50 protein-coding genes, 5 pseudogenes and 1 riboswitch are annotated in these 54,922 nt (G+C 72.3%); of the genes and pseudogenes, 35 read left to right on the top strand and 20 right to left on the bottom strand.

Going from position 1 to position 54,922, the window contains the following annotated elements; translation table 11 throughout:
• Positions 1-264, bottom strand: a 264-nt coding sequence (locus ENC19_RS28740; protein ID WP_164450175.1) for an FAD-dependent oxidoreductase, incomplete at its 3' end; no start/stop codon positions are given.
• A gap of 28 nt (positions 265-292) precedes the next feature.
• Positions 293-1,276, bottom strand: a complete 984-nt coding sequence (locus ENC19_RS28735; protein ID WP_164450174.1) for a LacI family DNA-binding transcriptional regulator — start codon at positions 1,274-1,276, stop codon at positions 293-295.
• A gap of 155 nt (positions 1,277-1,431) precedes the next feature.
• Between ENC19_RS28735 and ENC19_RS28730 the strand changes: the two are divergent.
• Both ENC19_RS28730 and ENC19_RS28725 read left to right on the top strand, forming a co-directional pair.
• A pseudogene (locus tag ENC19_RS28730) lies at positions 1,432-2,634 on the top strand (MFS transporter); the annotation flags it as partial.
• 178 nt (positions 2,635-2,812) lie between these two features.
• On the top strand, positions 2,813-3,148 hold the full coding sequence (locus ENC19_RS28725; protein ID WP_164450181.1) for a hypothetical protein: 336 nt from the start codon (positions 2,813-2,815) through the stop codon (positions 3,146-3,148).
• 22 nt (positions 3,149-3,170) lie between these two features.
• Here ENC19_RS28725 and ENC19_RS28720 read toward each other — a convergent pair whose 3' ends face one another.
• Complete coding sequence (locus tag ENC19_RS28720; protein WP_309246097.1) at positions 3,171-3,872, bottom strand: MBL fold metallo-hydrolase; 702 nt, start codon at positions 3,870-3,872, stop codon at positions 3,171-3,173.
• A 123-nt stretch (positions 3,873-3,995) separates the two neighbouring features.
• Entirely contained in the window at positions 3,996-4,754 is a 759-nt protein-coding gene (locus ENC19_RS28715; protein ID WP_164450172.1) for a class I SAM-dependent methyltransferase, read from the bottom strand.
• A 324-nt stretch (positions 4,755-5,078) separates the two neighbouring features.
• Between ENC19_RS28715 and paaI the strand changes: the two are divergent.
• A pseudogene (gene paaI / locus ENC19_RS28710) lies at positions 5,079-5,441 on the top strand (hydroxyphenylacetyl-CoA thioesterase PaaI); the annotation flags it as partial.
• A gap of 151 nt (positions 5,442-5,592) precedes the next feature.
• On the top strand, positions 5,593-6,159 hold the full coding sequence (locus tag ENC19_RS28705) for a dienelactone hydrolase family protein (protein ID WP_164450171.1): 567 nt from the start codon (positions 5,593-5,595) through the stop codon (positions 6,157-6,159).
• 47 nt (positions 6,160-6,206) lie between these two features.
• Here ENC19_RS28705 and ENC19_RS28700 read toward each other — a convergent pair whose 3' ends face one another.
• From ENC19_RS28700 to ENC19_RS28690, 3 genes are read right to left on the bottom strand one after another with little or no spacing between them, the layout of a single operon-like run.
• A complete protein-coding gene (locus tag ENC19_RS28700) occupies positions 6,207-6,557 on the bottom strand; it encodes a hypothetical protein (RefSeq protein WP_164450170.1) in 351 nt (116 codons plus the stop codon).
• The gene (locus tag ENC19_RS28695; RefSeq protein ID WP_164450169.1) at positions 6,557-7,264 is read right to left on the bottom strand and encodes a hypothetical protein; all 708 of its coding nucleotides are present in this window, start codon (positions 7,262-7,264) and stop codon (positions 6,557-6,559) included. The genes ENC19_RS28700 and ENC19_RS28695 overlap by 1 nt, the downstream gene beginning before the upstream one ends.
• A 19-nt stretch (positions 7,265-7,283) precedes the next feature.
• Positions 7,284-8,027 (bottom strand): adenylate/guanylate cyclase domain-containing protein, encoded by a 744-nt coding sequence (locus tag ENC19_RS28690; protein WP_164450168.1) that lies wholly within the window; start codon positions 8,025-8,027, stop codon positions 7,284-7,286.
• Positions 8,028-8,263: 236 nt separating this feature from the next.
• On the opposite strand from ENC19_RS28690, the pseudogene ENC19_RS28685 reads away from it, so the two are divergent.
• The 5 genes and pseudogenes from ENC19_RS28685 (at position 8,264) to ENC19_RS28665 (ending at position 16,711) form a co-directional block, all read left to right on the top strand.
• Positions 8,264-11,136 (top strand): annotated as a pseudogene (locus tag ENC19_RS28685) (helix-turn-helix transcriptional regulator).
• A gap of 185 nt (positions 11,137-11,321) precedes the next feature.
• A complete protein-coding gene (locus ENC19_RS28680; protein WP_281604385.1) occupies positions 11,322-12,101 on the top strand; it encodes a DUF5995 family protein in 780 nt (259 codons plus the stop codon).
• Positions 12,102-12,402: 301 nt separating this feature from the next.
• Complete coding sequence (locus ENC19_RS28675; RefSeq protein WP_164450167.1) at positions 12,403-12,798, top strand: hypothetical protein; 396 nt, start codon at positions 12,403-12,405, stop codon at positions 12,796-12,798.
• A 58-nt stretch (positions 12,799-12,856) separates the two neighbouring features.
• On the top strand, positions 12,857-14,947 hold the full coding sequence (locus ENC19_RS28670; RefSeq protein WP_164450166.1) for an amino acid transporter: 2,091 nt from the start codon (positions 12,857-12,859) through the stop codon (positions 14,945-14,947).
• 193 nt (positions 14,948-15,140) lie between these two features.
• Positions 15,141-16,711: pseudogene (locus ENC19_RS28665) on the top strand (hypothetical protein).
• A gap of 84 nt (positions 16,712-16,795) precedes the next feature.
• On the opposite strand, the gene ENC19_RS28660 reads toward ENC19_RS28665, so the two are convergent.
• The 6 genes from ENC19_RS28660 to ENC19_RS28635 all read right to left on the bottom strand — a co-directional run bounded on the left by ENC19_RS28660 (position 16,796) and on the right by ENC19_RS28635 (position 22,166).
• On the bottom strand, positions 16,796-17,002 hold the full coding sequence (locus ENC19_RS28660) for a hypothetical protein (protein WP_164450165.1): 207 nt from the start codon (positions 17,000-17,002) through the stop codon (positions 16,796-16,798).
• 85 nt (positions 17,003-17,087) lie between these two features.
• Positions 17,088-18,293, bottom strand: a complete 1,206-nt coding sequence (locus tag ENC19_RS28655; RefSeq protein ID WP_164450164.1) for a low temperature requirement protein A — start codon at positions 18,291-18,293, stop codon at positions 17,088-17,090.
• 100 nt (positions 18,294-18,393) lie between these two features.
• Complete coding sequence (locus ENC19_RS28650; protein WP_235945197.1) at positions 18,394-18,642, bottom strand: hypothetical protein; 249 nt, start codon at positions 18,640-18,642, stop codon at positions 18,394-18,396.
• Positions 18,643-19,521: 879 nt separating this feature from the next.
• On the bottom strand, positions 19,522-20,871 hold the full coding sequence (locus ENC19_RS28645) for an FAD-dependent oxidoreductase (protein ID WP_164450163.1): 1,350 nt from the start codon (positions 20,869-20,871) through the stop codon (positions 19,522-19,524).
• Between the two features lie 14 nt (positions 20,872-20,885).
• Complete coding sequence (locus ENC19_RS28640) at positions 20,886-21,233, bottom strand: TcmI family type II polyketide cyclase (protein ID WP_164450162.1); 348 nt, start codon at positions 21,231-21,233, stop codon at positions 20,886-20,888.
• A 90-nt stretch (positions 21,234-21,323) separates the two neighbouring features.
• Complete coding sequence (locus ENC19_RS28635; RefSeq protein ID WP_164450161.1) at positions 21,324-22,166, bottom strand: AfsR/SARP family transcriptional regulator; 843 nt, start codon at positions 22,164-22,166, stop codon at positions 21,324-21,326.
• Positions 22,167-22,564: 398 nt separating this feature from the next.
• Here ENC19_RS28635 and ENC19_RS28630 point away from each other — a divergent pair, with 398 nt between their 5' ends.
• The 9 genes from ENC19_RS28630 to ENC19_RS28590 are packed head-to-tail and all read left to right on the top strand — an operon-like array spanning position 22,565 to position 30,635.
• Entirely contained in the window at positions 22,565-22,891 is a 327-nt protein-coding gene (locus tag ENC19_RS28630) for a TcmI family type II polyketide cyclase (protein WP_164450160.1), read from the top strand.
• Entirely contained in the window at positions 22,888-24,582 is a 1,695-nt protein-coding gene (locus ENC19_RS28625) for an acetyl-CoA carboxylase carboxyltransferase subunit alpha (protein ID WP_164450159.1), read from the top strand. Before ENC19_RS28630 ends, ENC19_RS28625 begins: the two co-directional genes overlap by 4 nt.
• Positions 24,579-25,166: an acetyl-CoA carboxylase biotin carboxyl carrier protein gene (gene accB, locus ENC19_RS28620; RefSeq protein ID WP_164450158.1), complete on the top strand. Its 588-nt coding sequence runs from the start codon at positions 24,579-24,581 to the stop codon at positions 25,164-25,166. The genes ENC19_RS28625 and accB overlap by 4 nt, the downstream gene beginning before the upstream one ends.
• Before the next feature lie 12 nt (positions 25,167-25,178).
• Positions 25,179-26,558, top strand: a complete 1,380-nt coding sequence (locus ENC19_RS28615; protein WP_164450157.1) for an acetyl-CoA carboxylase biotin carboxylase subunit — start codon at positions 25,179-25,181, stop codon at positions 26,556-26,558.
• The gene (locus ENC19_RS28610) at positions 26,555-27,331 is read left to right on the top strand and encodes an SRPBCC family protein (RefSeq protein WP_164450156.1); all 777 of its coding nucleotides are present in this window, start codon (positions 26,555-26,557) and stop codon (positions 27,329-27,331) included. Before ENC19_RS28615 ends, ENC19_RS28610 begins: the two co-directional genes overlap by 4 nt.
• Positions 27,324-27,722: a cupin domain-containing protein gene (locus tag ENC19_RS28605; protein ID WP_164450155.1), complete on the top strand. Its 399-nt coding sequence runs from the start codon at positions 27,324-27,326 to the stop codon at positions 27,720-27,722. Before ENC19_RS28610 ends, ENC19_RS28605 begins: the two co-directional genes overlap by 8 nt.
• The gene (locus ENC19_RS28600) at positions 27,719-28,993 is read left to right on the top strand and encodes a beta-ketoacyl-[acyl-carrier-protein] synthase family protein (protein ID WP_164450154.1); all 1,275 of its coding nucleotides are present in this window, start codon (positions 27,719-27,721) and stop codon (positions 28,991-28,993) included. The genes ENC19_RS28605 and ENC19_RS28600 overlap by 4 nt, the downstream gene beginning before the upstream one ends.
• On the top strand, positions 28,990-30,279 hold the full coding sequence (locus ENC19_RS28595; protein WP_164450153.1) for a beta-ketoacyl synthase N-terminal-like domain-containing protein: 1,290 nt from the start codon (positions 28,990-28,992) through the stop codon (positions 30,277-30,279). Before ENC19_RS28600 ends, ENC19_RS28595 begins: the two co-directional genes overlap by 4 nt.
• A complete protein-coding gene (locus ENC19_RS28590; RefSeq protein WP_164450152.1) occupies positions 30,279-30,635 on the top strand; it encodes an antibiotic biosynthesis monooxygenase family protein in 357 nt (118 codons plus the stop codon). Before ENC19_RS28595 ends, ENC19_RS28590 begins: the two co-directional genes overlap by 1 nt.
• 360 nt (positions 30,636-30,995) lie before the next feature.
• Here the strand turns inward: ENC19_RS28590 and ENC19_RS28585 are convergent, their stop codons facing one another.
• Both ENC19_RS28585 and ENC19_RS28580 read right to left on the bottom strand, forming a co-directional pair.
• Complete coding sequence (locus ENC19_RS28585) at positions 30,996-31,925, bottom strand: sialidase family protein (protein ID WP_164450151.1); 930 nt, start codon at positions 31,923-31,925, stop codon at positions 30,996-30,998.
• A 100-nt stretch (positions 31,926-32,025) separates the two neighbouring features.
• Entirely contained in the window at positions 32,026-32,646 is a 621-nt protein-coding gene (locus tag ENC19_RS28580; protein WP_164450150.1) for a CGNR zinc finger domain-containing protein, read from the bottom strand.
• An 88-nt stretch (positions 32,647-32,734) separates the two neighbouring features.
• Between ENC19_RS28580 and ENC19_RS28575 the strand changes: the two genes are divergently transcribed.
• Positions 32,735-33,961, top strand: coding sequence for an MFS transporter (locus ENC19_RS28575; RefSeq protein WP_164450149.1), 1,227 nt, complete (start codon positions 32,735-32,737; stop codon positions 33,959-33,961).
• Here ENC19_RS28575 and ENC19_RS28570 read toward each other — a convergent pair.
• A complete protein-coding gene (locus ENC19_RS28570) occupies positions 33,855-34,298 on the bottom strand; it encodes an MmcQ/YjbR family DNA-binding protein (protein WP_166459266.1) in 444 nt (147 codons plus the stop codon). The two genes, ENC19_RS28575 and ENC19_RS28570, sit on opposite strands and share 107 nt — an antisense overlap.
• Before the next feature lie 65 nt (positions 34,299-34,363).
• Here ENC19_RS28570 and ENC19_RS28565 point away from each other — a divergent pair, with 65 nt between their 5' ends.
• Positions 34,364-35,455 carry an alpha-hydroxy acid oxidase gene (locus ENC19_RS28565; RefSeq protein WP_408058121.1) on the top strand — a complete coding sequence of 364 codons (1,092 nt, stop codon included), beginning with the start codon at positions 34,364-34,366 and terminating at the stop codon, positions 35,453-35,455.
• 85 nt (positions 35,456-35,540) lie between these two features.
• Positions 35,541-35,801: a hypothetical protein gene (locus ENC19_RS28560; protein WP_164450148.1), complete on the top strand. Its 261-nt coding sequence runs from the start codon at positions 35,541-35,543 to the stop codon at positions 35,799-35,801.
• A gap of 93 nt (positions 35,802-35,894) precedes the next feature.
• Here the strand turns inward: ENC19_RS28560 and ENC19_RS28555 are convergent, their stop codons facing one another.
• Complete coding sequence (locus ENC19_RS28555; RefSeq protein WP_164450147.1) at positions 35,895-37,331, bottom strand: glycine hydroxymethyltransferase; 1,437 nt, start codon at positions 37,329-37,331, stop codon at positions 35,895-35,897.
• Between the two features lie 18 nt (positions 37,332-37,349).
• A riboswitch (ZMP/ZTP riboswitch) is annotated at positions 37,350-37,440 on the bottom strand.
• Positions 37,441-37,560: 120 nt separating this feature from the next.
• On the opposite strand from ENC19_RS28555, the gene ENC19_RS28550 reads away from it, so the two are divergent.
• Complete coding sequence (locus ENC19_RS28550; RefSeq protein WP_164450146.1) at positions 37,561-38,430, top strand: metallophosphoesterase family protein; 870 nt, start codon at positions 37,561-37,563, stop codon at positions 38,428-38,430.
• A gap of 31 nt (positions 38,431-38,461) precedes the next feature.
• Here the strand turns inward: ENC19_RS28550 and ENC19_RS28545 are convergent, their stop codons facing one another.
• Positions 38,462-38,962, bottom strand: coding sequence for a hemerythrin domain-containing protein (locus tag ENC19_RS28545; RefSeq protein ID WP_164450145.1), 501 nt, complete (start codon positions 38,960-38,962; stop codon positions 38,462-38,464).
• A 144-nt stretch (positions 38,963-39,106) separates the two neighbouring features.
• Here ENC19_RS28545 and ENC19_RS28540 point away from each other — a divergent pair, with 144 nt between their 5' ends.
• Both ENC19_RS28540 and ENC19_RS28535 read left to right on the top strand, forming a co-directional pair.
• The gene (locus tag ENC19_RS28540) at positions 39,107-39,337 is read left to right on the top strand and encodes a hypothetical protein (protein ID WP_164450176.1); all 231 of its coding nucleotides are present in this window, start codon (positions 39,107-39,109) and stop codon (positions 39,335-39,337) included.
• A 147-nt stretch (positions 39,338-39,484) separates the two neighbouring features.
• Positions 39,485-40,456 (top strand): DNA polymerase domain-containing protein, encoded by a 972-nt coding sequence (locus ENC19_RS28535; protein ID WP_164450144.1) that lies wholly within the window; start codon positions 39,485-39,487, stop codon positions 40,454-40,456.
• A 4-nt stretch (positions 40,457-40,460) separates the two neighbouring features.
• Here ENC19_RS28535 and ENC19_RS28530 read toward each other — a convergent pair whose 3' ends face one another.
• Positions 40,461-40,967: an Lrp/AsnC family transcriptional regulator gene (locus ENC19_RS28530; RefSeq protein ID WP_164450143.1), complete on the bottom strand. Its 507-nt coding sequence runs from the start codon at positions 40,965-40,967 to the stop codon at positions 40,461-40,463.
• A 104-nt stretch (positions 40,968-41,071) separates the two neighbouring features.
• On the opposite strand from ENC19_RS28530, the gene pdhA reads away from it, so the two are divergent.
• The 9 genes and pseudogenes from pdhA (at position 41,072) to ENC19_RS28485 (ending at position 52,457) form a co-directional block, all read left to right on the top strand.
• Positions 41,072-42,238, top strand: a complete 1,167-nt coding sequence (pdhA, locus tag ENC19_RS28525) for a pyruvate dehydrogenase (acetyl-transferring) E1 component subunit alpha (protein WP_164450142.1) — start codon at positions 41,072-41,074, stop codon at positions 42,236-42,238.
• Positions 42,238-43,254 carry an alpha-ketoacid dehydrogenase subunit beta gene (locus tag ENC19_RS28520; RefSeq protein ID WP_164450141.1) on the top strand — a complete coding sequence of 339 codons (1,017 nt, stop codon included), beginning with the start codon at positions 42,238-42,240 and terminating at the stop codon, positions 43,252-43,254. The genes pdhA and ENC19_RS28520 overlap by 1 nt, the downstream gene beginning before the upstream one ends.
• A pseudogene (locus tag ENC19_RS28515) lies at positions 43,251-44,674 on the top strand (dihydrolipoamide acetyltransferase family protein). The gene ENC19_RS28520 and the pseudogene ENC19_RS28515 overlap by 4 nt, the downstream one beginning before the upstream one ends.
• Before the next feature lie 290 nt (positions 44,675-44,964).
• Positions 44,965-46,224: a L,D-transpeptidase gene (locus ENC19_RS28510; RefSeq protein ID WP_164450140.1), complete on the top strand. Its 1,260-nt coding sequence runs from the start codon at positions 44,965-44,967 to the stop codon at positions 46,222-46,224.
• Positions 46,225-46,414: 190 nt separating this feature from the next.
• Positions 46,415-47,572 carry an ABC transporter permease subunit gene (locus ENC19_RS28505; protein ID WP_164450139.1) on the top strand — a complete coding sequence of 386 codons (1,158 nt, stop codon included), beginning with the start codon at positions 46,415-46,417 and terminating at the stop codon, positions 47,570-47,572.
• On the top strand, positions 47,569-48,501 hold the full coding sequence (locus tag ENC19_RS30790; RefSeq protein ID WP_309246095.1) for a carbohydrate ABC transporter permease: 933 nt from the start codon (positions 47,569-47,571) through the stop codon (positions 48,499-48,501). The genes ENC19_RS28505 and ENC19_RS30790 overlap by 4 nt, the downstream gene beginning before the upstream one ends.
• 46 nt (positions 48,502-48,547) lie before the next feature.
• A complete protein-coding gene (locus tag ENC19_RS28495) occupies positions 48,548-50,185 on the top strand; it encodes an ABC transporter substrate-binding protein (protein ID WP_164450137.1) in 1,638 nt (545 codons plus the stop codon).
• A 71-nt stretch (positions 50,186-50,256) separates the two neighbouring features.
• Positions 50,257-51,777: a GH39 family glycosyl hydrolase gene (locus ENC19_RS28490; protein WP_164450136.1), complete on the top strand. Its 1,521-nt coding sequence runs from the start codon at positions 50,257-50,259 to the stop codon at positions 51,775-51,777.
• Positions 51,774-52,457, top strand: coding sequence for a DUF624 domain-containing protein (locus ENC19_RS28485; protein WP_164450135.1), 684 nt, complete (start codon positions 51,774-51,776; stop codon positions 52,455-52,457). The genes ENC19_RS28490 and ENC19_RS28485 overlap by 4 nt, the downstream gene beginning before the upstream one ends.
• Positions 52,458-52,545: 88 nt before the next feature.
• On the opposite strand, the gene ENC19_RS28480 is transcribed toward ENC19_RS28485, so the two are convergent.
• The gene (locus ENC19_RS28480) at positions 52,546-52,995 is read right to left on the bottom strand and encodes a MarR family winged helix-turn-helix transcriptional regulator (RefSeq protein WP_164450134.1); all 450 of its coding nucleotides are present in this window, start codon (positions 52,993-52,995) and stop codon (positions 52,546-52,548) included.
• A 78-nt stretch (positions 52,996-53,073) separates the two neighbouring features.
• Here ENC19_RS28480 and ENC19_RS28475 point away from each other — a divergent pair, with 78 nt between their 5' ends.
• Together ENC19_RS28475 and ENC19_RS28470 are read left to right on the top strand one after the other, a co-directional pair.
• Complete coding sequence (locus ENC19_RS28475) at positions 53,074-53,835, top strand: SDR family NAD(P)-dependent oxidoreductase (RefSeq protein ID WP_164450133.1); 762 nt, start codon at positions 53,074-53,076, stop codon at positions 53,833-53,835.
• Between the two features lie 102 nt (positions 53,836-53,937).
• Positions 53,938-54,922 (top strand): AAA family ATPase (locus ENC19_RS28470; RefSeq protein WP_164450132.1); only part of this gene is annotated, 985 nt, incomplete at its 3' end.

Below are 54,922 nucleotides of genomic sequence, written 5' to 3'. Positions count from 1 at the left end.
GTCCACCCGGGACAGCCAGCGCCCGTCGGTGGTGCGCAGCCCGCCGGTGGCCCCTTCGCGCCCCAACCGGTGTACCTCGGTGCCGAGGCCGAGGGCGTCCAGCCCGCGTACCGCGTTCGCCATCAGGGTGATTCCCGCGCCGACCTCACGCGGCTGCGGGGCCTGCTCCAGCACGGTGACCCGCCAGCCCCGTCGATGCAGGGCGAGCGCGGCGGCCAGTCCGCCGATGCCCGCACCGGCCACGACCGCATGTCTCTCCGTCACGGCGACCACCCTTCTACGACGGTGGAGCTCAGGCGCTGCCGCGTACCACAAGAGCCGACGGGAAGACCGTCGTCTCCGGTGCCGTGCGTTGTTCCAGCACCATCGTCGCGGCCGCGGTGATGATCTGCCGTACCGGGTGACTGGCCGTGGTGAGCGCCACCGTGGCGGCCAGCGGAATGTCGTCGAACCCGGTCACCGCGACATCGTCGGGCACCCGGATGCCGTCGGCGCGCAGCCGGCCGATCACCCCGAGCGCGGTCGCGTCGCTGATCCCGACGATCGCGTCGGTGTCCGGCCAGCGTCGCAGCACCTCCCGGGCGGCGGCGTACCCCCGGTTCGCGCTGAAGTCGCCGACCACCTCCCGGGCCGGCAGGCCGGCCTCGTGCACCAGCGCCCGGTACGCCCGCACCGAGCGGTTCGCGCAGGCCAGCCAGCGAGGGCCGGTGACCATGGCGATCCGCCGCCGGCCGGTGTCGTACAGATGGCGGACGATCGCCGTGGTGCCGCCGCCGTTGTCGATGTCCACCGACGGCACGGTGGCCGAACCGATCCCGATCGACACGGCCCGGCCGGCCAGCCGGCGCGGCACCAGGTCCAGCAGCGCCGGTGTCGTGTTGAGCAGGACCAGGCCGGCCACGCCCCGGTCGTCGGTCAACCGGGTCAGCCGCTCCGGTTCTGCCAGCGGCACCCACTGCACGGCGACGCCCAGACCGTGCGGCGTGCAGGCTCGGGCCACCGCGGCGACGGCCTGGTCGACGTAGGGGTCGTCGAGGACGGTCGGGTCGGTGCCCGCCACCGCGATCAGCAGCCGTACGCCGGAACCGTGCACCAGGGCCCGCGCCGCCGGGTTCGGCACGTAGCCGAGCAGGTCCACGGCGGTGCGTACCCGCTCGCGGGCGGTCGGTGACGCGAATCCGTTCCCGCCGAGGACCCGGGACGCCGTCGAACGGGACACCCCGGCGGCCCGGGCCACGTCGTCCAGGGTCGCCGGGCGGCGCGCTGCCGTCGTCATGAGCGTTCTCCCCGTTGTTGCTCGCGCCCACCCGGGCGCCCACCAGCATCATGCCGTGCCCGACGGCTGCTGGTAAGGACCGGAGGCGGATTGTGGTGGTAGCGCTTCCAGGTGTGTGATCGTCGTACTGTCCGAGGAGAGGACCGGAAACGTACGTGGACCCCGCCGTCACCACCCCCGCCACCCCACCGACCAACCCTGGCCCGTCGGGCGCCGTGCTGGCCGCCCGTAACGGGGTGGCCGTCGTGTTCGCGCTCAACGGACTGGCCGTCGCCACCTGGTTCGCCCGGGTGCCGGCGATCCGTGACGGCCTCGGCCTCAGCCCGGGGCGGCTCGGTCTGCTGCTGCTCGCCCTGTCCCTCGGGGCGATCCTCGCCATGCCCACCGCCGGCCTGGTCGCCCAGCGCCTCGGCGCGGCCCGGGCCGTGGCGGCGTCCACCCTGCTCGTCGCGCTCGGGCTGACCATCGCCGGATTCTCCGCCGGGGTGGCCGTGTCGCTACCCGGAGTCGCGGTGGGCCTGTTCGCGCTCGGCTACGGCTCGGGCAGCTGCGACGTCGCGATGAACATCGAGGGCGCGGCGGTCGAACGGCGACTCGGCTGGACGGTGATGCCACGCTTCCACGCCGCCTGGAGCCTCGGCTCGGTGGCCGGCGCGGGCCTCGGGGCGGGGCCGCCCGCCTGAGCGTCCCGGTCGCCGTGCACCTCGTGTGCTGGCCGCCCCTCGTGCTCGGCGGCACGCTGCTCGGGGCCCGCGCGTTTCTGCCGGTCGAGCCGGACACGGCCGGCGCCTCGACCGGGCGTCGTCGGCTGCTGGCCGCCTGGCGGAGCCACGCACCCTGCTCATCGGCCTGCTGGTGCTGGCGGCGGCGTTCGCCGAGGGCAGTGCCAACGACTGGCTCGCGGTGGCGTTCGTCGACGGCTACGGCTTCAGCGAGGCGGCCGGCGCGGCGGTCTTCGGCGTCTTCGTGGTCGGCATGACGCTGGGCCGCACCGTCGGCACGGTCGCGCTGGACCGCTGGGGGCGGGGGCCGGTGCTGACCACCACCATCCTGCTCGCCATCGTCGGCGCCGGCCTGGCGGTGCTCGCCGGCTCCGGTCCGGTCGCCGTGGTCGGCGTCGCGCTGTGGGGGATCGGTGCCTCGCTCGGCTTCCCGGTGGGGATGAGCGCCGCCGCCGACGAGGAGGAGCACGCGCACGTACGCGTCAGCGTGGTCGCGGTGATCGGTTACACGGCGTTCCTGGCCGGCCACCGCTGCTGGGCCTGCTCGGTGACCAGGTGGGCACGCTGCGGGCGCTGCTCGTCGTACCGCTGCTGCTGCTGCCGACGCTGCTGCTGGTCCCCGCGGCCCGCCCGCCCGTCGCCGGCGGCACGGGGGCGCCGGCGCGGGCGGGCGCTCGGCGAGCCGACCGGGTAGCGGGACGTCGCCCGACAGGCCGTCGGGCGGTACCACGTGCCGGGGATTCTCACCGGGCTCACAGGGATCTGCCAGGTGACGGTGCTGCACTGGGAGTCACGCCGAGGAGAGGAGCCGGGCATGGGCTGGTTCAGCCGGCGGTCACGAGCCGCGCAGGGCACCCCGACGAAACTCGACCGCGAGGCCACCCCCGAGGACCTCGCCGCGCTGGAGCAGTTCGCCACCAGCCGGCAGGGGGTGGAGTTCTACCTGGAGCCGGAGACCACCGCCACCGACACCACCGTGATGGCCATCGCCCACGACGGCGAGTGGATCCGCCGCCGCACCGGCACACCGCGCGCCGCCGGCGCCCTGGCCCGCAAGCACGCCGTCCCGCTGTACGAGGCCACCAAGGTCGGCTACCCGGATCGAATGCGGGCCTGGAACCGGGCCCATCCGGAGCGTCGCGCCCGCTGAGTCGGCCTGGGCCGGCAGGGGCTCAGCCGGCGATCGCCGCCCGGGCCTCGTCGAGGGTCATCGGCGGGCTGTGGCTGGAGACGTACCAGCCGATGTCGTCGTCGAGCAGCCGGCCGACAAGGGCGAGGTCCGGTTCGTCCGCCGGCGTGCGCAGGTGCGCCGGTGGCGGATACCAGCTGTCGCCGAGCAGCATCACCCCCGAATCGGGTACCACCACGATCGTGGAGTCCGGGGCGTGCCGGCCGCCGACATGGCGAACAAGCACACCGGTGGGCAGCTCCAGCTCGTCGGTGAAGACGCGGGTCGGCGGCAGCACCCGCAGTTCGTCCCAGGAGTCGACGGCGAGCGCCCGGGCCCGGAAGCTCGGCCCGAGCCGTCGGTTGCGCCGTATCTCCTCGCGCAGGTACCGGGTGCTCCACGGCCGGTCCGCCTCGGCGCGCAGCAGTTCCGCGCCGCTGACATGTCCGACGATCTCCACGTCCGGCCACGCGCAGGCGCCCCAGACGTGGTCCCAGTGGTGGTGGGTGTAGACCAGCCACCGGGGTGCCGGTAGGCCGGCGGTACGCATCGCGGCCTGGAGCTCACGGGCGTGCGACGGGCTCTGCCCGGCATCCACGACCACGCTGCCCCGCTCGTCGGCGATCACCGCGACCCCGGCCTGCACCCACTCCGGCTCGGGGTCCCCCGGACAGAGCCAGACCCGCCCCGCAAGATGTTCGAACACCACCACCACCTCACCCTAGCCCCGCCCCCTGCTGTCGCGATCATGCAGTTGTGGCACCGGACGGAGGGGGCGAACGCGGAGGAATCAACGACCACCACTGCATGATCGCGAGGGGTGGGGTGGTCAGTGGACGGCGATGACGGCGGCGTCGGCGGCGCCGCGCCAGAGGGTGCCGACCTCGGTGAAGCCGGCGTCGGTGAGGGCGGTGAGGTGCCAGGAGATCGGCGGCGTCCACTCCGGGCTGTGTCCGGTCGGGTAGATGGCGTGCCGTTGCCGCACCAGCGGAGCCAGGTTCGGGTCCTGCTCGGCCTGTTCCCACCACTGCGACCAGGACAGCACGGCACCCGCGGCGTACCGGGCCGCGCGGTGTTCCTCGGCGCGGGCGAGCAGCCGCTTGGTCAACTCGGGCAGCCCGTCGTCGGGCATGTGATCGGCGTTGACGAACACGCCGCCCGGTCGGAGCAGGTCGTGGATCTCCGGGTAGAGGGCGCGCAACCGTTCCGCCGGCAGCCAGTGCAGGGCGGTCGCGGTGAGCACGGCGTCGTAGCGCCGGTGCGGCAGAGCCGTGGCCCAGTCCGGCCGACTGAGATCGGCCGTGACGATGGTGGCCCGGTCGTCGAGGGAGGCGGTGGCGAGGGCGAGCAGCGCGGGGTCGAGGTCGACCAGGGTGACCTCGGCGTCGGGGAAGCGGCGCAGGGCACGCATCGAGATGGTGCCGGTGCCGCCGGCCAGGTCCAGCAGCCGGGGTGGGGCGGCCTCGCGGACGGCGTCGACGGCGTCGAGCATGGCGGCGAACCGGTGCTCGCGGTCGGGCAGGTACGCCTCCTGCTGGCGGTCCCAACTTTCCTGCCAGGCGGCGGCATTGCTGATGTAAGGACTCATAGTGATCACGCTAGTTACTGGACGGACTACCTGTCCAGCCTTGTTGCCAATCTTTTGCAACTACGAGAGAATGGCGGGGCGATGATCGGATCGGGTCGGACCGGACAACGGTCCGACCCGATCTCGCCTCGGCCGGCACGCCCCGCCGGACCGAGCGACCCACGAGGCCGTCGTCGAACCTGGGCCGGGAGCCGCCTGCGCTCGGGGAAACCCGCGCGCACGTGCGCCGACCGGTGCTGCCATGATTTTCGTGAGCGAGGGCGAGGCGCCCGGCCGGAACGGACTGGACACCAGGTGGAACCACAGCGCACCGCCGCGCACGAGATGTTCGACGCCGACGTGGCCTCCAACCGGCTCGGCATCGAGCTGCTCAGCGCCGCCGACGGCACGGCGGTGGCCCGGATGCGGATCACCGACGACATGGTCAACGGACACCGCATCGCGCACGGCGGTTTCGTTTTCCTGCTTGCCGACACCGCGTTCGCGCTGGCCTGCAACAGCCACGGTCCGGTGACCGTCGCCGCCGGCGCCGACATCACCTTCGTCCGCCCGGCCCGGCGGGGAGACGTACTGGTCGCCCGGGCCAGCGAGCGCACCCGGTACGGCCGCAGCGGCATCTACGACGTCACCGTGTGCCGGACCGACGGGGAGGTGGTCGCGGAGTTTCGCGGCCAGAGTCGGACGCTGCGCCCGATGTCCGACCCCGACGGTGACGCACCGGAACCGGGGGAGCGGGACCGGGCATCGGCAGCCGAGCAGCGCCGCTGAGCCGGTCGTCCGGTGCGGTGCCCGCGCGCGCCGGCCCGTGGTGGGCGCCGGGGTCGGGCACGATGTCCCGATGGGACACGTCGTGCTCTTCCACTCCGTGTACGGGCTGCGACCGGCGGTGCTGGCGGCCGCCGACCGGCTGCGCGCCGCCGGCCACCGGGTGCATGCGCCCGACCTGTACGGCGTACCCGCCGTGAACTCCGTGGCGGAGGGTTTCGCGGTGTTGGAGCGGATCGGCCAGCAGACCGTCCTGGACCGGGCACGCGCGGCGCTCGACGGACTGCCGCCCGACACCGTGCTCGCCGGCTTCTCGATGGGTGCCGGGGTCGCTGGCGCGCTGCTCGCCGAACGACCCGAGGCCGCCGGCCTGCTGTTGCTGCACGGCACCGGAGGGTCTGCGGCGGCGGTGCGTCCCGGCCTCCGGGTGCAGCTGCACCTTGCCGACCCGGATGCCTACGACCCACCCGACGAGGTCGACGCGTGGCAGCGGGAGATGACCGCGGCCGGAGCGGATCTCGTCGCGCACCGGTATCCCGGGGTGGGACACCTCTTCACCGACCCGACCGTCGTCGACCACGACCCGGTCGCCGCGGCGCTGACCTGGGACCGGGTCACGGCCTTCCTCGCCCGAGGCTGACCTGACGGTCCGGAACCGGCAACCGGAGTGCGGGCTGCGGCCGCGGGTCAGGGCCGGCGCCCCTGCCGGACGCGCCGCAGGCGGCTCCCGGTGCGTGACGGGCGGCGCCGTCGCGATGCCGGCCGGGCGGTCCGGGTCGAGATGGTCCGGGCCCGTCGCGCTCGTCGCCGCGCCTCGTGCGGCACGCCGGGCGAAGGCGGCGCGTACGGCTCGGGGCAGCCGGGCACGGGCGACCTGCCGCACCACCGGGTCGGCCACCCGTAGCCGCCGGCCGGCTGGGCGAGCAGCAGACCGTCGCGGGTCAGCGTGGCCAGCTCCGTCGCCGCCCGGCCAACCGGCCAGTCAAGGACATCGGCCAGTTCCGCCACCGTGCGTCCCGGCAGGAGCGCGGCGGCCATCAGGACCGCGCGCGCACCACCGCCGAGACGGTCCAGCCGCGCCTCGACGACCCGACGGACCCCTCCGGCACGGGTAGCGCCGCCAGGTCGCCGTCCGCCCCGAACCGGCCCGGCCGAGCGAGCCCGGCCAGCGCGGTGAGCATGCGGACATAGGCCACCGCACGGCCAGGGTTGCCAGCGGTCACGGCGATCAGCCGGGGAGCCAACCCGGTCGGTTGGCCGGCCCGGCGCAGCAGTCGGCGCAGGAGCCGGCCGGAGCTGATGGTGTCCAGCGGTGACAGGCGGACCCCGGCTCCCCGGCGGGCGGCGACGCCGCGCTCCCGGTCACCGGTCGCGACCAGCAGCAGTGGCAGGTCACGTTCGTCGGCCAGGTCGACCAGCGTGGCCAGTTGGCGGCGCAGCGCCGGCGCGGCACGGTCGAGATCGTCGACGGCCACCACCACCGGTTGCCGTCGCGCCAGGCTCAGCAGCACCTCCCACCAGTACGTCACCGCACGGGCCTGGCCGGGCGTCACCCCGAGCAGGTCGTCCACTGTGTCCAGGGCGGGCGTCAGCAGCTCGGCCGGCACCAGCGGCGTCAGGGCGGCCGCGAGCCGGCCGCGTACCGTCTCGGGGTCGTCGGTGACGTGCGCCCGGCCAGCCCGCGGACCAGGTCCGCGACGGGCTGCAGCGGCGCCTCCGGACAGGGCGGGCAGGCGGTGGGACACCAACGCACCGGCACCCCGTTCAGCGTGCGGGTGGTCCGCACCAGTTCCCGCAACAGGCTGCTGCGCCCGCTGCCGGGCGGGCCGAGCAGCAGCACCCGGCGCTCGCCGCGCCCGCGCGTCGCCCGGCGAGGTGCTCGCGGGCGACGGCCAACTCCCGTCGCCGGCCGAGCAGTGCGCCGCCGTGGCGTGGCGGTCGGGGACGTTCGGTGCCGGTGGCGTGCCAGACGTCGACCGGCAGTGTCTTGCCGGCGACGGTCACCGCCGGGACCGGACGCTGGGCGATCAGCCCGGCGACGGCTCGATGGGTGGCCGGGCAGAGTGCCACTCCACCCGGTGGGGCGTGTTCCTGTAACCGGGCGGCGAGGGTGACGACCGCGCCGCTGGCGACGCCGTGCCCGCCGTCGTGGTCGGTGGCCAGGTCGACCACGGCCTCGCCGGTGGCGACGCCGACCCGGACCCGCAGCCCGGGGGCCAGCCGGAGACCGTCGAGCACCCGCTGGATCTCCAGCCCGGCGCGCACCGCCCGGTACGCGTCCCATCCGTCCGCGCGGCGCGCGCCGAACAGCGCCATCACGGCGTCGCCGACGTACTTCTCCACCGCGCCGTTCCACCGGCGGAGCACCCGGGCGACGCCGCCGAAGTAGGCCCGCTGCAGGGCGCGGACGTCCTCCGGGTCGAGCCGGTCGACCAGCCGGGTCGACCCGACGATGTCGACGAAGAGGACCGTGACGGTCCGCCGCTCCTCCGCCACGGGCCAACGCATCCGCCCTCCGGTGGCCTGACCAGCGACAACAGAACTGGGCATGGAGATCGCACCCTGCCTCTCCCCCCGTTCGCGCCGACGATGTCCGGAGCCTGTCACCGCTGGTCCGACGGCGGATCGGCAGAACGACGTATGTCGGCCGGACGCAACCTTTGGTCGCAATGTCGACGCGATGAGTAGGACAGACGCCAGGCACCTGTAGAACGGGGGCGGAACCTGTGACTAGGCTGCGAGCCATGGCCAGCGACGTGGATACCACACCGCTCGTGGGTCGGGACGACCTGGTGGCGACGGTACGATCCGCGCTGCTCGACGACGTGGCACCCGGACACACGGCGGCGGTGTTCCTGACCGGTGAGAGTGGCGTGGGCAAGACCCGGCTGCTGCGCGAGGTCGGCGACCAGTTGGGCCACGGTGGTGCCCTGGTGCTCACCGGGTCCTGTCTGGACATCGGTGACGCCTCACCGCTGCACCCGCTGCGACAGGCGCTGCGCCGCCTCGACGCCGACCTCGCCCCGCCGGCCGCGGCGTCCGTGCGCGCGCTGCTCGGGGTGTTCGCCGAGGACCGGGCCGGCCCGGACGGCGCGGGCGCGTTGCTGGAGCGGGTGTCCCGGGGGCTGAACGTGATCGCCGGTGGCCGCCCGCTGGTGCTGGTGCTCGACGACCTCCAGTGGGTCGACCGGACGACCCGTCAGCTTCTGCTGTACCTGCTCGCCGGCCTCGGTGACCTGCAACTGTCGGTGCTGGCGGCGGTGCGCTCGGAGTCGCTGCAGGGTGCGCATCCGTTGCGTCGGGTGCTCACCGAGCTGCGCCGACTGCGGTCGGTGCGGGTGCTCGATCTGGCTCCGCTGGATCGGGCCGGCACCGAGGAGCTGGCCACCGCGGTGATGCGTCGGCCACTGCTGCCCGAGGCGGCCGAGCAGCTGTGGCAGCGCAGCGGCGGCAACCCCTTCGTGGTCGAGGAACTCTCCCGGGAGCTGCGCGACGGTCGGGACGGCCTGTCCGACACCCTGCGTGAGGTCTTCCTGGCCCGGGTGGACGACCTGCCGCGACCGGCCCACCGGGCCGTGCACGCCGTCGCCGCGGGAGTCGAACCGGTGGAGCACTGGCTGCTCGCCCGGGTGGTCGGGCTGCCGGAGCACGAGCTGCTCGACGCGGTTCGGGCGGCGGTGTCCCATCGGCTGCTCGTCGGGTCCGCCGACGGCTACCGGCTGCGTCACCGGCTCGTCGCCGAGGTGCTGGAGGACGAGCTGCTGCCCGCCGAGCGGGCGGTGCTGCACCGCCGCTACGCCGAGGCGTTGACCTCCGCGCCCGCCGAGTTGCACCAGGCCCGGTTGGCCCATCACTGGCGGCTCGCCGGTGAGCCGCAGCGGGCGTTGCCGGCGGCGGTGGCCGCCGCCGAGGAGGCGGAGCGGCTGTACGGCTACGCCGAGGCGCATCGCCACTGGTCGGTGGCGGTGCAGTCGGCCGAGGGGCTGCCCGACGTCGACCGGGCCACGCTGCTCGGGCGGGCGGCCGAGGCGGCGCACCACTGTGGTGAGTACGCGCGGGCGTTGGCCCTGCTCGAAGAACTGGCCGGTGCCGACACCGACCTTCCCGCCTGCGAGCTGCACATCCGGCGGGCCCGTTACCCGGCCGCCGCCGGCCGTTCCGCGCTGGCCGAGGTGGAGTACGAGCAGGCCCTCGCCGTCGCCGACTGCACCCCGGTCAGCGGGCGACCGCCGCCGCCCGGCTGGCGGAGCTGCTGCTGCAACTCGGCCGGTACGCCGAGGCGGGCGAGCGGGCGCGCGAGGCGCTGGCCCTGGCCGAGCAGGTGGAGGGCGCGACCACCGAGGTGGTGCTGGCCAGCGCCGCGCTGGGCTTCTCCGAGGCGTACCGCCAGGATCCGGACGCCGGCCTGGCGGTACTGCGGCGGGCCCTGGCCACCGCCGAGCGGGCCGGTCGTCCGGAGGCCGTCGCGTTGGCCTATCTGCACCTGGCCGAGCTGCTGACCGGGCCGCTGAACATCCTCGAGGAGGGCGTCGTGGTCGCCCGCCGGGGGGCCGAGCGGGTCGCCGAGCTGGGGCTGGGTCGTTCCTACGAGACCCGGTTGCTGGCCATCGCCACCAACGGACTGTTCCGGGTGGGACAGTGGGCCGAGGCGGAGAAGGTGGTCGCCTCGGCACTGCGGCACCGTCCCTCCGGCGCGGACGCCGTCGAGCTGCTGCTGGCCCGCTGCCGGCTGTCGGTCGGCTACGGCGACGTCGAGGCGGCCGATCGGGATCTGGACGCGGTGGCGACCATCCTGGCCGGCGGCGGTGCCCGACACGTCATTCCGCTGCTCACCCTGCGGGCCGGGCTGGCCATGTGGCAGGGGCGGCACGACGTGGCCCGGCACGCCGTGCAGCGGGGTCTGACCGAGACCCGCTCCGACGACCTGGTCATCCTTGCCGTGCTGGTCTGGCACGGGTTGCGCGCCGAGGCGGAGGCGCACGCCAGCCGCACCGTCGCCGTCGACGACAACGCGGTGCGCCGGTTGCGCGGGATCGCCGACCGGGTGGCGGAGCGCAGCGAGCGGGCGGCCCGGCCGGTGCGCTACGTGGTCGACGGGTATCTGGCGCTGTGCGCCGCCGAGGTGAGTCGGCTCGACGGGGCGGATCCGGAGCTGTGGGCACGGGCCGCGGCCGAGTGGGACCACCGCAACCATCCGTACCCGGCGGCGTACTCGCGGCTGCGTCAGGCGGAGGCGTTGCTGGCCAGTCGCCGCAAGGCCGCCACCGCGGGGAAGCTGCTGCGCCAGGCGTACCAGATGGCGCAGGCGCTGGGTGCGGTGCCGTTGACCGACGAGATCCGTACGCTCGCCGGGCGGGCCCGGGTCGCGCTGGAGGAGCGCGGCGCGGTCGGGATGCCGACGTCGGACGGGTCGGGTGGTGAGGAACTGGCCGCCCTGACCGCGCGGGAACGTGAGGTGCTGGCCGCGGTGGCCGAGGGGCTCACCAACAAGGAGATCGGCCAGCGACTGTTCATCAGCGAGCGGACCATCGGGGTCCACGTGTCGCACATCTTCGACAAGCTCCAGGTACGTACCCGGGTCCAGGCGAGCGCCATCTTCCTGCGTAGTCGCGCGTAGGTGTCGGATACGTCGTTCTACTGATGTCCGCGCGGCGGACGCCTGAAAGTCTGAGCCCGGCGTCGCAACGGGCACGACGACGCCGGCGAGCAGCCTGGAGGGGACATGAGCGAGCGCGGCGAGCGGATCAACAGGGTCAGCGCTGTGGCGCGCCGCGCCGGCACGCCGCGAAGCGGGGTGTGCGCGTGATCGCGTGTGGGGAGCCGGTGTGGGGGCCGGTGCACCGGGACATCGTCGATCTGTTGGCCGATCACCCCACCGACGTGCCCGCCGTGGTCGACCACCTGACCAAGCTGCAGGACATGCTGGTCCGTCTCCCGCCACTGTTGGACAGCTGCCCGCTTGCCGACTTCAACAAGCTGTATCTGACCATCACCAGCAGCGTGCTGGACGGGCTCTACACCGACCGTTTCGTCGATCCGGTCTTCCTGTCCCGACTGGACGTCGAGTTCGCGGCCCGCTACTTCGACGCCTTACGTATGTGGAGCGACGCCAGCCCGGGCACGCCCCGGGCCTGGACGTGCCTGTTCGAGCGGATGCGCGGGCCGGACGCCCGGCCGCTTCCCTCGGCGGCGGCCGGTGTCAACGCGCACATCAACTTCGACCTGCCGTTCGCGCTGGTCACCACGTTCGACCACCTGGAGTCCGAGCCGGTCGACGGCAGCGACCAGCACCGCGACTACCTGGAGATCAACAAGATCTTCGCCGACAAGATCCCCGGGCTGCGCCGGGGCTACCTGGAGCAGTGGCAACTGCTCATCGACATGCTCAACGGCGACATCGACGACTGGTACCAGGGTGAACTGATCGGTTACACGCGCGATGTCGCCTGGCGCAACGCGCAGCGGATCTGGCGGTGCCGGCACGACCCGCACCAGCATGAGCGCGAGCGCAGGCGGCTCGACGACACGGCCGCCGCGCTCGGTCGGTTGCTGCTGTCGCCCCTCGGGGCGTTCCTGCAGTAACCGGGACGGGGGGTCCCCGCGCCCCGCCCACCTGTGGGCGCGGGGACATCCGACCCGAGGCCCGGGCGGCAACGTCCGGGGGTGGCCGTCGGGGGGCCACGGGGAGCACGGGGGAACCACGGGGGGAACCACGGGGAACAGGGGCCGGCCGGCCCGGGGGTGTCGGCCGGCCCCTGCGGGCGTACGCCGCGACCATGACCGCTGTGTCCCGGCGCCGTCCTGCCGCCCGACCGCGACCGCGCCCCGCCGCCCCACCGCGCCCCGCTCGGCCCGGAGATCGCGCCGGCCGCGGAGCCCGGTGATGACCGCTCAGGTGTTCGAGTTCCGCTTCGAGTCGCGGTTCCGTTGGCTGCTGGCGCTGATCGGGGTCCGGCCCGGCACCGCCTGGGTGCGGCTCGACTCCGGTGAGCTGCTGGTCCGGTTCGGCCCCTGGCGGCTACGTACCGAGCGACAGAACGTCGCGGATGTGCAGCGCGGCGGCCCCTACCGCTGGTGGCGGGTGATCGGCCCGCACCTGTCCGGCACCGACACCGGCGTCACCTTCGGCACCACCACGGCCGCTGGGGTCTGCGTCCGGTTCGTGCGACCGGTGCCCGGCCTGCTTCCCGGCGGATGGCCGCGTCATCCCGGGATGACGGTCACCGTGGCCGACCCCGCCGACCTGGCCCGGGCGCTGGCCGCACCCGACGGCGGCTGACGCCCCGGCGGCGGTCCGACCGAACCACCGGTCTGTTCGACAACGGCGAGGCGGGGGCATGGGGGACGGGACGAGAGCGCGACGAGGCCGGGAACGCCGCCGCCCGGCGCCCGGCGCGCCGGAGCCGGGGTTGCGTGCCGCGCGGGATCCCACGCGCAAGGGGGAACGGGCGGGGCGGCGGGTCACCGTGCCCGAGCGGGTGGCCGTGCCGACCGGTCCGGCGGCACCGGAAAGCCGGCTGCGCCGGTGGTTGTTCGTCCACCGGGTGCAGCCGGTCGGGCCGGAGACCGCCGAGGGACAGACCCGGTCACACGCCTGGTGGCGGGTGATGTGCCTGACCGGCGTCGATTACTTCTCCACCCTGTCCTATCTGCCCGGCATCGCCGCCCTGGCCGCCGGCGCGCTGTCTCCGGTGGCGACGCTGCTGATCGTGGCACTGACCCTGTTCGGCATGTTGCCGATGTACCGCCGGGTAGCCGGGGACAGTCCGCACGGCCAGGGCTCGGTGGCGATGCTGGAGCGACTGCTGCCGTTCTGGCGGGGCAAGGTATTCGTGCTGGTGCTGCTCGGGTTCGTCGCCACGTCCTGGATCGTCACGATCACCCTGTCCTCGGCCGACGCCACCGTGCACGTGCTGGAAAATCCGTACCTGCCGGAGTGGTTCGGCGGCACCGGCGTCGCCGTCGGGGTGACCGTCGTCCTGCTGCTCATCCTCGGTGCGGTGTTCCTGCTCGGCTTCCGGGAGGCGGTGGCGGTGGCCGTGCCGCTGGTGGCCGCCTTCCTCGGGCTGAACGCGGTGATCGTGGGGGTGTCGCTTGCCGAACTGGCCGGTGATCCCCGTCCACTGGCGGACTGGACGGCGGCGCTGACCACGGGCGGCGGTCCGGGTGAGGTGGCGCTGACCGCCGCGCTGGCCTTCCCGCTGCTGGTGCTGGGCCTGTCCGGTTTCGAGACCGGGGTCAGCATGATGCCGTTGGTGGCGGGGAAGGGGCCGGATGCGCCGGCCCGGCTGGCCGCCCGCATCCGCAACACCCGGCGGCTGCTCACCGTCGCCGCGTTGATCATGTCGGTGTACCTGCTCTCCACCACCTTCGTCACCGCGGTGCTCATCCCGCCCGAGGCGTTCGCGCCGGGCGGAGCCGCCAACGGACGCGCGCTTGCCTATCTCGCCCACGAGCAGGTCGGTGAGGCGTTCGGTACCGCCTACGACGTGAGCAGCGTGCTGATCCTCTGGTTCGCCGGTGCCTCGGCGATGGCCGGGCTGATCAACATCGTGCCGCGTTACCTGCCCTCGTACGGCATGGCCCCGGAGTGGGCTCGCGCGGTGCGTCCGGTGGTGATCGTCTACACGCTCGTCTGCATCGTGCTGACCGTCGTGTTCCGCGCCGACGTCGACGCGCAGGCGGGGGCGTACGCCACCGGGATCCTCGCGATGATGGTCTCGGCGGCCGTCGCGGTGGCCATCGCCGCCGCCGGCCGCCGGCAACGTGGCGTCGCCGCCGGGTTCACGGTACTCACCCTGGTGCTGCTGTACGCGCTGGTCGAGAACGTGATCGAGAAGCCGGACGGGATCGCCATCTCCGGGCTGTTCATCCTCGGCATCATCGCCGTGTCGCTGGTGTCCCGGGTGACCCGCACCACCGAACTGCGGGCGGAGCGGGTCGAGTTCGACGAGACGGCGCGGCGGTTCGTCGCCGACTCGGTGGCCCACGACGGCCGCCTGCACCTGATCGCCCACAAGCGGCGCAGTGGGGCAATCAAGGAGTACACCATCAAGGAGCGGGCGCAGCGGGGCCTGAACCCGGTCCCCGGGGCGACCGACGTGCTCTTCCTGGAGATCGACGTGGTGGATCCCTCCGGGTTCCGTCACGTGCTGCGGGTGTGCGGCGTCGAGGTGGGCGGTTACCGGGTGCTGCGGGCGAGCAGCCCGGCGGCGCCGAACGCCATCGCCGCGATCCTGCTGGCGCTGCGGGACGCCACCGGCGTACGCCCGCACGCCCACTTCGAGTGGTCGGAGGGGAACCCGATCGCCCACCTGCTGCGCTACCTCATCCTCGGTCGGGGGGACACCCCGCCGGTGGTCCGGGAGATCCTGCGCAAGTCCGAACCCGATCCGGCGCGCCGCCCCGGGATCCACGTCGGCGGTTGAGCACCAGCTCCCGCTGTCCGGTGACCGCCCCTTCGGCCAGACATGAAGCCGAATGGGGTACGCATTCACTTATGCCTGATTTGCTCCATGTGTCGCCGTACGGTGGCCTCTGGTGGGCTGAGGCGATGTCAGCCACCCCGCGCCCGATTCGGTGCGGCCGTGTTTTTCGCATGCACGAGAGGCAGGAGCGCTGATGTCCACGTACCAAGGGAGCCGTGGGTCCACCCGACCCGGTCGGCGGTCCCGGTGGTTGCTGGCCGGTGGCCTGGTGGCGGGCAGCCTGGTGGCCGGGGCGGCGGGCCTGACCGCCGTCACCGCCTCGGCCGCCGACCGTGACCCGGCGGCACCGGACCCGGGCCGGCCCGCGGCGATGTACCAGGATGACGTACCCGGAGTCGACGAGACACCGCAACGCCGGGGCCGGACCGGCAGCGACCCGAATGGCGACACGACGCCGGCGCGACGCCGGACAGTTCGGCAGGTGCGACCGGCCGGTCCACCGGTCACCACGGGCGCGCACCGGACGGCACGGTGGTGCCGGTGCCCTGCGACTCGGCCCGGCTCATCGCGGCGCTGGTGCGGGCGAACGCCGAGGGCGGTGCCACCCTGCGACTGGCGGAGAAGTGCACGTACACGTTGACCCACGCGTTCCAGCAGCCCGACGAGTACGACGGCGGCATCCGCGACGCGCGGGAGGCCGCCGACACCGCCGAGAACCCCGGCGACGCCGAGGCTCCGCCGCGCAATCCCGCCGACGACAAGGCGGGACTGCCCGTGATCTACCACGGGATCACCATCGAGGGCTCCGGCGCGACCATCGTACGGGGCGTGCACGCTCCCGACTTCCGCTTCTTCACCGTCCGGGACGGCGGCGAACTGACTCTCCGGGACGTCACCCTGCGCAACGGCCGTTCGGCGGCGGAGGGCGGCAGCATCCACATCGTGCACGGCGCCACGGCGGTCGTCGAAGGGGTGACCGTCGTCGGCAGCACCTCGCTGTCGGCGGAGGGCGGCGGCGGTGCCATCTTCAACGACGGCAACCTCCAGATCAGCGACAGCAAGCTGATCGGCAACCGGGCCGCCGGCACCCAGGGCAAGGGCGGGGGCCTGCTCAACGGCGGCGTCATGACCATGCACCGGACCGAGTTCCGGCACAACAGCGCGGTCAGCTACGGCGGTGGCCTGGCCAATTTCCGGGCCGCCGGCGACGTCTACTCCTCCACCTTCGTGCAGAACAACGCCGGTCAGGGCGGTGGGATGGCCAGCTTCTCCGCGCGTACCAAGGTCTTCGACACCCTGGTGGCGCAGAACAGCGCCGAGACCGGCGGCGGGCTGGCCAACTCCGACGCCGTGCTGGTGCTGCGCCAGCTGACGATCCGCGACAACATCGCCACCGGCAAGGGCGGCGGCATCTCCACCTTCCAGGGCCTGTTGCCGCTGGACGACAGCGTGATCAGCGGCAACACCACGCGCGGAAACGGCGGCGGCATCCATGCCGAGAGGTCGAACCTGCTCGTGCGGGGCAGCGACGTCAAGGGCAACGCCGCGGTGGGCAAGCGGTCGCAGGGTGCGGGGCTGTTCGTGACGGCGGGCTCGACCGCGCTCTACCGCAGCCACGTGCTCGGCAACCAGTCCACCGTCAAGGCCGGCGGGATCCAGGCCGAGCGGGCCCAGGTCAAGATCGATGACGACAGCGTCGTGGTCGAGAACTCCCCGACCAACTGCCTGGGCAGCAAGGTGCCGGTGGCGCACTGCTTCCGTTGAGCCGGACGTCCGGCCCGGGATCCGCGCCGACGACCAGGGCCCGTGTCCGCAGCCGGCACGGGCCCTGGTCGTGCGTCACCGGGCTCACTGAGAGGGCTGGGGCAGCTCGCAGTCGACCTCCGGGTTGGCGCCGACGTAGTTCAGCGGCCCGGCGGCGATGGTCACCAGGATCGTGCCGACCTCGGCGCAGTTGGTTTCCTCGTCGCTGTAGTAGCCGCGCTGGCCGGCGGCGATGGCGCCGATGACGAGCCAGATCACGACGAGGACTCCGAATATCGACGTGCCGCGCATGGCTTCCTCCAAGATTCGGGGATCGGGTTGCAGGGTGTGGGCCTTGTACCCAGACGCGCCGAGCGGCTAACGAGACCGGCGGGCCCTACGATGGCATGGGCGCCTCGGGCGGACGACCGCGGCTGCGGCGAAGGTCGTCCAGCGCCACCCCGGCGAGCACCAGCAGCGCGGCCAGCGAAGCGCTGAGCGCCGGCAGGAACAGCACCGCCGGTGCCACGGCCAGCAGCGCCACCACGCCGGCGGGACGCGACCACGACATCCGATTGAAGACCTCGCGTTCGAAGAGGGCCCGGCCGGCCAGGAACAGTGCCGGGCCGCCGAGCATGATCGCCGCCCAGGTGGGCGGGGTACGCGCGGGCAGAGTGTGGGTGTGCAGCACCAGCTCGAAGCCGGCCGCCGTGGCGACCACCCCGGCGACCATCACCAGATGGGTGTAGGGGGAGGTGTTCAGGAAGCGGATCGGCGTCCTCGTGATCTTGATGGCGATTGGCAGCAGCTCCCCGGCCTTGTGCACGTAGATCCGCCAGAGCAGCAGCGTGGTGGCGAAGGCCAGCAGCAGCGCCACGGCGTCCTCGAACTCAGAGTGGTTCGTGGTGTAGGCCATGCCGATGACGAGGATCGCGTCGCCCAGGGCGATGGTGTAGAACTGCTGATACCGCTCGGCCAGGTGCTCGGCGGTCAACCTGAACAGGGCGGCGGGGACGCGGCCCAGCCCGGGCACCGGGTAGGACAGCCGCAGCCCGAGGTAGTCGAGGCCGAGGGCGAGCAGCCACAGCGCCATCCGGGGTTCCGCCGAGACGAAGGCGCCGCCGATCCACGGCACCGCCGACAGCGTGAACCAGCAGAAGACCCGGGCCGCCCGGCGCTGGATCTCCGGGTCGTTGCGCACCGCCGGGATGATGAACAGGCCGCGCCCGAGGTGGATGGCGACGTACGCACCGGCGAAGGTGAGCCCCCGATCGCCGAACGCCTTGGGGATCGCGCTGGCCATCAGCAGCACCCCGAACATCACCGCGAGGACCAGGGCCTTGATCTCGGTGCGCTCCGGGTCGTACAGGTCGGTGATCAGGGCGGTGATCGCCCAGGTCCACCACACCGCGGCCAGCAGGATCAGCGCCTGAACCGCCCGGTGCCAGTTGATCTCCTCGGCCAGCCCGCGCGAGATCAGCGCCAACGCGACGACGTAGACCAGGTCGAAGAAGAGTTCCAGGAGGGGAACCCGGCGGGTCGTGGACGCGCTGCGGGTAAGAGGTCGCCGTGGGCCGTCGGGCTGTAGGTGGGCGAACGGCACGGATGGCTCCCGGCAGCCGGCGACAGTGCGGCGTGCCGGCGTGGCCGGCGTGTCGACCGTAACGGCGGTTCCGGCCGGAGCGCGTCCGGGTCGGGGCCGGTCACCGGAATGGCGTACCCCGCAGCCGCCGGCGCGGGGCCCGCGAGGGGCGTTCCCGCGACCGGCGGCCCGGAATCGTCAGGACCCGCTGTCGGCCTGGGTGGCCAGCACCTTCGCCTGCTGAGGCCAGGTGGCCAGGCTGGCGGTGGCGCGCAGACCGGCGCTTTGACGGTCTCCGCAGCGCGGCCTCGTCCATGTCGGCCAACTGCCGGTAGGTCCGGATGCCCGCACCGTGCAGCGCAGCCGCCATCTTCGGCCCGACGCCCTGGATGCGCCGGAAGTCGTCGGCCTCGGCGGTGACCGGCTCCGCCGTGACCGGCTCCGGCCGCGGTGACCGGCTCGGCTGCGGTGACCGGTGCCGCCGCCATCGGGTCGGCTGCGGTGACCGGGTCGGCTGCCGTGGCCGGCGCGCTGCTGGCCGCAGTGGCCGCGGCGGACTCGGTGGTGGCCGGCGGCCGGACCGGTGGGGTGGCGACCGCCGGTCGGGGTTCCGCGGTCGCGTCCACCGTCGGTCCGTCCTGGACGGCGGTCGTGGTGGCGTCGGCGAGCGGTTGCGACGCCTCGGTGGACTCCGCACCGGTCACCGGCGTCTCGCGGGTGCCGGCGGTCGGCTCGGTTGCGGTCGGGGCCGCGTCGGCCTCGGTGGGCTCGGCCGCCGTGGCGGTGGTGTCGCTGTCCGCCGACGGGGCGGGATCGGGCTCGGTCGTTGGTTCGGTCACGGCGGTCGACCGCTCGGTCCCGGTGGCGACCGGGGCGGAATCGCTCGCCTCGCTGGTCGCGTCGTCCGCCGTACCGACGGTCGGCGCGGTCGGTTCCGCCCGCCGACCGCGCAGCAACAGCCAGCCCACGGCCAGCCCCGCCAACAGCGCCACGAGCAGTATCAGCCAGTTCCCGAAGGACTCGCCCACGGTAACCCTCCCTGAGGTTCACGTCCGGATCGTCGCGAGAAAAACTCGCCGCAGCTTCGCACACGCGCGCCCGGGACGACAGGCAGCCCAGGTAACAGTCCGTACCGGACGCGCGGAGGCTACGGCAGGTGTCCGGTCCGGGACGGACGGTGCGGTCACCGCACGTGATTGGACACGCCGCGACCCCGGCACCGGGTCGGGTGCCGGGGTCGCGACGAGGATCAGTCCTGCTCGCCCCGGTAGGTGTAGAAGTCGTCGACGAACTTGCGCCGCAACCGGGGAACCCGGCTGGTGACCCGGAAGTATCCCCGGGCACCGAGCAACGCGAGTCGTCCGAACACCGGCTGGTACATGCGGTCGTCACCGTTGGTGCCGCTGCGCCCCAACGAGTCGGCGACCCGGGCGAAGCCGTACGGCACCATCGCCGCCTCGTAGTCGGCGACCGCCTGCACCAGGGTCTTTTCACCGGCGGCGGCGAGGATCAGCTGCCGCCGCAGCAGGTTCGCGTCGCGCAGCGCGGTGTTGGCGCCCACGCCCCGACCCGGCGTCATGGTGTGGATCGCGTCGCCGAGAAGGGTGACCGTGCTGCTTCGCCAGGGCGGCACCGGCTCCGAGGTGGACACCCGGATCGGCAGGGCACTGTCCGGGTCCGCCAGGCTGAGCAGTTCTCGCAGGTGCGGGTGCCAGTTGGCGGTCAGCTCCAGCGCCACCTGGATCAGCTCCGTGCCCCGCCGTCGCATCACGTCCGGCGGGAACCGGCGGGCGGTGCTCCACACCACCAGGTTGATGTTGTCGCGGGTCGGGTCGTGCCGCAGCCCCGGCCAGTCGCTGAGCAGTTTCGCGTCCGCCGAACTGGTCTCCGGTTTGAGGCGGCCGTCGCGGTCCCACTTGAACTCCATCACGTGCAGTACGCCCATCACCCCGCCGGTGCCGAAGATGAGCGAGATGCCCCGTTGCACGCTCTCCGGCAGCAGGGACCGGGTGTGTGCGGTCAGCGGCACCCGGGTGGCGATGTTGACCGTGCCGGCGTCCCGGATGACGGCGTGCGGGAGGTACTGACGACGGACCGCCGAGTGTGTACCGTCCGCCGCCACGAGCAGGTCACCGGTGGCGGTGCCGCCGTCGGCGAAGTGGGCGGTGACCGTGCCGTCGTCGTGCTGCTCGTACCGGGTGAAGGTGCGGTCGAAGTGCACCACGTCCTCGAGGCCGGTCAGCAGCACCTGGCGCAGCGTCATCCGGGCCACGGAGCGCTCCGTGTCGACCGGGTGGGTGTCCGGCCGCAGCGGGAAGGACGCGGTGTGGCGCATCTTCTCACTGAGCACGTTGAAGTAGCGCGGCGAGCGGGCACAGGTGGCCAGGTAGATCTCGAACAGCTCCGGCGGCAGGCAGTCACGCAGGGCCCGACTGCCGGTGGGACCGATGCCCACCCGGTAGCCGAGCAGCCCCTCGCCCCTGGCCCGGTGTCGCTCGTAGACCTCGACGTCGATCCCGGCTCGGCGCAGCCCGTGCGCCAGGCAGAGGCCTCCGGTGCCGGCACCGATGACCAGGACGCGCGGTGCTCGGGTCGTCATGCCTCGCTGCCCGCTCAGCCGGCCACGCGCGGTGCCGGAACCTCCGCGCCGTCCCAGCGGTAGAAGCAGTTGGCGATCGCGTCGCGCGGCGAGCGCCAGGTGGGCAGGTACGGCGAGGTGTGCGCGGACAGCCGCTCGTTGACCTGCTGGAACAACGGATGGTTACGGGCCGCCGCGAGGGCGTCCGCGCCGACGTCGTCGGTCTCCATCAGGTGTACGCACAGGTCGTGCAGGCAGTACAGGGACCGGTGGCGTACCCCGGTCAGGCTCGGCAGTTCGGTCTCGTCGGACTCGGCGAAGATCTGTGCCACGCGACCTTCCGCGCCCGGGATGATTCTGCTGACGATCACTAGACGGCTCATCGGATCCCTCTCACCGGTGGGTCGGCCCGGCCGGACACCGGGTACGGGCCGCTGTGGACCCACCCTGTCGCCCGCGCAGTCACCTACCCGTCAACGTCCGGGATCGGTGCGGTGACGCGACGCCGTCGGGCTCGGCGAAGCGGCGCGGGTGACCACGTGCCGCCGGGGTCCGCCGGTCGGACGGCTGGCCTGGCGAATGGGGTCGAGGGTCTCCGCGAGCAGTGCGCTCATGGCCGGCGACGGCTCCAGTCGCAGTTCCCGCAGCAGCAGGTCCCGGTAGACGTAGTAGGCGTGTACCGCCTCGAAGGCGTTGCCCTCGGCGAGGTGGATGCGGACGACCAGCCGGTGCGGCGTCTCGCGCAGCGGCTCGGCGGCCATCGCCTCCAGCGCCGCCTCCAGCGCCTCACCGTGCCGGCCGGCGGCCAGGTGCTGGCCGGAAACCTGTTCCAACATGTGCAGTCGGAGCTGGCGCAGCCTTTCCCGGTCGGCCAGCACCCAGTCGTCGTACCAGCCGGGCAGCAGGTCGTGCCGGCCGGCGGCGAGGGCCTCGGCGGCGTCGTCCGGGGGGTGGCCGTCGCGAACCCGGCCGGCCGTGTCGATGAGCAGGTCGACATCGACCCGGACCAGCGGGTCGAGGCGGACGGTGTCGGCGGCGGTGGTCAGGGGACAGTAGGGATCCTGACGCAGTCGCCACAGTGCGGTCCGCAGTGAGGACAGCGCCCGCTCCTCGGTGACCTCCGGCCAGAGCAGACCGGCGAGGTGGGTACGGGTGGCACCGGGACGCAGCCCGATCAGCGCGATGATCCGTTGCAGGCCGCGGGGCACCACCACGGGAGTGTCCCCGTGGGTCAGCCGGAAGCCGCCGAGCAGGTGCAGCCGGATCTCCGCGTCGTGGGGCTGGCCGGTGGTGGGCGTGGGCGGAACGGCGGCCACGGCGGCACCCCCTGCGGAACGCGTCGGTTGCGGGTCTCGGCCAGGTCCCGGCGTGGCCGCCGTGCCGCCACTGTCGACTCGTCGGGCCGTCGCACGCGGGGTGCGGTGCCGGGTCCGACCGCCGCGAAGATTATCAATCATCGTTACTCTGGGTCAACGATGTTGTCGGTAATGCAACTTGCCGGGTTCTGTGAAACCGCCTCTGAACTGGCCAATCGTCTCGATCATGGTGCCCGTGGCTGCTCAGCTGAATCACAGCTTGCGTCAACTGAGCGTCACCGGCCTGCGGTGTTGCCCGGGGGGCCGGTGACGCCCGGGTGACGCGGTGCTCCGCATCGTGGCGGCAGCCGTCCGGGTCCACCCGATGGCGTCCGACCGGCCCCTGTGGGAGGACCAGCATGGACCGAACGCTCATCGTCGCGAAGGTGGTCCCGACCGCCGAGGCGGCGGTCGCCGAGATCTTCGCCGAGTCCGACACGACCGAACTGCCTCGCCTGGTGGGGGTCCGGCATCGCTCGCTGTACCGCCTGCACGACCTGTACGTGCACCTGATCGAGACCGAGTCGGCCGGCGACGGCGCCGTGGAGGCGGTTCGGGAACACCCCGAGTTCGTCCGGGTCAGCAGCCGGCTGAGTTCGTACATCTCACCGTACCGACCGGACTGGCGGTCACCCCGGGACGCGATGGCGCGCTGCTTCTACCGCTTCGACGGACGCCGGCCATGACCGCCACCGCGCCCTCGGGCGAGACCCTGTGGTCCCGGTGCGGCGGCTGCGCCGCCCTGCTCTACCGTAAGCGGCTGCGCCGCAACCTCGACGTCTGCCCGGAGTGCGGCCTGCACGCCCGACTCGCCGCACCCGAGCGGATCGACCAGCTGGTCGATCCCGGATCGTTCCGGACCCTGCCGGAGCGCGCGGTCGCGGTGGATCCGATCGGGTTCGTCGACGTGCTGCCGTACCCGCACCGGCTCGCCGCCGCCCGCGCCGACACCGGCCTGCCGGAGGCGGTGCTCTGCGGCACCGCCGCGATCGGCGGGTCGCGTTGTGCGCTCGCGGTGATGGACTTCCGGTTTCTCGGCGGCAGCCTGGGCAGCGCCGTCGGCGAGCTGATCACCCGTACCGCCGAGCAGGCGCTGGCGGCGGGCGTCCCGCTGGTCCTGGTCACCGCCTCCGGCGGTGCCCGGATGCAGGAGGGTGCGCTGTCGCTGATGCAGATGGCCACGGTCAGCCAGGCGATGGCCGAGCTGCGCGAGGTCGGGCTGCTCACCGTCAGCGTGCTGACCGACCCCACCTACGGCGGGGTGGCCGCCTCCTTCGCCACCAGCGCCGACCTGGTACTCGCCGAGAGCGGCGCCCGGATGGGCTTCGCCGGCCCCCGGGTGATCCGGCAGGTCACCGGACGCAACCTGCCGGAGGGGTTCCAGACCGCCGAGTTCCTGCTGCGGCACGGCCAGGTCGACATGGTGGTGCCCCGGCACGCCCTGCGTGCCCGACTGGCGACATTGCTCGCCGCGACGGGCACCGGCCGCCGGGCCACGAAGCGGTCCGGCGCGGACGCCCCGCCGCCCGAGACGGCCCGCCCGGTCGAGCTATCCCGGACACCGGTGCGCGACGCCTGGGAGACGGTACGCCTGGCTCGGCACCCCGGCCGGCCCACCACTCTGGACTATCTGGAGACCACCTTCGACGGCTTCACCGAGTTGCACGGCGACCGGCTCGGCGGCGACTGCCCGGCGGTGGTCGGGGGGTTGGCGCGGCTCGACGGCCGGCACCTGATGGTGATCGGCCACCAGAAGGGACACAGCACCGCCGAGCTGGCCGCCCGCAACTTCGGCATGGCCACCCCGGCGGGCCATCGCAAGGCGTTGCGGCTGATGCGACTCGCGGCCCGACTCGGGCTGCCCGTGGTGACCCTGGTCGACACCCCGGGGGCCGATCCGGGCGTCGAGGCGGAGGAGCACGGCCAGGCGGCGGCGATCGCGGAGAACATCCTGACCATGAGCGTGCTGCCCACACCGGTGGTGACCGTGGTGACCGGGGAGGGCGGCAGCGGCGGTGCCCTGGCCCTGGCGGTGGCCGACCGGGTGTTGATGCTCCAGCACGCGGTCTACTCGGTGATCAGCCCCGAGGGCTGCGCCGCGATCCTCTGGCCCGGTCGCACCGCCGCTCCGCAGGCCGCCCGGGCCCTGCGACTGACCGCACCGGATCTGTGCCGCCTCGGGGTCGTCGACGAGGTCGTACCCGAGCCGGACGGCTCGGCCGCCGACGACCCCGACGCGACCGCGCGGGCCGTCCGCCAGGCGCTGCTGGCGAACCTGCTGCCGCTGCTGGAGGTGCCCGCGGTGACCCTCGTCCAACGACGGCGACGACGCTTCCGCCGCTTCGGTGCCGCACGTGCCCGAGCGGGCATCCGATGAGCGCCGCGCCCACGGTCCCCGCTGCGGCGACCGCGCCGAACGGCGACGGGACCGGGCAGCGGACCGACGGCGTCGCCGGTCAGGAACCCGACCGGCGTCCGACGGCCGACGCCGCCCTGGCCGACCTGCGCCGACACGCCCGGCAGTTCATCGCCGAACTGGCCGACCCGGTGCGCCGGCTGCGACTGCGTCTCGGCGAGGCCGAGCTGGAGGTGGAGTGGGCTCGGCCGGTCGGCCCGGAACCCGGTGTGCCGTCCGGCCCCACGGGTTCTGGTCCCGCCGCTCCCGCACCCCGGCCGCCCGTCGAACCGTCCCCGGCCCCACCGGCGGCGAGTCCCGCGACCCGCGCCAGCGTCCGGTCGCCGATGGTCGGCACCTTCTACCGGTCGCCGCAGCCGGGTGCGGCACCCTTCGTGGCCGTCGGCGACCTGGTCCGACCCGGGCAGGTGGTCGGGATCGTCGAGGCGATGAAACTGATGAACGAGATCGCCGCGGACCGGTCCGGCCGGGTCGTCGAGATCCTGGTCGCCGACGGACAGCCGGTGGAGTACGACCAGCCACTTGTCGCCCTGGATCCGGCCTGAGGGTGGTGCGCGATGTTCTCCAAGGTGCTGATCGCCAACCGGGGCGAGATCGCGCTACGCATCCTGCGTGCGTGCCGGGAACTCGGCATCCGTACCGCCGTGGTCTACTCCACCGCGGACGCCGACTCGGTGGCGGTGCGGCTGGCCGACGAGGCCGTCCGGATCGGCCCCTCGGCCAGCCGGCGCAGTTATCTCAACGCCGCCGCGGTGGTGGAGGCGGCCCGTAAGGTCGGTGCCCAGGCGGTGCACCCGGGCTACGGGTTCCTCTCCGAGGACGCCGATTTCGCGGAGATCTGCGCGGACAACGGGCTGACCTTCGTCGGCCCGCCGCCGCGCGTGATGTCCGTGCTTGCCGACAAGTCCTCCGCCCGGGCGTTGATGAGCCGGGCCGGGCTGCCGTTGGCGCCGGGCGCGGTGCAGCCGGTACCGACGGCCGCCGAGGCCGCCGCCGTCGCCGCCGAGGTGGGCTACCCGGTCATCATCAAGGCCGCGGCCGGGGGAGGGGGCCGGGGAATGACGGTGGTCCGGACCCCGGCGGACCTGCCCCGGGCGTACGCGCGCACCCGGGCCGCCGCCCAGGCCGCCTTCGGCGACGACCGGGTGTACGTCGAGCGCTACCTGGTCGACGCCCGGCACGTCGAGGTCCAACTGCTCTGCGACTCGCACGGCAACGGTGTGCACCTGGGCACCCGGGACTGCTCGGTGCAGCGCCGCCATCAGAAGCTGGTCGAGGAGGCGCCCGCCCCGGCGCTGTCCCCGGCGACGTTGGACGCCATCGCCGGCACCGCCCTGCGTGGCGCACTCGACGTCGGGTTCACCGGTGCCGGGACGGTGGAGTTCCTGGTCGACGCCGACGAACGGTTCCACTTTCTGGAGATCAACTGTCGCATCCAGGTGGAACACCCGGTCACCGAGATGATCACGGGGATCGACCTGGTGCACGAGCAGTTCCACGTCGCGGCGGGCACCCCGCTGCGCTGGCGTCAGGAGGACGTCCGGTTCACCGGGGTGGGCATCGAGTGCCGGGTCAACGTGGAGGATCCGGACCGGAACTTCGCCCCCACCCCCGGCCGGCTGGACCGCTTCGTGCCGCCCGGCGGCCCGTTCACCCGGGTCGACACCCACGGCCACGCCGGTTACCTGGTGGGACCGCACTACGACTCGCTGCTGGCGAAGGTCGTCGTCTGGGCCCCGGACCGTGACCTGGCGTTGAGCCGGCTGGACCGGGCGCTCGGCGAGTTCGAGATCTCCGGACCGGGGATGCGGACCACCATCCCGTTCGTGCGGCGGGTGCTCGACGACGCCGAGTTCCGCAAGGGGCGGCACTCCACCGGGCTGGTGGACCGCCTGATCGCCGCACCGAAACCCACACACCCGAGGAGGGAACGATGACCGTCACCGATGACGACTCGCTGACCGCGGAGATAACCGACATCCTGGTCACCAACTGCGGACTTGATCCGGAGGCCGCCGCCCGCGCGCCGGCCGCCTCCCTGGAGGAGCTGGGCATGGACTCGCTCGCCCTGCTCGAACTCTCGGCCGTGGTCGCCGACCGCTGGCAGGTCAGCATCCCGGAGCAGGCCGCACAGTTGAGCATTCCGGGCGTGGCCGACCTGGTCGCCCGGCGGGCCGATCCGCCCGGGCACACCGAGAACAGCATCGTCATCGCCGCTCCGCTGGACCTGGTCTGGTCGGTGACGAACGACGTGGCCGGCTGGCCGGACCTGTTCACCGAGTACGCGCGGGCCGAGATCCTCGACCGGGACGGCGACACGGTCCGGTTCCGACTCACCATGCATCCCGACGAGAACGGTGTCGCCTGGAGCTGGGTCAGCGAACGCACCGCGGACCCGGCCACCCGACAGGTGCGCGCCCACCGGGTGGAGACCGGGCCGTTCGAGTACATGCGGATCCGCTGGACCTACACCGAGGAACCCGACGGTGTCCGGATGACCTGGGTGCAGGACTTCGCGATGAGGCCGAGCGCACCGGTGGACAACGCCGGGATGACCGAACGGATCAACACCAACAGCGCCGTGCAGCTGGCCGTCATCAGGGAACGCGTCGAGCGGCTCGCCCGGGACCGGACGACCACGCCGCCGGCGAGCGTCACCCCGACGGCCGTGGCGACCGGTGCTAGCGCGACAGGAGCCGACGATGAGTGACCTCGCCCTGGTGGCCGCCCGGGACGTCCCCGCCGACCGCCGACGCGGCGGCGAGCTGCGGGTCCTGCTCGGTCCGCGTACCGTCGGCAGCACCTCGGGTTTCATGGGTGTGGCCACCATGGCACCGGGCGAGCGGATCGCCGAGCACTACCACCCGTACAGCGAGGAGTTCCTCTACGTCGCCCGGGGCGCCATCACCGTCGACCTGGACGACGAACCGGTGCCGCTGGCGGCCGGCGAGGCGCTGTTCGTGGCCCGCAACGTCCGGCACCGGCTGCGCAACACCGGGCACGTGCCCGCCGAGGTCGTCTTCCACCTCGGGCCGCTGGCGCCGCGCCCGGAACTCGGCCACGTCGACACCGAGCTTGTCGAGCAGCGGGACCGGTCGTGACCACCCGGCGCACCGTGGTCACCGGCGTCGGGGTGGTGGCCCCCGGCGGGGTGACCCGGGACCGGTTCTGGAAGAGCATCACCGAGGGGCGTACGGCCACCCGGCGGATCACCTTCTTCGACCCGTCGCCGTTCCGGTCGCAGATCGCCGCCGAGTGCGACTTCGACCCGGACGCCGCCGGGTTGACCCCCGCCCAGCGGCAGCGCGCCGACCGGTACGTGCAGTTCGCGCTGGCCTGCGCCGCCGAGGCGGTCGCCGACAGCGGGCTGGAACTCACCGACGCCGAACGCGACCGCACCGGTGTGGTCCTGGGCACCGCCGTCGGCGGCACCATGGCACTGGAACAGGAGTACGTGACGGTGAGCGACAGCGGCCGGCGTTGGCTGGTCGACGCGGCTCTCGGCGGCCCGTACCTCTACCCGGCGCTGATGCCCAGCAGCCTGGCCGCGGACGTGGCCTGCCGCCACGGCCTGCACGGGCCGGCCCAGGTCATCTCCACCGGCTGCACCTCCGGCATCGACGCCATCGGCTACGCCCACCAGTTGGTCGTCGACGGCGAGGCCGACGTCGTGCTCGCCGGTGCCGCCGACTCGCCGATCTCGCCGGTCACCGTCGCCTCGTTCGACGCCATCAAGGCCACCAGCCCGGACAACGACGACCCGGCGCACGCCTCCCGCCCCTTCGACGCCGACCGGCACGGCTTCGTGCTGGCCGAGGGGGCGGCGGTGCTGGTGCTGGAGGAGGCCGGACACGCCGCGCGACGGGGCGCGCACGTCTACTGCGAGGTGGCCGGCTACGCCAGCCGCAGCAACGGGTACCACATGACCGGGCTGCGCCCCGACGGCCTGGAGATGGGGCTGGCCATCACCGACGCACTGCGGCAGGCCCGACTGGCGCCCGGGGACGTCTCCTACATCAGCGCGCACGGCTCCGGGACCCGGCAGAACGACCGGCACGAGACGGCCGCCTTCAAACGGTCGCTCGGGTCGGCGGCCCACCGGGTGCCGATCAGCTCGATCAAGTCGATGGTCGGGCACTCGCTGGGAGCCATCGGCGCCATCGAGATGGCCGCGTGCGCGCTGGCCATCGAGTTCGGCGTGGTGCCGCCGACCGCCAACTGGGCCACCCGGGACCCGGAGTGCGACCTGGACTACGTGCCCAACGAGGCCCGGGAGGTGCCGGTGGACGTGGCGCTCTCGGTGGGCAGCGGCTTCGGCGGGTTCCAGTCGGCCATGCTGTTCCGCAGGTCGGCCCGGGACGTGACGCGGTGAGCGCGAGTCGGGTCCGGACGGCCCCCGCCGGTGACGGCGGGACCGGCGGGCGGGCCGTGGTCACCGGCGTCGGGGTGGTGGCACCCAGCGGCGTCGGCGCGGACGCGCACTGGCGGACGGTCCTGTCCGGCCGCCGCCGGACCGGACCGATCAGCCTGTTCGACGCCACCGGCTACCCGACCCGCCTCGGCGGCGAGGTCGCGGACTTCGACCCGGGCCGGTACGCCGACAACCGCGCCCTGGTGCAGACCGACCGGTGGACGCACCTCGGCTTCGCCGCCACCGCGCTGGCGCTGGCCGACGCCGGCCTGCCGGAGCGGGCCACCGACCCGTACGGCTGGGCGGTGACCCTGGCCAGCGCCTCCGGCGGCAACCTGTTCGGCCAGCGGGAGCTGCAACGTCTCTGGTCGTCACCGTCGCGCACGGTCGGCGCGTACCAGTCGATCGCCTGGTTCTACGCGGCCAGCGTCGGCCAGCTCTCCATCCGGCACCAGGCGAAGGGGCCGTGCGGGGTGCTGGTGGCGGAGTCGGCGGGTGGCCTGGACAGCCTGGCGCACGCGGTGCGGACCGTGCGGCGCGGTGCCTCGGTGGTGCTCGCCGGGGCGACCGAGTGTCCGCTGAGCCCGTACGCGCTGGCCTGTCAGCTGCGCTCCGGCCTGCTCAGCGAGGTGGCCGATCCGGAGCGCGCCTACCGGCCGTTCGACGCCACCGCCAGCGGCTACCTTCCCGCCGAGGGGGGTGCGGTTTTCGTGGTGGAGGAGCTGGAGCACGCCCGTGCCCGGGGTGCGCGCAGCTACGGCGAGGTGACCGGCTGGGGTGCCACCCACGACGCGGCGCACACCACCGCGGACAGTGCCGGTGATCCGCACCAGTACGCCCGCGCGATGCGGCTTGCGCTGGGCCGGGCCGGTGTCGAGCCGGACGAGGTGGACGTGGTCGTTCCCGACGCGCTCGGGGTACCGCGCTACGACCGGGCCGAGGCCAGCGCCCTGCGGGCCGTCTTCGGCTCCCGCCTGCCGCCGGTCAGTACCCACAAGGAGTTGACCGGGCGGGCGCATCAGGGTGGCTCGGCCCTTGACGTGGCCACCGCCCTGCTCGCCTTCGCGCACGACACGCTGCCCGCCTCGGCCGGGCCGCAGGTCGTGGCCGACGGGTGCGAACTGGATTTCCTGCGGGCCGCCCGCCGCCCGCGTACCCGGGTGGCGTTGATCTGCGCCCGGGGTTTCGACGGGTTCAACAGTGCGCTGGTGGTGCGCGGTGCGCCGCCGGCCGGAGAGGAGTGGTGATGGACGCACGGGAGGGCGAGCAGCGGGCTGGCGAGCACCGCGCACGGGTGGTGTTCCTGGTCCGGGTGCCCGACGAGCGCACTGCGGACTTCCTCCGTGCCTACGAGGCGGTCCGGCACCTGGTCGCCGACGGGGTGCCGGGCCACCTGGTCGACCAGGTCTGCCGTTCGTCGACCGACCCGGAGCAGTGGCTCATCACCAGCGAGTGGAACAGCCTGGCCGACTTCGAGGCGTGGGAGCGCAGCCCGGAACACCGCGACCTGGTCCGACCGATGCGGGAGTGCTTCACCGATGCTCGCTCCCTGCGCTTCCACATCCACGCGCAGACGCCCGTACCGGCCGGAACACCCCGATGAGCAGATGAACGCTCGGTGGTGATCCGCTCACTCAAGGCTGACACACGGACTCGATCATCCTCGCTGGCCGGTCCGACGGCAATCCGGTCAGTCGCCCTTCTCGGGCATCCATTTGCATGACGCAATGTCCATCATGGCTGCCGTAGGGTGCTGGCAGCGCTCCGAGCAGGCGATCTGTGTCTGGTGCGTGCCGCGGCGACGCCGATGGTGGAGGTGGGGAGTCATGACCGGACCGCTGTGCTCGCCGAGCGAGACCGATCGGCGGCCCCGCGCCGACCCGCCGACCTCCGCCGACCGGCAGCCCCCGGGTGACCGGCCGCACCGGGCCACGCGCCGGTTGCCGACGCCGCCGGTGCGCCCTCAACGCGACCCGAGGTCGACCTCGGCCAGGTAGACGCAACTGTGCCCCTCGTGCGAGGAGTAGTAGCTGACGTGCAGTCGGTCGTCGTGCCAGACCAGGCCGGGATAGCTGGAGTCGCCGCCGGAGGGTAGCGTCACCAGCTCCCGCAGCCGGCCCCGCGCCACGTCGACGGCGCAGATCGCGGTCCGCACCGAACCGTCGTGCAGCCGTACGCCCGCCACGAGGGTGCCGTCGGGCAGCCGGCACAGCGCCGGACCGCCCACCCGTACCCCGAGGTCCGTCCAGGTCCACTCCCGGTAGGGCGGGCGGGCCCGGCCGAGCTGCGCGGTGGCCGTACCGCCGTCGCGCCGCAGCAGGCAGGTGACGGTGCCGTCGGGTTCGAAGACCAGCCCGGACTCGTTCGGGTACCCACCGGAGAACAGGGTGCGGACCACCGGTCGCAGGTCGAATCCGTCGTCGCTGCGGTAGAGCCGGGCGAACCGTGGCTCCCGGGTGGCGTAGCCGACGCCGTACATCGCGTCGCCGTGCCAGGCCGCCCGCCAGATCCAGACGTCCGGTTCGCCGATCGGCCGGGGCTCGTCCCACCGGTGGCCGTCGTCGCTGAGCGCGGTGACCGTCCGGAACCGTTTCGGAGTCCCCGTCGCGGCGGCGGCGAGCAACTGCAACCGTCCGTCGGGGCGCGGCACGAAGCGTGGGTCGCGCAGGTCGACACCGGTCTGGGCGAGGACCGCCGCGGTCTGCCAGGAGCGAGCGTCCGACGAGGTCAACACCCGCAGGACGCCGTCGTCGGACAGGTGCGACCGGCCCTGTCGGAACGCGCAGAACCACTGTCCCGCGTGCCGGACCAGGTCGGTGAAGGCGTTGTGCGGGGCGGTGTCACCGATACGGCGTATCGCGCGCACCTCGGTGGTCGCCGGACGGATGATCACGTGCGTCGACGGTACGCGGACCGGGCGACACGGGTGTGGCGGCGCGGCGAACAGCGGACGAACGCGACGGTCGGCCGGTGCCGCTGGCCGGCTCGGATGCTCACCGGGTCGCGCGGGTGCGGCGCGCGGCGACGTAGCGCCGCGCCTTTTCGGCGGTTCCGCAGTCGTCCATGCTGCACCAGCGGCGACTGCGGTTCTTGCTCTCGTCGAGGAAGACGAACCGGCAGCCGCCGCATCCCTTGATCCGGTCGAGTGGGCCGGTGGTGAGCAACTGGACCGCCGCGTGCACCACCGGCCGTAGCGGCCGGGCGGCGGTGTGGTCGTCCCGCCAGGACCAGACGAAGGTGCCGGCCCGGTCGAGCCGCGCGTGAGCGAGCGCGTCGGCTTCGTCGTCGCGCAGCCGGGCCAGGGTGGACCCGCTCGGACTCCGCCCGGACGCCACGGCCCGGAACACCTCGTCGAGGCGGTCGCGGACGTCCAGTGACCGCAGGAAGGCGGCCTGCGTGTCGTCCGGGTCGTCGTGGCGGCGACGGTGTGACCTGGTCACCTCCGCGTCGGTGAGGACGCCCGCGTAGCCGGCCCAGGCGAGCAGCTCGGGATAGCCGGTGAGCACGTCGTCGTCGGGCGGCCCGACGGGTGGACCGGTGCGGGTGTTGACGAAGTCCAACGCGAGGTTGCCGCCCACCAGGCGCAGCCTCCGGACACCCTCGACTGTTTCCATCAAACACGACTTTACCAGTTGACGGGGACCGGAGGCGCTTCCTAGTGTTACCCCCATATTCGAGATAGCCGGTAACACTGGAGGGCGGATGGGACGCGGGCGGGCGACAACGATCCTGATCGGACTGTCGGGCGGGACCTTCCTCTACACCACCGCCGAGGCGCTGCCCATCGGGCTGCTGCTGCCGATGGCGGCGGATCTGGCCGTGTCACCAGCGGACGTGGGCATGCTGGTCACCGCGTACGGCGCCGTGGTGATGGTCGCCTCGGTGCCGTTGACCGCGCTGGTCCGCCGTGTCCCTCGGCGGCGACTGCTGTCGGCGCTGCTGGCCGGCTTCGTGGTCAGCAACGCGGTCACCGTGTTCGCGAGCGGCTTCGCGGTGCTGCTGGCGGCCCGGATGGCGACGGCCGCGACGCACGCGCTGTTCTGGGCGGTGGTGGTGCCGGCCGCCGCGGAACTGTTCCGGCCGGGACTGCGGGGCCGGGTGGTCGCGGTCGTGTTCGCCGGTGGCAACGTCGCCCTGGCCCTGGGCGTGCCCGCGGGCATCTGGCTGGGCGAGCGCGCCGGCTGGCGGGCCTCGTTCCTGGCGGTGTCCGGGCTCGGCGCGGTGGTGTTCGTGGTGGTCGCCGCGCTGCTGCCCGCGACCCGGCCGGATCAGGGACACGCCACCCGGGGCGCGACCCCGGACGCGCGCCGCTTCTGGCTACTGGTCACCGTGGCCGTCCTGGCCACCGCCGGTGCGATCGTCGCCTACACCTATGTCGCCCTCTTCGTCACCGAGCACACCGCGATGGCCGCCACCTCGGTCGGTGCCATTCTGCTCGCTCGCGGGATCGCCAGCGTGCTCGGCATCCTCGCCGTCGGCGTGCTGGTGGACCGCAACCCCTGGCTCGCCCTGATCACGACCGTCGCACTCCAGTCGCTGGCCCTGCTCGGGCTGTACGCGCTGGGCCACCGGCCCGTCGCGGCCGTCGTCCTGATCGCGCTGGCCGGCCTGGCCTTCGCCGCGTTCACCGCGACCCTCGGCGGCCTCGTCCTCCAGGTGGCGCCGGGGCGCTCGGATCTCGCCGCCGCCACCGTCTCCGCCGCCGTCAACGTCGGCATCACCGGTGGCGCCTTCGTCGGAGGGCTCACGCTGTCGAGCCACGGCGTGCACCGCACGGTGCTGATCGGTGCGCTGCTCAGCATCGTGGCGCTGGTGCTGGCGCTCACCGCCCCGCTTCGGGCGGTGCCGTCTGTGCCTGGTGCGCGGCGGCCAGCCGTCTCGGGGCGCGGGCGTACCAGGCTTCCACGATCAGCTCGGTCAGCTCGGTGACGCCGATCCGGTCCAGCCGGACCAGCACCGACGGGTAGCCGTCGAAGTGTGGCGTGGTGAAGAAGAGGCCGGGGTCGTCGGCGAGCAACGCCTCCTTGACGCCGAGGTCCGCCACCCGGACCCCGAGGATGGGACCATCCGGTGCGGCCGGACCGAGTTCGTGGAGTTCCTTGCCGCGCAGCGGGCGTTCCCAGACGAACGGCTTGTCCTTCACCCGCCAGGCGGCCACGCCGTCATAGGAGGGCCGCTCGCTGGTCTCCGGCAGGCCCAGCGCGATCCGGCGTACGTCGTCCCAACTGGCCACCTCCTGACGGTACGCCAGGTTGACGCCCGCCATGGGTCCCGCCCGCACGGTCGGGGTGGCCTGGCGTGGCGGCGGTCAGGTCGGCGATGGTGGACCGCATGGAGATCAAGCCCGACCCGGTCTGCCTGGCCGACTTCGCCGCCCTGGCCCGGACGGTACTGCCGCCGCGCGTCTGGGACTACCTGGACGGTGGCAGCGGTGCCGAGGTGACCCTCGGCGGAAACCGCAGCGCTCTGGACCGGGTCGGCGTGGTGCCGAGGGTGCTGACCGGGGTGAGCACCCCGAGCCTGCGGACCCGGTTGCTCGGCCGGGAGTACGCGATGCCGGTGGCCGTGGCGCCGATGGCGTACCAACGGCTGGTGCACCCCGACGGCGAACCGGCGCTGGCCGCCGCGGCCCGCGTCGCCGACGTGCCGTACCTGGCCAGCATCCTCGGCAGCACGCCGATCGAGCAGGTCACCGCCACCGGCGCCGAGGTCTGGTTCCAGCTGTACTGGCTGCGCGACCGGTCCCTGGTCGCCGACCTGCTGGCGCGGGTCCGCGCCGCCGGCTGCCGGGCGCTCGTGGTCACGGTGGACGTGCCGGTGCTCGGCCGACGGCTGCGGGACCTGCGCAACTCCTTCCGGCTGCCGCCGGAACTGGTTCCGGCCAACCTGCCGGGTGGTCGCGACGACCTGGCCCACGGCGGCACGCCGGGGGTCACCCCGGTGGCCGCGCACCGTGACGCGGCGTTCGCTCCGGCGCTCACCTGGTCGGACCTGCGGTGGCTGGGGGAGCGGTGCGACCTGCCGCTGGTCGTCAAGGGCATCCTCGACCCGGCCGACGCGGTGCGGGCCGTCGACGCGGGAGCACGGGCGATCGTGGTGTCCAACCACGGCGGCCGACAGCTCGACGGAGCCCCGGCCAGCGCCACCATGCTGCCCGAGGTGGTGGCGGCCGTCGGTGACCGCTGCGAGGTGTTGCTGGACAGCGGCATCCGCAGCGGTGTCGACGTGTTGCGCGCCCTGGCGCTCGGTGCCGCCGGTGTGCTGGTCGGGCGGCCGATGCTCTGGGCCCTGGCGGTCGGCGGGCAACCGGCGGCCAGCTCCGCGCTGGCCCTGCTCGCCGCCGAGGTACGCGACGCCCTGGCCCTGGCCGGCTGCGCCGACCCGGCGAGCGCCCGGCGGCTGCGCACGGTCCCGGTGGGCTGACCGGAACCGGTGCGGCGACTTATCGCGTTCACCGGTTCGCAACCTGTGACGGCTGCCCTGCCGCCGTCCTGACAGGACGGTCATAATGGGCGGCATGGTTGCCTGGGAGTACGCCCTGCTGGTCCGCCGCTACCAGGGGCAGGGTCGCAATTTTCATGTCTCGTTCGTCTGGTACGGCCCCGACGGATCCCGCAAGGACATCACGGCGTACGGCGACACCGCCATCGCGCATCTCAACCGCGCCGGCCGCGACGGTTGGGAACTCGTCTCCGCCGCCGAGGACGTGAACAACGTGCAGGGCAGCACCGAGGTGCACCGCTACCACCTGAAACGTCCACTCGCCTGAGGGGCGTCCACTGTCGAGCCGTGGCGGTTCGACTACTCCTGAGTTGACCGCAGTCGCGTCGGGCCGGGCCGTCCCGGCCCGACGCGATCGTCGTCAGCCCAGCTCGACGTCCGGGTAGAGCGGGAAACCGGTGAGCAGCTCGCTGGCCTGTCGGCCGATCTTGTCGGCGAGGGCCGGGTCGAGCACGTACTTCGCCTTGGAGGCGGTGCCGTCCGGGCCGACCCCGGCGCTGGTCTGACTGAGCACGGCGTGGATCAGCTCGGCGGTGGTGTCCATCTCCGCCGTGCCGAGCCCCCGGGTGGTCAGCGCGGGGGTGCCGATCCGGATGCCGGAGGTGTACCAGGCACCGTTGGGGTCCTGCGGCACCGCGTTGCGGTTGGTGACGATGCCGGAGTCCAGCAGGGCCTGCTCGGCCTGCCGCCCGGTCAACCCGTAGCCGGTCACGTCGATCAGCACCAGGTGGTTGTCGGTGCCGCCGGTGACCAGCTTGGCTCCGCGCCGCAGCAGACCCTCGGCCAGCGCCTGGGCGTTGTCGACGATCTGCCTGGCGTAGCCGGCGAAGTCGGGCCGGCGGGCCTCGGCCAGCGCCACCGCCTTGGCCGCCATCACGTGCGGCAGCGGGCCGCCGAGCACCATCGGGCAACCCCGGTCCACCTGGTCGGCCAGCTCCGGGCCGCACAGCACCAGGCCGCCGCGCGGACCGCGCAGCGACTTGTGGGTGGTGCTGGTGACGATGTGCGCGTGCGGCACCGGGTCGAAGTCGCCGGTGAAGACCTTGCCGGCGACCAGGCCCGCGAAGTGCGCCATGTCCACCATGAAGGTGGCGCCGACCGAGTCGGCGATCTCCCGCATGACCCGGAAATTGATCTTGCGTGGGTACGCCGAGTAGCCGGCGACCAGCACCAGCGGCCGAAACTCGCGAGCCGCCTCGGCGACCCGGTCGTAGTCGACCAGACCGGTGTCCGGGTCGGTGCCGTAGCTGCGCTGGTCGAACATCTTGCCGGAGATGTTCGGCCGGAAACCGTGGGTCAGGTGCCCGCCGGCGTCCAGGGACATGCCGAGCATCCGCTGGTCGCCCAGCTCGCGCCGCAGCGCGAACCAGTCCGCCTCGGTGAGGTCGTTGACGTGCCGGGCCTGCGCCTTCTTCAGCGCCGGTGACTCGACGCGGTCGGCCAGGATCGCCCAGAACGCCACCAGGTTGGCGTCGATGCCCGAGTGTGGCTGCACGTACGCGTGCGCCGCGCCGAACAACTCCCGGGCGTGCTCGGCGGCGAGCGCCTCGACGGTGTCCACGTTCTGGCAGCCGGCGTAGAAGCGTCGACCGACGGTGCCCTCGGCGTACTTGTCGCTGAACCAGTTGCCCATGGCCAGCAACGTCGCCGGGGAGGCGTAGTTCTCGCTGGCGATCAGCTTGAGCGACTCGCGCTGGTCGGCCAGTTCCGCCCCGATCGCGTCGGCGACCCGCGGCTCGACACCACGGATCACCTCGAGAGCGCTGCGGAAGGCGGTGGATTCGGCGTTGCGCGGCATGCGACCTCCAGGTGACGTGCGGAAGGCCCAGGCGCTCGGCATGCGTCCTCGTGACGGGGCCGCTCCCCGATGGTTCTCCATCTCCAATGCGCCAGTCACGGCCCGAGGGGATCCTACCGGGTACGCCGGCAGGGCGGGCCGCGGCGGGCGACCGTGCGGCGCGTGGTGGACCCGCCGGGATCGCCGCCGCAACCGGCCGGGGGCCGGGCGGGCGCACTAGGATCGTCGCATGGCGGCAACGGGCGACGGTGGCAGTCTCCTGGCCATCAGCGACCTGCACGTCGGCCATCCGGAGAACCGGACGATCGTCGAGGGGCTGCGTCCCCGGACGCCACAGGACTGGCTGCTGGTCGCCGGTGACGTGGGCGACACCGTCGCCGAGGTGGAGTGGGCACTGCGGCTGCTGGCCGACCGGTTCGCCCGGGTGGTCTGGTCGCCGGGCAACCACGAGCTGTGGACGCCGCCCGCCGACCCGGTGACGTTGCGGGGCGCGGCGCGCTACGCCCACCTGGTGGAGCTGTGTCGTGGACTCGGCGTGGTCACCCCGGAGGACCCGTACCCGGTGTGGGCGGGGCCCGGCGGCCCGGTGACGGTGGCCCCGCTGCTGCTGCTGTACGACCACAGCTGGCGGCCGGACGGCTTCGACACGCCCGAGGCGGCGCTGGCCGAGGCGTACCGGACCGGAATCGTCTGCACCGACGAGGTGCTGCTGCACCCCGACCCGTACGAGAGCCGGTCAGCGTGGTGCGCGGCCCGGGTGGCCGAGACCGCCCGCCGGCTCGCCGAGCGCGATCCGGCGCTGCCGACCGTGCTGATGAACCACTGGCCGCTGGTCCGGGAAGTGACCCGGGTCCTGCGATACCCGATCTTCGCCCAGTGGTGCGGCACCGAGGCCACCGCCGACTGGCACGTACGCTTCGACGCCACCGCGGTCGTCTACGGCCATCTGCACATTCCACGGACCAGTTGGCACGACGGCGTGCGGTTCGAGGAGGTGTCGGTGGGCTACCCCCGGGAGTGGCGGTCCCGTGGCGTACCCCCGGGCCGGTTGCGGCGGATCCTGCCGCAACCGGAGGGGGTACCGCCCACGGCGTGGTGACCGGGTACGCCGCCGATCATCGGGCGGACCGTCAGGCCCGCATCGCGTCCAGCGACTTCTTCAGCGCCTTGGGCGCCGTCGGGCTCCGGGGCGCCTCCGGACGCCGGTCGATCATCCGCTGCCCCATCTCCTGCAACTCCTTACGCCCCATCGACTCGCGCACCTTCGGGAACCACTCCTGCTCCTCCTCCTCGACGTGGTGCAGGACGTTCTCGATGAGGACCGTCGTCTTGGCGTTGAAGTGCTCGTCGTCGGGCTGCATCGAGGACAGCTCGAAGCAGAGCACGTCGGCGACGTGGTGCTCCTCGTACGACTCCAGGATGTGGTCCTCCAGCTCCGGCAGCCGCTTGCGGACCTCCGGGTACATGATCTCGTTCTCCAGGTAGGTGTGCACGGTGAGCGCCTCGAGGATCTGCTTCACCAACCTGCCGCGCTTGCTGGCCGGCGCGTCCTCGCTGGCCTGGAACTCCTTGAACAGGCGGCGCATCTCCTGGTGGTCCTCTTTGAGCAGCACGATGGCATCGGTGGACATGTGGCGACCTCCTCGGATCACTTCGAGGTCTGCACTCCTACCCTGGCGCAACCCCCGGAAACGGCACCTCGGGCGAAGGCGTGTCGCCCCCGACCGGGGGTATGCGGCCGGGACCTGACGAGTTGGAGGTGTGTCGTGGCCACGATGGTGCAGCGGCCGGCCAGTCCGGTGCAGGACAAGAACTACGACCTGATCCACGCGTTGCAGATGTCACTGGAGAACATCTGGCACCTGGAGTCCTACATCGCCGACGCGGACGCTCGCGGTGACGAGGAACTCGCCACCTGGTTCCGCAAGATCCAGGAGAACAACCGCAAGGCGGGTGAACAGGGCAAGCAGCTGCTTGCCGCCCGCCTGCAACGCGAGAACGGCTGATCCGGCGGCGGTGGCGGGGCGCCGCTCCGCCCCGCCCACCGATCGGGCCGGACGCGGGCGCGGACCGAGGGTGACCGCCGGAAACCGTCGCGGCGCGACTCCCGGCGGTGGCCCGCCGGCCGGGTGCTCCGTCGTACCCTCTCAGGTGTGGCCACGGCGGCGCAGGAGATCCAGGTGGGGCGGCGGACGGTCCGCGTCAGCAGCCCGGACAAGCCGTACTTTCCCGAGCGGGGGCTGACCAAGCTCGACGTGGTGCGCTACTTCCTCGCCGTCGGCGACGGCATCCTGCGCGCGCTGCGGGACCGGCCGACCATGCTCGAACGGTGGCCGCGCGGCGTGTTCGAGGGCGCGACCATCGCCACCCGGCAGGACAACCGGGGTGACGCGTTCTACCAGAAGCGGGTGCCGGCCGGCGCGCCGGACTGGGTGGGCACCGCCCACATCACCTTTCCCAGCGGACGCACCGCCGACGAGGTCGCTCCGGGGGAGCTGGCCGTGGTGATCTGGGCGGTCAACCTGGGCACGCTGCGCTTCCATCCGTGGCCGGTGACCAGGGCGGACGTGGAGCGGCCGGATCAGCTGCGGATCGATCTCGACCCCATGCCCGGGGTCGGGTTCGACCAGGTGGTGCCGGTGGCCCACGAGGCGCGTGCCTTCCTCGACGAGTTGGGGCTGACCGGCTATCCGAAGACCACCGGCGGGCGGGGGCTGCACGTCTACGTCCCGATCGAGCCGCGGTGGAGCTTCGGCGACTGCCGCCGGGCGGTGCTGGCCCTCGGTCGGGAGATGCGGCGGCGCCGGCCGGACCTGGTCACCACCACCTGGTGGCGCGAGCAGCGGGACCGGCCGGTCTTCGTCGACTACAACCAGATGGCCCGGGACCACACCATGACCTCGGCGTACTCGATCCGGCCGACCCCGGCCGCGCTGGTCTCCGCACCGCTGGACTGGTCGGAGCTGGACGACGCCCGACCGGAGGACTTCGACGTGACCACCATGCCGGGCCGGTTCGCCGACCGGGGTGATCCGCACGCGGGCCTGGACGCGCGCCGCTACTCCCTGACGCCCCTGCTTGAGTTGGCCGACCGGGACGGCCTGGACGCGCCGCCCGAACGCTGACCGGTCATCCCCAGGGGCTGCGTACCCCGTCGTACTCCTCGAAGACGAGCCAGCTGCGGGTGGCGAGCACTCCGGAGATGCGCTGCACCCGGTCCAGCACCACGTCCCGAAGCGTGGCGTTGTCCGGCGCCCGGACCAGGGCGAGCACGTCGTGCTCGCCGCTGAGCAGTGCCACGTGTTCGACGTAGCGCACCCGGGCCAGCTCCGCCGACACCTCCCGCCAGGTGTTCTGCCTGATCGTCAACGCGATGTACGCCGAGGTGCCCAGGCCGGCCGGCTCCGGGGCGACCCGGGCGGCGAACCCGGTGATCACCCCGTCGCGCAGCAGCCGCTGCACCCGCGCGTAGGCGTTGGTGCGCGAGACGTGCACCCGTTCGGCGAGCGTCCGGATGGAGAGCCGACCGTCCCGGGTCAGCTCGTCGAGGATGCGCCGGTCGACCTCGTCGAGGGCGACGGCCGAACGTCCCGTTCCGCCCCGCCGGTCCGCCTCGTCGGCGGTCTCCTGGCTCATCGATCCCTCCTCTGGGTGCCATCCATCCCGCGTTCACCGGTCATCTTGAGTCAATCATCCGACAGCAGGAGCATAGGGCCACCACTCGTCCAGGAGGTTCCGCCGTGACCACCACCCCCCAGGCGGCCCGCAGGGCATCCCCGCGCAAGCGGCGGCCGGCGACCCCGACCGCGCCCGACCCCGCCGCCGGCCTGCTACCCGAGACCGAACCGGTCCGGCTGCTCGACCCGGACGGCACCCTGCTGCCGGCGCGCGCGGACTACCCCGAACCGCCCGTCGAGGCGCTGCGCGAGATGTACCGCCGGATGGTCGTCGGCCGGCGTTTCGACACCCAGGCCACCGCGCTGACCAAGCAGGGTCGGCTGGCCGTCTACCCGTCGTCCCGGGGCCAGGAGGCCTGCCAGGTCGGCGGCGTCCTGGCGCTGCGCGACGACGACTGGGTCTTCCCCACCTACCGGGAGTCGATGGCGCTGACCGCCCGCGGCATCGACCCGGTCGAGGTGTTGACGCTGCTGCGCGGCGACTGGCACTGCGGGTACGACCCGGCCGCGCGGCGCACCGCACCGCAGTGCACCCCGCTGGCCACCCAGTGCGTGCACGCCGCCGGTCTGGCCTACGGGGAGTCGTACCAGGGGCGCGACACGGTGGCGCTGGTCTACATCGGCGACGGTGCCACCAGCGAGGGTGACTTCCACGAGGGGGTCAACTTCGCCGCCGTGTTCAAGGCCCCCGTCGTGTACTTCGTGCAGAACAACAGGTACGCGATCAGCGTCCCGCTGTCCCGGCAGACCGCCGCCCCGTCGCTGGCCTACAAGGGTGTCGGCTACGGCGTCCCCAGCGAGCAGGTCGACGGCAACGACCCGGTGGCCGTGCTCGCCGTGCTCACCCGGGCGGTCGCGCACGCGCGCGCCGGCAAGGGGCCGTTCCTGGTCGAGGCGCACACCTACCGGATGGAGCCGCACACCAACGCCGACGACGCCTCGCGCTACCGCGACACCGACGAGGTCGAGGCGTGGCGCGACCGCGATCCGCTGGCCCGGTTGGAAACCTACCTGCGCGGCCGGGACGTGCTCGACGACGCGGCGGTCGCCGAGATCGCCGAGCAGGCCGAGACGTACGCGGCCGAGCTGCGGGAACGGATGAACACCCAGCCCACGGTCGACCCGCTCAGCCTCTTCGACCACGTCTACGCCGAACCCACCCCGCAGCTCGTGGAGCAGCGGGAGCAGGTGCGCGCCGAACTGGCCGCGGCGACGGAGGAGGACGCCTGATGGCCACCATGACCATGGCGAAGGCGCTCAACGCCGCGCTCGCCGACGCGATGCTCGACGACGAGCGGGTGCTGGTCTTCGGCGAGGACGTCGGCCAGCTCGGCGGCGTCTTCCGGATCACCGACGGCCTGCAGGCCCGCTTCGGCGACAAGCGCTGCTTCGACACCCCCCTGGCCGAGGCCGGCATCGTCGGGTTCGCCGTCGGGCTGGCCATGTCCGGGCTGCGGCCGGTGGTCGAGATGCAGTTCGACGCGTTCGCGTACCCGGCGTTCGAGCAGATCGCCTCGCACGTGGCGAAGCTACGCAACCGCACCCGCGGCGCGTTGAGCGTGCCGATGGTGATCCGGGTGCCCTACGCCGGTGGGATCGGCGGCGTGGAACACCACTGCGACTCCTCGGAGGCGTACTACGCGCACACCCCGGGTCTGAAGGTGGTCACCCCGGCGACCGTCGACGACGCGTACTCGCTGCTGCGGGAGGCGATCGACGACCCCGACCCGGTGGTGTTCATGGAGCCGAAGAAGCTCTACTTCGCCGGCGCCGAGACCGCGCTGCCGACCCGGACCGAGCCGTTCGGCCGGGCGGTCGTGCGCCGGGCCGGTCGCGACGCCACGCTTGTCGCGTACGGCCCGGCGGTGCCGGTCGCGCTGGAGGCCGCCGAGGCCGCCCGGGACGAGGGATGGGACCTGGAGGTGGTCGACGTACGCACCATCGTGCCGTTCGACGACGCCACCATCGCCGCCTCGGTACGCCGTACCGGGCGGTGCGTGGTGGTGCAGGAGGCGCAGGGCTTCGCCGGAGTCGGCGCGGAGATCGCCGCCCGGGTGCAGGAGCGCTGCTTCCACGCGCTGCACGCCCCGGTGCTGCGGGTATCCGGGCTGGACATCCCGTATCCGGCGCCGATGCTGGAGCACACCCACCTGCCCTCGGTCGACCGGGTGCTGGACGCGGTGGCCCGCCTGCAGTGGGACGACCAGCCCGACCGGCGCTGGCTGACCGAGGGCAGCGCGGCATGACCGAGAAGGTTTTCCTGCTGCCCGACCTCGGTGAGGGTCTCGCCGAGGCGGAGATCGTGCAGTGGCGGGTCGCGGTCGGTGACACGGTCACCGTGGACCAGACCGTGGTCGAGGTGGAGACCGCCAAGGCGGTCGTCGACGTGCCCTGCCCGTACGCCGGCCGGGTCGTCGCCCTGCACGGCGCCGAGGGTGAGGTACGCCCGGTGGGCCAACCTCTGATCACCGTCGCCGAGCCGGTGAGCGGTCGCGCCGACGACGGCGAGCCGTCCGGGCACGCGGTCTACCGCGAGGAGGAGCGGGCCGGCTCCGGCAACGTGTTGATCGGGTACGGCACCGGCCACGGCGGTTCCCGCCGGCGTAGGCGGCCACGGCTCGCGGCCGGCGTGCGTGACGCTTCGACCGCCCCGTCCGCTCCGACGGCACGGCCGTCCGGTCCCGGCCTGCCACCGGCGGCGGACGGTCGGCAGCCGGACCCGTCCGGTGCGGCCCCGCCCCTGGTCATCTCGCCGATCGTGCGGCGGTTGGCCCGGAGCGTGGGGTGGACCTGGCGTCGGTACGCGGCAGCGGCCCCGGCGGTGTCATCCGGCGGGCCGACGTGGAGGCGGCGGCCGGTGCGGTCGCCGCGGCGACGACCGGCGTGGGTGCCCCACCCACCGCGGTGTCGGAGCTGCCGGCGACGTCGGCGGAACACCACCCGGCGCCGGCCGGCGTGGCCCTGCCCGGTGCCCAGGACCTGGTCATCCCGTTGACCGGCATCCGGCGCGCCATCGCGGACAAGCTGTCGCGCAGCCGGCGGGAGATCCCCGAGGTGACCATCTGGGTCGACGCCGACGCGACCGCCCTGCTCCAGACCCGGGCCGCGATCAACGCCGCCCGCCCGGACCAGCCGGTGAGCATCCTGGCCCTGCTCGCCCGGATCTGTCTGTCCGGGCTGCGTCGCTACCCCCAGCTCAACGCACGGGTGGACACCGAGGGGCAGCGCATCGTCCAGTCCGCCGGGGTGCACCTGGGCATCGCCGCCCAGACCGACCGGGGCCTGGTGGTGCCGGTGCTGCGGGACGCCGAACGGCTCACCACCACCGAACTGGCCGCCGAACTCGCCGCCACCACCGCGGCGGCGCGGGCGGGCGACCTGCCGCCGGCCCGGCTCACCGGAGGAACCTTCACGCTCAACAACTACGGGGTGTTCGGCGTCGACGGCTCGACCCCGATCATCAACCACCCGGAGGCGGCGCTGCTCGGCGTCGGCCGCATCGTGGACAAGCCGTGGGTGGTGGACGGGCAGCTCGCGGTCCGGAAGGTGACGCAGCTGAGTCTCACCTTCGACCACCGGGTCTGCGACGGTGGCGTGGCCGGCGGGTTCCTGCGGCACGTGGCGGACTGTGTCGAGCAGCCCGGGCTGCTGATCGCGGCGGTCTGACGGCTCAGGTCGATCGAGGGGCCCCGTCTCCGCCGGAACGGGCCCCTCGATCGACCGCCGTCCCGCCGCGGACGCGATCCCGCCGGATCAGCGGTACGGCGGCGGACATCGCGCCACAGTCGGCCGAGTATCGCCCGTAACGTCGTCGTTGGCATTTTTCGTTCGCCCGGTGCGATTACGGAAAAAGCCTCTCCGGGCAATTTTTCCTGCTCTTGGTGGAAACCACGGAAACGTCGGTGCCGAGCTGGCAAGAATGTGCGGAGGAAGCGGCGATAACGGGGGGACGCATCATGATGTTGAGGCGGCGACTGACGCTGTTGGCGGTGAGTGTCGCAGCGGCACCGCTGGCGCTTGGCGCGTGCACCGGCGACCGCAGGACCGGGCAGCCCGCCGAGGCGCGAGCGAACCCGGAACTGTCCGTGACGCCGGCCGAGGGAACCCGCGACGTGCCGGTCACCGGGGAGATCGGCACCGTGGTCAAGCACGGGCGGGTCACCGCCGTGCGGATCACCGACGACAAGGGCGCGGCGGTCGCGGCGGAGCCCCGGGAGGACGGTAGCGGCTGGGTGCCGAGCCGGACACTGGAGCCGAAGCGGACGTACACCGCGGAGGTCACCGCGACCGGCGACTCCGGAAAGACCGTCACCCGCCGGACGACGTTCACGACGCAGCCCAAATCATCCAAACCAGCCATCGTCAGCACTTTGTATTTCGCCGGTGATCGGACGTACGGAACCGCTATGCCGGTAACCGTCGCGTTCGACCCGCCAATTCCCAAAGAGGCGCGGGCGGATGTGCAGCGCCGTTTGTTCGTGAAAACCGATCCGCCCCAGCCGGGCACCTGGTCCTGGGTGTCCGACGGAAGCCAGGTCTACTACCGGGCGCCCGATTTCTGGCGACCGGGTACGACGATCAAGGTTCGCTCGGCGCTGGAGGGCCTGCCGATCGGCAAGGACAGCGTCGGCGACGCCGACCGGCGAGCCAGCTCGAAGATCGGTCGGCAGGTCGAGTTGGAGATCGACAACGCGACCAAGCAGATGTCGGTCATCCGGGACGGCAAGCTGCTGCGCAAGCTGCCGGTCAGCCTCGGCAAGCCGAGCACACCGACCTCCAGCGGCAAAATGGTGATCATGGAGAAGCACGACTTCACCACGTTCGACACCCGGGGCTCGGCGGATCCGTACGTGGTCGACGTGGAGGACGCGCAGCGGCTCACCTGGGGTGGCGAGTTCATCCACGGCGCACCCTGGTCGGAGGGGGATCAGGGCTACACGAACGTCTCGCACGGCTGCACCAACCTGTCGGCGGCCAACGCGGACTGGCTGATGGGTGTCACACAGGTCGGTGACCTGGTCACCGTTAAGGGCACCGAGGTCGAACTCAACGAGGGCAACGGCTGGACGGCATGGAACGTCAGCTGGGAGGAGTTCGCCAAGGGCAGCGCGCTGCCGGTGCCCGCCGGCCTGCGGCCCACACCCACCCAGGCTCCGGACCCGGGGGCGGTCGCCGGAGGATCACCCGAACCGCAGCCGTCGGCGAGCGGCGGCTGACCCAGGCGTACGCCGGGCCGCCCGCCGTGGGTCGGCCCGGCGTCTTTTCGCGGCCCCGGCAGGGCTGCTCACCCGGGCCGGGGTTAGTCCCTAGGGTGGACCTCGCCGGCCTGCGGGTCATGCCCTGGGCTTACCCGGAACCGCCGCTCAGCAGGGTGGAAGTGTCGGTGGTGGGGGATAGGTTCGTCGTATGCGAGAGCGCGAGGAGCGGTTCCACGTCGAGACGAACGTGTCCGACGACGCGGTGTGCGTTCGCGTGGTCGGTGTGATCGACATCGCCACGGTCGCGGCGTTCCGCGCCGCGCTCTGGGCGGCGCCCGCCCGCACCGAGCTGCGGGTGGATCTCTCCGAGGTCCGGCTGCTCTCCGCGGCCGGGGTCCGCACCCTTGTCGCGGCCCGGCTCTGGGTGCGGTCGCAGGGCGGCAACCTGGTGCTGGTCGACCCGCCACCAATGGTGGAGCGGGCGCTGCGGCGGGACTGGCAGCTGTACTCGCTGGCGATCCTGCCGCTGCTGTTCTTCCTGATCTTCAGGTACCTGCCGATGCTGGGCAACATCATCGCCTTCCGTCGCTTCCAGCCCGGCGGCAACATCTTCGGCGAGTACTGGGTCGGGCTGCGCTACTTCAAGATGTTCCTGAACGATCCGACGTTCTGGAACGTCTTCACCAACACCCTGGTGCTGGGTGCGCTGACCCTGCTGTTCTGCTTCCCGCTGCCCATCGTGCTGGCGCTGCTGCTCAACGAGGTACGGGCCCGCAAGCTCAAGCGGTTCGTGCAGTCGGTGTCGTACCTGCCGCACTTCCTGTCCATCGTGATCGTGGCGGCCATCGTCATGCAGCTGCTGTCCATGGACGGCACGGTCAACCAACTCGTCCGCGCCGGTGGCGGTGACGCCATTCCGTTCCTGCAGCGGCCGGAGTGGTTCCGCACCATCTACGTCTCCTCGGAGGTCTGGCAGACCGTCGGCTGGGGCACGATCCTCTACCTGGCGGCGCTCACCACCATCGACGACGACCTCTACGAGGCGGCCCGCATCGACGGCGCCAACCGGTGGCGGCAGACCTGGCACGTCACGCTGCCGGGCATCCGGCCGACCATGGTGACGCTGCTGATCCTCAACATCGGCGCCTTCATGGCGGTCGGCTTCGAGAAGATCCTGCTGCTGTACAACCCGTTGACCTATCCGACCGCGGACGTGATCTCGACGTATCTGTTCCGGATGGGCTTCCAGTCCAGCAACTTCAGCTACGCCGCCGCGATCGGGCTGTTCGAGGCGGTGATCGGGTTGATCCTGGTCGTCTCGGCGAACCTGATCGCCCGCCGCACGGTGGGGACGAGCCTGTGGTGACCGTCGACACCGCCGAGCGGTCATCCGAGTCCGCGCCCCGTCCCCGTCGCCGCGGCATCCAGGAGACCCGGGGCTACCGGGTGTTCCGGGTGGTCAACGGGATCGTCCTGACCCTCGTGGTGGTGGTGACGCTCTACCCGTTCGTCAACATCGTGGCCCGGTCGTTGAGCGACGAGGCGTACATCATCGCCGGCAAGGTGAACCTCGTGCCGCGCGGGTTCACCCTGGAGACGTACCAGCTGCTGATGTCCGACCCGCTGTTCTGGACGAACTACCGCAACACCGTGTTCTACACGGTGACTGCCACGGTCATCTCGATCGTGATGACCACCTGCTACGCGTACGTGCTGTCGAAGAAGCAGCTCAAGGGACGCGGGGCGCTCGTCGGCATCGCGGTCTTCACCATGTTCTTCACCGGCGGCCTCATCCCCAACTACGTCCTGGTCACCAGCCTGTGCCTGAAGAACAGCGTCTGGGCCATCGCACTGCCCAACGCGATAAACGTGTTCAACCTGCTGGTGATGAAGGCGTTCTTCGAGAGCCTGCCGACGGAGTTGGAGGAGGCCGCCGCCGTCGACGGGCTCAACACGTACGGCATCCTGCTGCGGATCGTACTGCCGTTGTCGAAGGCCATCGTCGCCACGATGGTGCTCTTCTACGCGGTGGCCTTCTGGAACTCCTGGTTCGCGGCCTTCCTTTACATGGACCGGCAGGAGCTGTGGCCGGTTACCGTCTACCTGCGCAACCTGATCGCCGGTGCCACCGGCGCGGAGAACGTCGGGGCGATCACCGAGGCGAACGAGGTACAGGCCGAGGCGACGCTGAAGGCCGTGACCATCGTGCTCACCACTCTGCCGATCCTCCTGGTCTATCCCTTCGTCCAGCGGTACTTCGTCCGGGGCATCATGCTCGGCGCGGTCAAGGGCTGACCAGTAGCGAACACCCCTCCCACCACCAAGTTGAAAGGATCCCGCCATGTTCCGCAGATCGTGGCGTCACGCGGCGGCGACTGCCGCCGTGCTGCTGGCCCTCGGCAGCGTCACCGCCTGTGGCGACGACTCGTCCGACAGCGAGGACCTGTCGGAGAACCGGGCCGGCGCGATGGAGAACTACGCCGTCGGTACCCAGTTCAAGGCCACCGAGCCGCTCTCCTTCTCCGTCCTCTACAACAACCACCCGAACTACCCGCTGAAGGAGGACTGGCTGTTCTGGACGGAGTTGCAGTCCCGGACGAACGTCAGCCTCGAGAAGGTCGCGGTGCCGCTGAGCGACTACAACCAGAAGCGCAGCCTGCTCATCGGTGCCGGCGACGCCCCGTTGCTGATCCCGAAGACCTATCCGCCGGACGTGCACGCCTACGTCTCCTCGGGGGCGATCCTGCCGGTCAGCGACTACCTCGATCTGATGCCGAACTTCAAGGACAAGATCGAGAAGTGGAACCTGAAGGCTGAGATGGACACGCTGCGCCAGCAGGACGGCAAGTTCTACCTGCTGCCCGGCCTGCACGAGAAGCCCTGGCACGAGTACTCCCTGGCGGTCCGCACCGACATCCTCGAAGAGCTGAACCTCCAGGTCCCGAAGACCTGGGACGAGGTCTACACCATGCTCAAGGCGATGAAGGCGGCGTACCCGGACGTCTACCCGTTCTCGGACCGGTTCAGCCAGCCCAACCCGGCCGGCAACCTGCTCAACATGCTGGCCGTGTCGTACGGTCTGCAGGGCGCGGGCTGGAACTTCCAGCACGTCACCTGGAACGACCAGGCGCAGCAGTTCGAGTACACCGGCGCCACCGAGCAGTACAAGCAGATGTTGCAGTACCTCAACAAGCTGGTGTCGGAGAAGCTGCTCGACCCGGAGAGCTTCACCCAGACCGACGACCTGGCCCGGCAGAAGCTCGCCAACAGCAAGTCCTTCGTGATCAGCAGCAACGCCCAGACGTTGGTCAACGACTACCGGCCGGACCTGGCGGCGACCAACCCGAAGGCGAAGATCACCAAGATCCCGCTGCCCATCGGCCCGGCCGGCGAGATCAACCCGGCCAGCCGGCTGGAGAACGGCATGATGATCTCCTCGAAGGCCCGTGACAGCAAGAACTTCGTGGCGATGATGCAGTTCGTCGACTGGCTCTGGTACTCCGACGAGGGGCAGGAGTTCGCCAAGTGGGGCGTCGAGGGCACCACCTTCGTCAAGGACGCCACCGGCAAGAAGACCCTCGCTCCGGACGTCGACATGATCGGGCTCAACCCCGGCGCGCCCAAGCACCTCCAGAAGGACTTCGGCTTCGGCAACGGCGTGTTCGCCTACGGCGGCAAGCCCGAGCTGGTGCAGGCGTTCTTCTCGCCCGAGGAGCAGGAGTTCCAGCAGGTGATGAACGCCCGAGCGCCGAAGTCGCCGCCGCCGCCGTACCCGCTGAACGACGAGGAACGCGAGCAGGTGTCGCTCTGGGAGACCCCGCTGAAGGACCACGTCTACCAGGCCACGCTCCAGTTCGTGCTCGGGCAGCGTGACTTCGCCGAGTGGGACGCCTACGTGGCGGAGTTGAAGAGCAAGAACATGGACGCCTACCTCGAACTGGTCAACGAGGCGCACAAGCGCTACCAGGAGAAGAACTAGCAGACCTGTCCGGTCCGGTCGTGTCGGCGCGACCGGACCGGGCACCCTCCACCCCGAGCACAGGGACGACGATGCGGATCACCGTTGCGGAGCGACCCGTCGGCCGGCTGAGCGACGCGTGGCGCCTGGCCGTCGGCACCGGCCGGCTCGACCTGGCCCTGCGCCGCGACTACCAGGACTCGTTGGCGCTGGTCCAACGCGAGATCGGCTTCCGGTACATCCGCGGGCACGGCCTGCTCAGCGACGGCCTCGGGGTGCACCGACCGTACGAGTACCGGGACCGACGCCAGGTTCGGCACGCCTTCGGCTACCTCGACCAGATCGTCGACGCCTACCTCGAACTGGGCGTCAGGCCGTTCGTGGAACTGGGCTTCATGCCCTCCGGGCTGGCCAGCGGCGAGCAGACGGTCTTCTGGTGGCGCGGCAACGTCACCCCGCCCCGGTCGCACACCGAATGGGCCGACCTGGTCCGGGCAACCATCGGTCATCTCGTGGACCGGTACGGCCTGGACGAGGTGCGCGGTTGGCCGATCGAGGTGTGGAACGAGCCCGACCTCAAGGAGTTCTGGCAGGACGCCGACGCCGACGCCTACCACCGGCTCTACGAGGTGACCGCGTACGCGGTGAAGGACGTCGACGCCGACCTCCAGGTCGGTGGCCCGGCGCTCTCCCCCGGCGCCGACGACGGATGGCTGCCCCGGTTCGCCGAGTTCGTCACCGACCGTTCGGTGCCGATCGACTTCGTCAGTCGGCACGCCTACAGCTCCGGCCCGGCCCAGCACGTGCCGTTCGGCGTACACCAGACCCTCGCTCCGGCGCAGCGGCTGCTGGAGCAGTTCGCCAGCCCGCGCCGGCTGCTCGCCGGCACCGCGCTGGCCCACCTGCCGGTGCACATCACCGAGTTCAACAGCTCGTACCGGCCGGACAACCCCATCCACGACACCGCCTTCCACGCCGCCTACCTCGCCCCGGTGCTGGCCGGCGGCGGTGACCTGGTCGACTCCTTCGCGTACTGGACCTTCAGCGACGTGTTCGAGGAGGTGGGTATCCCGACCACACTGTTCCACGGCGGCTTCGGCCTGCTCACCCACCGGCAGATCCGCAAGCCCACATACCACCTGTACGCCTTCATGAACCGGCTGGGCACACAGATCCTGGCCCGTGGCGCGGACCATCTGGTCACCCGGGACGACACCGGCCGCATCGCGGTGCTGGCCTGGGCACCGGTCGACGTCAACGGCGGTGAACCGGTGGACGGCCACGCCGTACGCCTGTCGCTGCCGGTCACCGACCCCGCCGCCCGCACCGCGTTCCTGCTGCGCTCCTCGGTCAGCGAGGAGTCCGGCAACGCCTGGCGGGCCTGGTGCGAACTGGGCCGACCCCCCTCCCCCACCGCCCGTCAACTGGACGTCCTGCGGCAGGCCGCCGAGCCGGCCCGACGGCACGGCTCGCTGCCGGTGCTGGCCGGCCGCGTCGAGCTGGACCTGCACCTGGCCCGGCACGAGGTGACCCTGGCCGAGGTGAGCCCGGTGACCGACGAGACTCCGCCCTGGTGGGACGAGCGGCGACTGCTGGGCGGTGAGGCGTCATGAGCACCGCCACCCGTCGTGAGTTCGGTGCCGGCCCGCTGTCCCGAGGGGCAGCGCTGATCTACACCCTGCTGGTGGTGGAGGTGCTGCTGCTGGTCTGCGCGGCGCCCGGCCTGGTGGCGTTGTTCGCGCTGGAGCGGCACGTGAGCAACCTGCCGCTGGTCGCGCTCTGTGCGGTACCGCTCGGCCCGGCCATCGCCGCCGCGCTGTATGCCCTGCACCGGCAGCGTCTCGACCTGACCGAGCTGCACCCGGGGCGGCTGTTCTGGCGCGGCTACCGGGCCAACCTGACCGGCTCGCTGCTGGTCTGGGTGCCGACGCTGGTGTGGCTGACCGTCATCGCGGTCAACCTGGTCAACCTGCCGGCGGCGGGGGTGCCCGGCTGGTGGGCGGTGCCGCTGGTGCTGGTCGGTGCCGGGGTGTCGGTGGTCGGGGTCAACGCCCTGATGATCACGTCGCTGTTCACGTTCCGGCTGCGTGACGTGTTCCGGCTGGCCGGGTACTTCGTGCTGCGTACCCCGGTGGTCGCCGTCGGCACCGTGTTGCTGCTGGTGGCGGCGACCGCGCTCACCATCGTCGCCTCGGAGGCGGCGCTCGCCGCCCTCGGCTCAGTGCTGGCGCTCGCGCTGGTCCGTGGTGGCGCACCGATGACCGACATCATCGCCGAGGAGTTCGTCGAGTGAGTCTGCCCGTCACGCCCAGGTACCGCCGCTCCTCCGGCATGGCTGATTCCCAGTCGATGTGAGTGTGCGATCCATCGTGGACACGCGCTCACTCCGTCTCGGCGGTGAGGGTACGGAGGTTTCCGCGTACCTTTTCAAGCAGTTCGACGAGCGCGGCTCGTTGGTCGGCGGCCATGCCGGCCGTTGCGGTCTCGGCGAGCGTGCGCCAGGCCGCCTCGATGTTCGGGATGACGGCGCGGCCCTTGGAGGTCAACCGGATCCGGGTGGCACGCCGATCGCCCGGTACGGGTTCCCTGATGAACCAACCACCCTGATCGAGGCGACTGAGGCTGCGGGTCACCGTGGGTTGTTCCACGCCGAGGCGGGCGGCGATCTCGGAGATGGTCATTCCGTCGGGTTCCTGGCCAAGGATCCACAGCAGGACGTCCTGCCCCGGGTGCAGGGCGAGCGCGCTGAGCGCGTCGGCCTGTGCGCTGCGGTACAGCTTGGCCACCTTGACCAGGGCTTTGTTGGTGGCCAGGACATCCGTCAGTTCCACCCGGGCAGTGTACGAGTTGACGGGCCGCCACCACCTGTTCCATAGTCGGCTAACCTATAGCCGACTATGGAGATGATGATGGAAACCGGTTTGTCGAACAGAGTCGCCCTCGTCACCGGGGCCTCCGGGGCCATCGGCCGCGCCATCGCCCTGCACCTGGCGGCCGAGGGCGCCGCCGTCGCCGTGTCCTGGCACACCAACCACGACGGGGCCCTCGACGTGGTCGACGCCGTCACGCGAGCCGGCGGTCGGGCCTGCGCCGTCCACCTGGACCACGGCAGTCCCACCAGCATGCCGCGGGTCGTCGAGGACATCGCCGGACGTCTCGGGCCGGTCACCGTTCTGGTTGCCAACGCCGTGCGGTGGCCCTCCTTCGACGCCGACGAGATCGGTGGCCTCATCACGTCGCTGTCCGCCAACACCGTGGGTTCGGTGGCACTGATCGATGCGGCTCTGCCAGCCATGCGCACCGCCGGCTGGGGACGCATCGTCGTCGTGTCGACCGACATCGTCGCGCAACCCATGGCCGGGCCACTCGCCTACGCCACGGCGAAGGGCGCGCTCGAGACCGCCGCGCGGGTGCTCGCCGTCCGGGAGGCCCGCCACGGCATCCTGACGAACACCGTACGCCCCGGCTTCACCCTCACCGACAAGGCGCTGACCGCCCCGTTCCTGGGACCGGACGCGGTCGCGGCCGAATCGGCCAAGACTCCCACCGGTCGCATCTGCACTCCCGAGGACGTCGCTACCGCCGTCACCTACCTGGCCTCGGCGGCGAACGGTCACGTCAACGGGCAGACGTTGTCGCTGGCCGGTGGTCGCGAACTCGTTCGCGGGTGACCCCGGCACGGGCAGCCGGTATCCGAAGGTGCCGTTGCTGGTGCGAGTGCGCCACGCCCGCACGATCCTTCACGAGCAGCGGGTGGGTGGATAATCACGGCGATGCAGTTGTACGAGCGGTCGGCCGCACTCGGGCTCCTGGACACGCTGCTGCGTGGCGCGGCCGACGGCGGTCGGGTAGGGCTGATCGCGGGCGAGGCCGGGATCGGCAAGTCGTCGGTGGTCAAGGCGTTCGCCGCGGCCTGCGGCGGCCGGGCCGTCGTGCTCTGGGGGGCCTGCGACCCGCTGGTCACCCCGCGCGCGCTGGGGCCGCTGCACGACATCGCCCGGCAGACCGGCGGTGCGCTGGCCGAGGCGCTCGCCGCCGGTGCCGGGCAGTCCGAGCTGTTCTCAGCGCTTGTCGCCGAGCTGTCCGGGCCACGTCAGCGGCCACCCAGAGTCATGGTGGTCGAGGACGCGCACTGGGCCGATGAGGCGACGCTGGACCTGCTGGTGTTCCTGGGCCGGCGGATCGAGCGACTGCCGGCGTTGCTGCTGGTGACCTACCGCGACGACGAGGTGGGGACGGACCACGCGTTACGGGCCGCGCTCGCATCGGTGCCCAGATCGGCGGTCAAACCCGTCCCGTTGACACCGCTCTCCGCGGCCTGCGTCGCCGGGCTGGCTGCCGACCACGGTCGGCCGGGTGCCGAGGTCTTCCAGCTCACGGGCGGCAACCCGCTGCTGGTCACCGAACTGCTGGCCGCGGACCGCGCCGTCCCGGCCACCGTCGGCGACCTGACCCGGGCACGGCTGCGTCGGTTGTCGCCCGCCGCCCGCGAGGTGGCGCATCTGGTGTCAGTGATCCCGACGAGCGCCGAGGCCGCCGTACTGGCCGGCGCGGAGGACGCTGTCGACGAATGTGTCGCGGGCGGCGTCCTGGTGGCTCGGGGCGACATGATGGCCTACCGGCACGAGTTGCTGCGCCGGGCGGTCGAGGAGTCGCTCACCCCGCCGCGGAGGGCGGCTCTACACCGACTCGCGCTGACCCGGCTCGCCCTGATCGAGGGAACCGACCCGGCCCGACTGGTACACCACGCCCGGCTCG

Source organism: Verrucosispora sioxanthis, assembly GCF_010560025.1.
Taxonomy (GTDB): Bacteria; Actinomycetota; Actinomycetes; order Mycobacteriales; family Micromonosporaceae; genus Micromonospora; species Micromonospora palythoicola.
This window is presented reverse-complemented; position numbering and strand designations above follow the sequence as displayed.

Excerpts from the sequence above, each read along its gene's own strand:
- ENC19_RS28690 (WP_164450168.1), bottom strand. The coding sequence starts at position 8,027 with ATGCGTTGGCCCGTGGCGGAGGAGCGGCGGACCGTCACGGTCCTCTTC.
- ENC19_RS28675 (WP_164450167.1), top strand. The coding sequence starts at position 12,403 with ATGACCGCTCAGGTGTTCGAGTTCCGCTTCGAGTCGCGGTTCCGTTGG.
- ENC19_RS28650 (WP_235945197.1), bottom strand. The coding sequence starts at position 18,642 with ATGGCGGCTGCGCTGCACGGTGCGGGCATCCGGACCTACCGGCAGTTG.
- ENC19_RS28615 (WP_164450157.1), top strand. The coding sequence starts at position 25,179 with ATGTTCTCCAAGGTGCTGATCGCCAACCGGGGCGAGATCGCGCTACGC.
- ENC19_RS28520 (WP_164450141.1), top strand. The coding sequence starts at position 42,238 with ATGGCCACCATGACCATGGCGAAGGCGCTCAACGCCGCGCTCGCCGAC.
- ENC19_RS28590 (WP_164450152.1), top strand. The coding sequence starts at position 30,279 with ATGGACGCACGGGAGGGCGAGCAGCGGGCTGGCGAGCACCGCGCACGG.
- ENC19_RS28580 (WP_164450150.1), bottom strand. The coding sequence starts at position 32,646 with ATGGAAACAGTCGAGGGTGTCCGGAGGCTGCGCCTGGTGGGCGGCAAC.
- ENC19_RS28560 (WP_164450148.1), top strand. The coding sequence starts at position 35,541 with ATGGGCGGCATGGTTGCCTGGGAGTACGCCCTGCTGGTCCGCCGCTAC.
- ENC19_RS28630 (WP_164450160.1), top strand. The coding sequence starts at position 22,565 with ATGGACCGAACGCTCATCGTCGCGAAGGTGGTCCCGACCGCCGAGGCG.
- ENC19_RS28725 (WP_164450181.1), top strand. The coding sequence starts at position 2,813 with ATGGGCTGGTTCAGCCGGCGGTCACGAGCCGCGCAGGGCACCCCGACG.
- ENC19_RS28510 (WP_164450140.1), top strand. The coding sequence starts at position 44,965 with ATGATGTTGAGGCGGCGACTGACGCTGTTGGCGGTGAGTGTCGCAGCG.
- ENC19_RS28660 (WP_164450165.1), bottom strand. The coding sequence starts at position 17,002 with ATGCGCGGCACGTCGATATTCGGAGTCCTCGTCGTGATCTGGCTCGTC.
- ENC19_RS28645 (WP_164450163.1), bottom strand. The coding sequence starts at position 20,871 with ATGACGACCCGAGCACCGCGCGTCCTGGTCATCGGTGCCGGCACCGGA.
- ENC19_RS28700 (WP_164450170.1), bottom strand. The coding sequence starts at position 6,557 with ATGGCCGCCGCGCTCCTGCCGGGACGCACGGTGGCGGAACTGGCCGAT.
- ENC19_RS28530 (WP_164450143.1), bottom strand. The coding sequence starts at position 40,967 with ATGAGCCAGGAGACCGCCGACGAGGCGGACCGGCGGGGCGGAACGGGA.
- ENC19_RS28475 (WP_164450133.1), top strand. The coding sequence starts at position 53,074 with ATGGAAACCGGTTTGTCGAACAGAGTCGCCCTCGTCACCGGGGCCTCC.
- ENC19_RS28575 (WP_164450149.1), top strand. The coding sequence starts at position 32,735 with ATGGGACGCGGGCGGGCGACAACGATCCTGATCGGACTGTCGGGCGGG.
- ENC19_RS28565 (WP_408058121.1), top strand. The coding sequence starts at position 34,364 with ATGGAGATCAAGCCCGACCCGGTCTGCCTGGCCGACTTCGCCGCCCTG.
- ENC19_RS28705 (WP_164450171.1), top strand. The coding sequence starts at position 5,593 with ATGGGACACGTCGTGCTCTTCCACTCCGTGTACGGGCTGCGACCGGCG.
- ENC19_RS28670 (WP_164450166.1), top strand. The coding sequence starts at position 12,857 with ATGGGGGACGGGACGAGAGCGCGACGAGGCCGGGAACGCCGCCGCCCG.
- ENC19_RS28540 (WP_164450176.1), top strand. The coding sequence starts at position 39,107 with ATGGTGCAGCGGCCGGCCAGTCCGGTGCAGGACAAGAACTACGACCTG.
- ENC19_RS28570 (WP_166459266.1), bottom strand. The coding sequence starts at position 34,298 with ATGGCGGGCGTCAACCTGGCGTACCGTCAGGAGGTGGCCAGTTGGGAC.
- ENC19_RS28610 (WP_164450156.1), top strand. The coding sequence starts at position 26,555 with ATGACCGTCACCGATGACGACTCGCTGACCGCGGAGATAACCGACATC.
- ENC19_RS28625 (WP_164450159.1), top strand. The coding sequence starts at position 22,888 with ATGACCGCCACCGCGCCCTCGGGCGAGACCCTGTGGTCCCGGTGCGGC.
- ENC19_RS28640 (WP_164450162.1), bottom strand. The coding sequence starts at position 21,233 with ATGAGCCGTCTAGTGATCGTCAGCAGAATCATCCCGGGCGCGGAAGGT.
- ENC19_RS28550 (WP_164450146.1), top strand. The coding sequence starts at position 37,561 with ATGGCGGCAACGGGCGACGGTGGCAGTCTCCTGGCCATCAGCGACCTG.
- ENC19_RS28605 (WP_164450155.1), top strand. The coding sequence starts at position 27,324 with ATGAGTGACCTCGCCCTGGTGGCCGCCCGGGACGTCCCCGCCGACCGC.
- ENC19_RS28555 (WP_164450147.1), bottom strand. The coding sequence starts at position 37,331 with ATGCCGCGCAACGCCGAATCCACCGCCTTCCGCAGCGCTCTCGAGGTG.
- ENC19_RS28485 (WP_164450135.1), top strand. The coding sequence starts at position 51,774 with ATGAGCACCGCCACCCGTCGTGAGTTCGGTGCCGGCCCGCTGTCCCGA.
- ENC19_RS28495 (WP_164450137.1), top strand. The coding sequence starts at position 48,548 with ATGTTCCGCAGATCGTGGCGTCACGCGGCGGCGACTGCCGCCGTGCTG.
- ENC19_RS28735 (WP_164450174.1), bottom strand. The coding sequence starts at position 1,276 with ATGACGACGGCAGCGCGCCGCCCGGCGACCCTGGACGACGTGGCCCGG.
- accB (WP_164450158.1), top strand. The coding sequence starts at position 24,579 with ATGAGCGCCGCGCCCACGGTCCCCGCTGCGGCGACCGCGCCGAACGGC.
- ENC19_RS28715 (WP_164450172.1), bottom strand. The coding sequence starts at position 4,754 with ATGAGTCCTTACATCAGCAATGCCGCCGCCTGGCAGGAAAGTTGGGAC.
- ENC19_RS28505 (WP_164450139.1), top strand. The coding sequence starts at position 46,415 with ATGCGAGAGCGCGAGGAGCGGTTCCACGTCGAGACGAACGTGTCCGAC.
- ENC19_RS28545 (WP_164450145.1), bottom strand. The coding sequence starts at position 38,962 with ATGTCCACCGATGCCATCGTGCTGCTCAAAGAGGACCACCAGGAGATG.
- ENC19_RS28490 (WP_164450136.1), top strand. The coding sequence starts at position 50,257 with ATGCGGATCACCGTTGCGGAGCGACCCGTCGGCCGGCTGAGCGACGCG.